The sequence below is a fragment of the Mycobacterium sp. 852002-40037_SCH5390672 genome (assembly GCF_001665875.1).
Lineage (GTDB): Bacteria > Actinomycetota > Actinomycetes > Mycobacteriales > Mycobacteriaceae > Mycobacterium.
Window position 1 is genome coordinate 110818 of sequence record NZ_LZTA01000102.1, and the last position, 56615, is coordinate 167432.

The following is a 56615-nucleotide window of genomic DNA, read 5'->3' on the forward strand; positions in this document are numbered from 1 at the left end:
AGGCCAGGTCACCATCAACCGCCTCCTGGACCGCACGGCTGACATCAGGATCAGCGAGGCAAAGCACGGCCCGCCTCCCAGCCGGGAGTATGGCTACGAGCCCACGTTCTTACTGCGGGGCCTCAAGGAGTTGCACATCGAGTTCAGCCCCGCGGACTGACCAGCGTAGCCCTGTGCGGCAAGGCCTTTCACGTGTTTGGTAGTAGATGACGTTGCCGCCGTCTGCGCAATTGCCTTCGGGAATCTCGTGGATCGACGTCCAGACATCAAACTCGGTGGGCCGGCTTCCTCAAAACCCGGGGCGGCCTCGAGGTAGGGCGCGGTTGCCGAGCGCCGGCTCAAGCGGCTAATCATCGGCTGCGCCGGCTAGTAACCGGAAGAACGTTCACATTGTTGTTGCGCGGCTCGCAAGATCGAGTCGGCGCGTATGAATGCAGGTTTGGCACGGTCAGCGCCCTCAATGGGTAGGTCTGCGGCGCAGCGCAGCACCATCAGGGCCAACGCGCTGTGGGTCGCGTACGAGACGATCAGCAGGTTAGCGCAAGCATGCGCGCCGCTAACCGTCATTACGTGCTGGAGTTTGCCTTCCCACCCCGGCCAGTTGAAATCGGGTGGTCGCTGGAGCGATGACCAGTTCACGTTGATGGAGGTGACGTCCCCGAGCAAAGGGGTCAGGACCGCAATAAGCTCGGGCAATTCGTTGGTGATGCGATCTGCGCGCGGCCACCACGCGCCGTCGATATCGCGGCCGAGCTCGCGCGCCACCGATAGCCGGATGGGAGTGGCTTGGCGTCGGGTCCTGATCGCATAGCTCATCGGAGGCACCGCAGTTGGCAATTCGCGTACCTGATGACGGTGGCGCGATCGTCCGCAAAAGTTGTGGGGGTTTTCCGGTGTCGGGTGATAGCCGGGGCTGCATAACCCATGGGCGGTTCCTTCGCGCTCGGCATCGTCGGGCCCGCGGACGCGGGACCGCCGGAGGAATCACGTTGCCGTGGGGTCATCCGCGCCGATCACGCTGTGGACCACCGCTGACAACGAACGGCTCGTGTTTGACGCTACGCCACCACCGGCGCGTCCTGGGCATTGCACCCGGCAGATAAGGGCCTATCGTTGCGATACCGCAACAAATCCCTTGCGGTGCAAGGGATGAGGCGACGATGCTCGACATCTGCCCCGGTGGAGCGGGATTACGGTAGGGTGATGGCAACGGCGAGGACGGATTATATGTCTATAGATAACTGGTGCGACGCAGTCGAGATCCATCCGTCCCAGATCCGGGTCGGCGACATCATCGGCACGCGGCGCCCTACCGAATTGCGTCTGACCGTCAAGATGATCAGCGGTCCGCAGAGCGGTCCGCGGCAGTGGACATTTTTCAGCCGAGACGATAGCGGCCAGCAGCGAACCAGTACGTTCGGAGAAGACGAATTGGTCCGCAGGTACGCGAAATCATCCTGACGCCCAGGCCGATCAGCGACGTTGCGTTGCCGAGCCGGGGGCGTCGGTATCGGGGCGATCCGAAAACGTCGGGTGCTCGACCGGTTTCCCGGCGGTTTCGTCCGAAGCGACGTGTGTAGGTACCTCTGGATGGGAAAACAGGTTCGACTTGTCCATGGGCTGTCCTTCCGAATGAAGAGTTCGGCCGATACGCACTGTTACCTGACGTCGGACGAGGATCGAATCGCACGGCGATCTCATTCGTAATTCGTTCACGATTCGTGATGACCACTAGAAGGCGGTTCATCTCCACTGTACAGGCAGCCAACGCCGCGCAGGCGGTAGGCGGTGAGCTGATGCCCTACCATGCATTCTGCACCGGAGAAGGCGGTTCCGTCGTAGTCGCGGCGCTCGGGTTGCGCCGGTCACAGGCGTTGACACCGTCCAGACCGTCCGCAACGCAGGTTGCATAGCGCCGCAAAGCTTTTCAAAGTTTTTCAAAACTTGGTCGGCGTCATGTTACCCTGATCCCGCATGGATGTGATTGGTACATCCGCATTTGAATGAGAGAAGTAAGTAAATGGCACAGGGAACTGTGAAGTGGTTCAACGGTGAAAAGGGCTTCGGCTTCATCACCCCTGACGACGGCGCGAAGGACCTCTTCGTCCACTACTCCGAGATCCAGGGAAACGGCTACCGTTCGCTCGAGGAGAACCAGCGTGTTCAGTTCGAGGTTGAGCAAGGAGCCAAAGGCCCCCAGGCAGTAGGAGTCTCTGCCGTCTAGAAATTCACATACATCACGGTGGGGCTGGTGCTTCGTACCAGCCCACTGGTGTTTTCGGGCCCCTTGACGCCGGTGACCTGCTGATTCGATTCGTTGAGGGTGCATTTCGATCTGTCCGGCGCATCGCGCAATCCGCGATCGCGGGCGACCGGTTCCCAAGTTTCTGAGTCGCTGCCCAACGATGCCTTCGTTGTGGTGACTCATGGGCGGATCAACCTTCGGGGGCCGCGTGCCCCGTCGGCTGCGACATCACCCAGCAGTTCACCCGATCCGGACCGTCCAACCGGGATAATGCCCGCATGCGTCTGGCGTGGGTGCTGCGATGGGCGACCGCGGTGGCCCTCGTCTCGGTGGGCGGCACACGCACCGCGCAAGCCAGCCCCGACGTGCCGCCGGTTAGCGACGCCGCGCGAGCGGCCGGATTCGTGGACATCCGCACCGTCGTTTCCGACGCGGTGCTCGACCTGCGCTACGCGACGACGAACAATTTCACCCACACGCAGCTGTATCCCGCCGACGCAAGGTGCCTCGTACACCAATCGATGGCCCCGGGCCTGGCCGCTGCCGCCGGCGCGCTGCGCCCGCAGGGCCACCTGCTGGTGTTCTGGGACTGCTATCGGCCGCACGACGTCCAGGTCAAAATGTTCAACCTGGTCCCCAACCCCGCCTGGGTGGCACGCCCGGGCGCGTACGCGCGCAGCCACGAGTCGGGGCGTTCGGTGGACGTGACCTTCACGACGACCCAGCAGCCGTGCCCGTCGGGGCAATACGCGGGCGGACTGTGCCTGGCTGACATGGGTACTGATTTTGACGACTTCACTTCTCGGGCAACTGCTTTCAATACACAAGGCATCAGCCCCGATGCTGTGGCGAACCGGGCGGCGCTGCGCTCGGCCATGAACTATGGCGGGTTGAAGGTGTATTCGGGTGAGTGGTGGCATTTCGACGGTCCGGGAGCCGGTGTCGACCAACCGATCCTCAACGTCCCCGTCGACTAGACGATCTCATATTATTAGACGCTAATGTCATAATGTGGCTACTCGCGTAAGCTGCCAGCCGAGACGCGGCAGGCAAGGGGCGGCAGTGAGCGACGAACAGCGAGCGACCTACACGCACGGGCACCACGAGTCGGTGTTGCGCTCTCACCAGCGACGCACCGCCGAGGACTCCGCTGCGTACCTGCTGCCACACCTGAAATCGGGGATGTCCCTGCTCGACATCGGCTGCGGGCCCGGCACCATCACCGCCGACCTTGCCGCGCGGGTCGCACCCGGAGCGGTCACCGCAGTCGACCAGGTCGCCGACGTGCTCAGTGTTGCCCGCACCGAAGTCGAGCAACGCAGCCTGTCCAACGTCTCGTTCGCGACCGCCGACGTGCACAACCTCGATTTTCCCGACGGCACTTTCGATGTCGTCCACGCGCATCAGGTGTTACAGCACGTCACCGATCCGGTGGCGGCCCTGCGGGAGATGCGGCGAGTGTGCGCGCCGGGTGGCATCGTGGCGGCCCGCGACGCCGATTACTCGGGGTTCATCTGGTACCCACAGCTTCCGGCGCTCGACCTGTGGCGAGAGCTCTACCAACGCGTCGCGCGCGCCAACCGCGGCGAACCAGATGCGGGGCGCCGACTGCTGTCATGGGCCCAACAGGCGGGATTTGGCGACATCACGCCCACGGGCAGCCTGTGGTGTTTTGCCACGCCCACGACGCGCGATTGGTGGGGCGGAATGTGGGCCGACCGGATCCTGCACTCAACGGTGTCGCGCGACCTAATGAGCCTCGAACTGGCGACCACCGCGCAGCTCGAGGAGATCTCGGCCGCGTGGCGAGAATGGGCCGCCGCCCCGGACGCGTGGATCGCCATACCTCACGGCGAAATCCTCTGCCGCGCATAGGAATTTAGTCCAGGAACAGGTCGGGGATAGGATGCTCACCGCCGCCGTAGCGGGACAGGTCCGTTACCCCGGCGGAGTGCAGAACCTCAGCGTCGATGTAGCAGTTGCCGGTGGCTTCCCGGCTGGGCCGAGAGAAGATTTCTACCGCTGCGTCGGCCATGATCTCAGGGCTGCGCGACGACTCGGCCAACTTGTCGCCGTCGGCCATGTTCGCCACCGCGGCGGTAGCGATATACGTCTGCGGCCACAGGCAATTCACGCCGATCCCGGCGTCGGTGAATTCCGCCGCCCAGCCCAGCGACAGCAGCGTCATCCCGTACTTGGACAGCGTGTAGGCCGGGTGGGCGCCCAGCCAGCGTGGATTCATGTTCACCGGTGGCGAGATCGTCAGCACGTGCGGGTTGGCGGATTTCTCCAGGTGTGGCACGCACGCCTTGGTCAGCAGGAACGTGCCACGCAGGTTGACCTCCTGCATCAGGTCGTACTTCTTGGCCGACAGAACGGCGGTCGGTTCCACCGCGATGGCGCTGGCGTTGTTGACGCAGACGTCGATGCCGCCGAATCGCTGCACCGCCGCATCGACCACACGTTGCACGTCCTCTTCGCGGCGTACGTCGCCGACGACCGCCAGGGCCTTACCCCCGGCGGCCTCGACCTCGGCGGCGGCGGTGTGCACCGTTCCACGCAGACGGGGATGCGGGGTGTCGGTCTTGGCCAGGAGCACCACATTGGCGCCCTGCCTGGCCGCTCCGATGCCGATCGCGAGCCCGATTCCGCGGCTGCCACCGGAGATGACGATAGTGCGATCGACAAGCGAGCCGTTAGGCATTGAGCCTCCTTTTACCTGGTCAAGCATGTGGTATTGGCATTCTCTTTTTTTGCAAGTACGTTATTCACCGATGGATAATACGGCCCACACTCCGTCTGGCATCCCGCTGCAGCCCGTGTACGGGCCGTCGGATGTCAGCGCGGAGCCTCCGCAGCCCGGGGAGTTCCCCTTCACCCGGGGTAACTTCGCGTCCGGTTATCGGGGCAAGCTCTGGACCTTCCGCCAGTACTCGGGATTCGGCACCGCCGAGGAATCCAACCGCCGTTACCGCTATCTGCTGGATCAGGGTGGGACCGGGTTGTCGGTGGCGCTCGATCTGCCCACCCAGTGTGGGTATGACTCCGATGATCCCGAGTTCGGTGAGGAGGTCGGCCGGGTCGGCGTCGCGGTGGATACCTTGGCCGACTTCGAGATCCTGTTCGACGGCATCCCGTTGGACAAGCTCAGCACGAGCATGACGATCAACGGCACGGCGGCGATCCTGCTGGCGTTCTATGTCGCGGCTGCTGAGAAGAAGGGGATAGCGCGGGAGAAGCTCACCGGAACCATCCAGAACGACATCCTCAAGGAATACGCCTCGCGCGGGACGTGGATCTGGCCGCCGGAGCCGTCGCTGCGACTGATCGCCGACACCATCGAGTTCTGCGCGGCCGAAGTTCCCCGGTTCAACGCGATTTCGGTGGCGGGTGCGCACTTTCGCGACGCCGGGGCCAACGCAGTGCAGGAGATGGCGTTCACCCTGGCCGACGGGGTGACCTATTGCGACACCGTGGTGCAGCGCGGCCGCATGACGATCGACCAGTTCGCACCGCAGATCTCGTTCTTCTTCTACACTCACGGAGATTTCTTCGAGGAGATCGCCAAATACCGTGCCGGACGCCGGCGTTGGGCGACCATCGTGCAGGAGCGCTACGGCGCGAAAACGGCCAAGGCGGCGATGTTCCGCTTCGGCTGTGTGTGTGGCGGCGCGTCGCTGTACGCACCGCAGGCCCACAACAACATCGTCCGGGTGGCCTACGAGGCGATGGCCGCGGTGCTCGGCGGTGTGCAGTCGATGTTCACCGCGGCCTGGGACGAGCCGTTCGCGCTGCCCACCGAGGAAACCACGACGTTGGCGCTGCGCACCCAGCAGATCCTGGCGCACGAAACCGGCGTGGCCAGCGTCGCGGACCCGCTGGGCGGCTCGTACTTCGTCGAGGCGCTCACCGATGCGACCGAGGCGCGCATCATCGAGATCATGTCCGACCTCGAGCGCCACGGCGGCATGGTCGCCGCCATCGAGGATGGTTACCTGCAGGGCCTGATCGCCGACGAAGCGTTCAGTTTGCATCGCGACGTGGAGGCCGGCACCCGCCCGGTCGTCGGGGTCAACCGGTTCGTGACCGAGGAGCCGGCACACGATGTCGTCACCTACGAGCTCGACGCCGAAGGACGTGATCTGCAACTCAAGCGGCTGTCCAAGGTCAAGGCTGAACGAGATTCGGTTGCAGTGAAATCCAGCCTTGGGGCGCTGTCGAGTTCCGCCGAGGGAGACGACAACCTGATGCACAAGTTGATCGACTGCGCCAATGCGTACTGCACGGTCGGGGAGATGGTGTCCGCGCTGAAGGCAGTGTGGGGCGAATTCCAGCAGCCGGTGGTGTTCTAAGTGGCCGTTCGCGTTCTGGTTGCCAAACCCGGCTTGGACGGGCATGACCGCGGCGCGAAAATCGTCGCCCGTACCTTGCGTGATGCCGGGTTCGAGGTCATCTACACCGGCATCCGCCAGCGCATCGAGGACATCGCCTCGATCGCGGTCCAGGAAGACGTCGCGGTGGTCGGCCTGAGCATCCTGTCGGGTGCGCACCTGGCACTCACCGCGCGCACCGTCGAAGCGTTGCGCGCCGCGGACGCCGCCGACATCGCCGTCGTCGTCGGGGGCACCATCCCGCACGCCGACGTCCCCAAGCTCTTGTCGGCGGGTGCGGCCGCGGTATTCCCCACGGGGACACCGCTGGACAACCTCGTACGTGAGATCCGCGCACTGACCGGCACGGCGGACGTTGAACCGAAGGAACCCGTCACGGAGGAACCATGCGCGTCGGAGTAATGATCGGCGCCGAGCGTGGCGATATGGCCCGCAAAGTGGACAAACTGGCCTCCGATATCGAGTGGGCCGAATCCGCGGGCCTGGACACCGCGTGGATGCCGCAGGTGCCCAACGACTTCGACTGCCTGACCATGGTGTCGCTGATGGCCGCGCACAGTTCGCGCATCGAGTTGGGTACTGCGGTGGTGCCGCTACAAGCCCAGCATCCGATCGCCCTTGCCCGCCAGGCACTCTCGACGCATGCGGTGGCCGGCGGACGCCTCGCCCTGGGCGTCGGACCGTCGCACCACTGGATCGTCCGAGACATGCTGGGTTTGCCGTACGAGAAGCCGGCCGCCTATACCCGCGACTACCTGCAGGTGCTCAACGCCGCCATCGCCGGGCCGGGATCGGTTGACGTCGAGAATGCTTCGTTCAAGGTGCACAATCCGCTGGCGATCGGGGCCGATACCCCGATGCCGGTACTGGTCGCGGCGCTGGGGCCGGTGATGCTGCAGATTGCCGGCGAACTCGCCGACGGCACCGTGCTGTGGATGGCCGACGAGCGCGCGATCGGTGATCACATCGCGCCGAAGATCGCCAAGGCGGCGGCGGACGCCGGGCGCCCCGCACCGCGGATCGTCGCGGGCATCCCGGTATGCCTGTGTGCGCCTGGGCAAGTCGACGAAGCCAAGGAGCGGGCCAACCGAATCCTGGGCGAGGCCGAGGTATCGCCCAACTACCAGCGCCTGCTCGACCGTGGCGATGCCCGCGATGTCGGTGATCTGTGTGCGGCCGGCGACGAGAAACAGATTCTGTCGCGATTCCGCTCTTTCGCCGACGCCGGTGTGACCGACCTGTCGGTGCGGCTGCTGCCCATCGGTGACAACCGTGATGAGCTGGTCGAATCCAAACGCCGCACCCGCGAAATGATCGCCTCACTCGCAGCGGAATTGCGTTGACTGCCAGCTTCACCGGGCCGCTGGCAGGCATACGCATCCTCGAAGTCGGCACCATGCTGGCGGGCCCGTACGCGACCATGCTGCTCGCCGATCTCGGTGCCGAGGTCACCAAGATCGAACCCGCCGGCGGCGAGATCTCCCGCAGCGTGGGTGCCACCTACTTCGCCAGCCTCAACCGCAACAAATCCAGCATCACTCTGGACCTGAATTCCGGAGCGGGACAGCAACGATTGGGCGAACTGGTCGCCGAATCCCACGCGCTGCTGGTGAACCTGAAACCTTCGGCCATCCGCCGGCTGGGTCTGACCTATGACGAGCTGCGACGGCACAACGAGCGGATCGTCTGCGTGGCGATCACCGGTTTCGGTCTGTACGGCGGCGACGATCCGGCCTTCGACTACGTGGTGCAGGCGGGCGTCGGCACCGCCGCACTGACCGGTGACCCGGACGGACCCCCGACGCTGCCCGGCTACTCCTCGGCCGACAACTCCACCGGAATGGCCGCGGCGCTAGGGCTTTTGGCCAAGATCATCTCCGGCACCGGCGGCCAGGTGGATGTGTCGCTGCGCGACGTCATGCTGTCCCAGCTGAACTACCACGCGTCGGCCTATCTGAACAGCGGTGTCGAGCCGCAGCGCCGTCCATACGGGGCCCACTCCTATTACGTTCCGGCTCAGCTCTTCCCAACCGCCGACGGATATCTGGCGCTGTTCATCACGCACGACGGCTTCTGGAAGTCGTTCGCCGCCGAAGCGGGCATCGGGGGTTTCGAAACCATGGCCGAACGCGTCGCCCGCCGCGACGAGGTGCTGGCGGTGGTCACGGCGATGCTGGCCACCGACAGCGCCGTGGGGTGGGAAGCACGACTGCGGCCGTTGGGAGTTCCGGCGGCCGCCGTCAGAACTTTGCCCGAGGCCCTCGAAGCGACCCCGGAAGTGGTGGTGACAGCGGGTGATTTCCGTTTGGTAGGAAGCCCGATTCACGTCTCGGGGTATCAGCCCGAGTATCGTCCGCCGCCGGAGCTGGCTAACTAAGCCGCCGAACGTCGAGCTGTGGCGCCAATATCGCCGATTTCGCCCGACAAAGTCCCACGTTTGGCGTCACGGCTTCAGGTGGGCTTCGGCGAGTTTGCGAAAGGCCGCCACTAACCGGCTGCGGTCCCCGGCCCGCGTCGCCAAGACGACGTGGCAGGGCTCGACGCCTTTCAATGGGACCGTGGTGATGTCGGGCCGCAGGGCGGTGCCGTGGAAGCCGGCCGTGATGGCCACCGCCTGCCCGGAGGCGATGACTTCAAACTTGTCCTCGAGTGCGTCGATGAATGGACCGCCGGGTGCCCGGCGCCCGTCGGGACGCGGATCGATGCGCCAGTAGGCGCTCCAGGCCGGGTCGGAGTTCCGCACTCGCGGCATCGGCTCGTCGGCGATGTCGTCGAGGGTCACGAAATCGCGACCCGCAAGGCGGTGGTCGACGGGCAGCGCTAGTACCCGAGGCTCGTCGTAGAGGATCGTCACGTGCAGCCCGTCGGTCGGAAACGGTAGCCGGGTGACCACCGCGTCCACCCGATGCCCGAGCAGGGCGTCAAGCGCCTGACCCCAATCCAGGTGCGAGACTTGCACTTCGGCGTCGGGGTGTTCGCGGCGCATCTCGCGCACCGCGGGGGTGACGATCATCCCGGTCGTGTATCCGATCGCGATGCGGCTGGGCTGGGCGGCCGCCCGGGCCTGGGCCGCGGCCTGCGTGGCCGAACGCAGCAGGGCCTTGGCTCGCGGCAGAAACACCTCCCCGGCCTCCGTGAGCCGGGTGCCTTGCGGCGTGCGATCCAGCAGGCGAACACCCAGTTGCTGCTCGAGTCGGCGGATCTGCCGGCTCAATGACGGCTGTGCGACGCGCAGTGCGCTCGCTGCCCGCCCGAAGTGCCGGTGTTCGGCCACCACGACGAAGTACCCGACCAGTCGCAGGTCGAGGTCTATGAGTGGCGGTGATGCCGAGTCGGTCATGCGCTCACTGTACTCATGGCGTCGACACTTCTGCTGGGCATTTACCTGTCGAGCCTGCGGTGATGCTGAATGTGTATCGCCCTATCCGTAATAGGTCTTGGACAGGTCCGCGGCGGGGTCATTGACTTGAGGTCACCAGCATCAATCAATCGAAGGGACCTTCCATGCACGTCTTTGTGACGGGGGCGACCGGACACATCGGTTCGGCCGTCGTCGACGAACTCTTGGAAGCCGGGCACCAAATCACCGGCCTGGCGCGCTCCGAGGACTCCGCCGCCGCTCTGTTGGCAAAGGGAGTCAACGTGCGGCGCGGCGACCTTGACGACCTGGACGGCCTGCGTGACGCCGCCGCGGCGTCCGACGGCGTCATCCACCTCGCCTTCCGGCACGACTTCGACGACTTCGTCGGCGCGGCAGAGACCGATCTGCGTGCTGTGCACGCAATGGGGGAGGCGCTTGTCGGTTCCGATCGGCCCTTTGTCAGCACGTCGGGAACGCTCTTGCTTGCCCTGCTGGGTCACGGCCTGGCCACTGAACAGGACGTGGCGCCCGGCGGCCCCCGGGTGGACTCGGAGAACGCGGCGATCGCATTGGCCGAACGTGGGGTCCGGTCGTCGGTCGTTCGGCTGTCCCCGTTGGTGCACAGCGATCTGGACCACCACGGCTTTGCCCACCAGCTGATCAACACCGCGCGCGCCACGGGCAAGTCCGCCTACATCGGCGACGGCGCCAACCGCTGGCCCGCGGTGCACACGCTCGACGCCGCGCACCTCTACCGACTGGCACTCGAGAAGGCCCCGGCGGGAACGCGTTTGCACGGGGTGGCCGATGAAGGGGTTCCGTTCCGCGACATCGCCGCCGTGATCGGACGCCGCCTCAATGTGCCGACGCTCAGCATTCCCGCCGAAGAAGCCGGCCATTTCGGCTTTCTCGCTCTATTCGCCACGTTGGACAACCCGACGTCGAAGGCCCTGACGCAGAAGGTGCTCGACTGGCAACCCGAACATGCCGGACTGCTCGAGGATCTCGAAGCCGGCCATTACTTCGGCCAGTGAGCGACGACGTGGCTGACGCTGTGGTCGACGCGGCCCGGGAAGCATTGGGCTCGGTTGGGGTATGCCTGCCCGTCTCGTTCGACAGGCAACCGTCTACCGACCTGCAACGCGAGGCGTCGCGCCGGCTGGAAGCGGCCGGGTACCGCGCCGTGTGGACCAACGAGGTGATTGGTAAGGACGCCCTGGTGCAACTCGCCGTGCTGCTGGCCGCCACCGACCGGATGACCTTCGGCACGTGCATCGCCAATGTCTGGTCGCGGCCCGCCCAGACCATGCACGCCGCGGCGGCCCAACTGGCCCAGGCATATCCCGACAGGATTGTGCTAGGGATGGGGGTTGGCTACCCGGAGCAGGCGGTCAGCGTCGGGCGGGAATACGGCAGCCCGCTGGCCACCATGCGTGATTATCTGGGCCGGATGGACGACCTGACCTGGCCGCCCGCGCCAGATGCGGCATATGCCCGCATCGTCGCCGCCAACGGTCCGAAGATGCTTGCCCTGTCGGGCGAAATCGCCGACGGAGCGTTGCCCGCGGGGCTGCCTCCGGAGTTCACCGCCCAAGCCCGGCGGGTGCTCGGACCGGACAAGCTCCTGGTCATCGGACTGACTGTGGTCCGCGACATCCAGGCCGCGCGGGAGGCGGTGTCGGCCAGACTCGGTGTGCCGTCTTATGCGTCGAGGCTGGCGGAGCTGGGCTACTCGGCCCGTGACACCGGCGAGGTGAGCGACCGGCTGGTCAACGCACTTGTCGCGCATGGCGATCCGGCGGAGATCGCGGCCAAGGTGAGCGAGCACTTGGACGCCGGTGCTGATCACGTTGCGCTGCTGCCGCCCATCGGTGGCGAATTCACTGCCGGCGTAGACCAATTCGAAGAGCTGGCCCCGGCGCTGACAGCAACTCGGACATATCGCCCGCCGACGGGCTGACGCGCCGCGCTACGTCTGCTTCGCCAGCTGCTTTTCCTGATAGCGACGCGCCCACTCGGCCCGCGACCGGATGGACACGTCCACGTCACTTCCCTTGGCGCGCAGCGTTTTGACGTTCGCCTGCTCGCGAGGGGTCCGGGCGAACGGGTCCCAACCGAAGAACCGGCAGGCGTTGCCCCAGGTGATCTTGTTGATGTCGGAATCGTCGGCGCCGGCGGCATTCAGTTCGGCCAGCACCTGCTCGGGCGCGTCCGGCCAGAAGCAGTCGGAGTGCGGGTAGTCACATTCCCAGGCGATGATGTCGACGCCGATCTCGTGGCGCAGCTTCAGTGACGTCTTGTCGGTGACGTAGCAGGCCAGCGAGTGCTCCCGGAAGACGTCGCTGGGCAGTTTGTCGCCGAAGTCGCGGCGCAGCCATTTCTGGTTGGTGTAGTGGCGGTCGCTGCGGTCCAGGTAGAACGGGATCCAGCCGATACCGCCCTCGGAGAAGGCGAATTTGAGATCCGGATAGTTGCGCATGGCGGGGCCCCACAACAGGTCTTGGGCGCACATCGCCGAGACCTGGGTGGCCAGGATGATCAGGTTGTCGATCGGCGCGTCGGGTGCCATGCTGATCGCCCCGAAGCCGGTGCCGATGTGCAGACACATCACCACGTTCTCCTCGGACAACGTGCGGAACACCGGGCCCCAGTAGTCGTCGTCGTGGTAGCTCGGGAGTCCTTCCAAATGAGGCAATTCCGGCATGGTGACCGCCCGGCAGCCCTTCGCGGCGACCCTACGGATCTCGGCACACATCGCCTCGGGGTTCCACGTCGGCAGGATGGCGATCGGGATGAACCGATCGGGATAGGAACCGGCCCACTCGTCGATGTGCCAGTCGTTGTAGGCCGACACCATCACCAGCGTGACCTCTTCACGGTGCATGTTCAGATGCCGGGCGGAGAACCCGGTGAACGTCGGGAAGCACATCGACGCGAGGATGCCGTTGCGGTTCATGTCCCGGACGCGTTCGTGAACGTCGTAGACGCCGGGACGCATCTCGGCGAACCCGGCGGGATCGCGGCCCCACTCTTCGGCCGGCCACGACACCACGGCGTTCAGTCCGCTGACGCCCTGTGGCCTGCCCTGGTACATCCACTGGTCGACGCCCTTGTCGTCCATGACGACGATCGGGGCCTCGTCCCGATACTTGGCGGGCACGTGCCGCAGGAACATGTCCGGCGGTTCGACCACGTGGTCGTCAATGCTCACCAAGATCAGGTCATCGACCTTCATCAATCAGTCCTCTCCCGCGCAGCGACTCGGGCCGAAATCGGTCAGCCGCTGCACTCCGTGGTGGTTTCCAGCAGTCGTGGAATCGGCGCCGGGTCCAGCTGCAGGGCGTCCGACATGTGCAGCCGTCCGGCGCTGGCGATCATGTTGTCCAGAATCGCCTGCAGGTCGTCACCCTCGATCTCGTAGATGGCGACGTAGGGTCCGTCGCCGTCAACGGGTCGCAGCCGGCGCGCGGAGACGAATCCGTCCAGGGCGACGAGCTCACCGAGGTGCACCTGGTCGTACCAGGTGTTGTACTCCTGTTCACGCTCGGGCGAGCTGGGTCGGCTCTCCACGAGGATGATGCCCTTGGCCATGGTCGCCACCTCTCAGGCTGTTACTCGTAGCGCACCGTGACCGAGTCCGTATCCGGAACGCCCTGGCACGTCAGAATGTAGCCCTCGGCGACCTCGTCGGGTTCGAGAGCGTCGTTGACACGCATGGTGGCATGGCCCTCTTCGAGCTTGGCCATGCACGTACCGCAATTGCCGGCCTCACAACTGAACGGCGGCTCCAGCCCGGCCCGTCGCGCGCTCTCCAACAAAGTCTCGCCCGGGACTCTGGGCACCGAGACCTTTTTGCGGTCGAGATGAATCGTCACCATTCCGGCACCGGAACCGTTTGTTGCCGGCTCTGTCACCCCTGGGGTCTCCTCGATGATCCGGGTGACCGTCACGCGGACCGCCCCCTCTCCCGTACTTGCATTCTTCACTATAGAGAATACTATTCTCACGAAGCGATAGCATCTTCTCAAGACTGTATGGATGTCGGGTCAGCCCGGTCTTCAGGAAGGACGGGACGTGACCGAGCCGGCGGCGCTCGTGTTCGAGGAACGGCGATTCAGCGTGCCCGAACTCGACGCGTTGGCCGACGGCTGGGCCGCCACCCTGGCAAAGGACGGTGTCACCGCAGGCCAGCGAGTTGCTGTCATGTCCTCCAACCGGCCGGAGTTCCTCGCCGTGTTGCTCGCGATCTGGCGACTGGCGGCCACGGCGGTACTCATCAGCCCCGCGTGGAAGCGCGACGAGGTCGACCATGCGCTTGGGCTGACCGATCCCGCGCACGCCGTCGGGGACCACCCGGTACTGGCCGGGCTGATGGCGATGCTGCATCTGGACGAGCCGGGTCCGCCCGCGGAGCCGATGACCGGCTCACCGGCGCCTGGGAGCGACGCGGCCCTGGTGTTCAGTTCCGGCACCACCGGCCTGCCGAAGGCCGTTCGGCACACCCACGCCTCGCTGCATGAGGCGGTGCGGCACTGGCGCCAGGCGCTGCACCTGACCCACCGCGACCGGATCCAGGTTGCGACGCCACCGTCACACATTCTCGGACTGTTGAACCTGCTGACCGCCCTGAAGGTCGGCACGTGGGTGCGGCTGCATCCCCGGTTCGACATCGACCGGGTGCTTGCGCACATCGAAAGTGACCGCATCACAGTGGAAATGGCGGTCGCCCCCATCGCGCTGGCCATGGCTTCGCATCCCGACCTCGAGTCCTATGACCTGTCGTCGCTGCGCTACATCATGTGGGGCGCCACGCCGGTCAACACCCACGTCGCGCAGACGGTGACCCGGCGCACCGGCGTGGGTTGGCTTCCGGCCTACGGGACCACGGAATTGCCTGTCATAGCATGCAATCCGATCCGAGACGCGCGGCTCGACACCGTCGGACGGGCGGTGCCCGGCGTGGATCTACGCGTCGTTTCGCCGAACAGCGGCGAGCCGGTCGGCCCGGGCGAGGTCGGTGAGATTCAGGCCCGCTCGGCATCGCTGATGGCCGGCTACTTACCAGACGAGGCGACCGGCGAGGCGATCCGCGAGGGGTGGTACCGCACCGGCGATGTCGGCTGGCTCGACACCGGCGGTTGGCTGCGGATCACCGACCGGCTCAAAGAGATGATCAAAGTGCGCGGTTTTCAGGTCGCCCCCGCCGAAATCGAGGCGGTATTGCACCTGCATCCGGCCGTCAAAGACTGCGCGGTCTTCGGGATTCCCGATGGCCTCAACGGCGAAGCGGTCGTGGCCGCGGTTGTCGCATCCGAACCGATTGACACCGAGGCGGTCGCCACCGAACTGACCACCCGGGTGGACGAAAGACTGGCGTCATACAAGCGTTTGAGCCGGGTGGTGTTCGTCCCCGACATTCCTCGCCTGCCTTCCGGCAAGGTGCTGCGCCGAGTGTTGAAGGAGCACTATGGATGTACGTCTGACAGCTGAACAACAACAGCTACGCGATGCCGCCGCCAAGCTGGCCGACGATCTCGGACCGGCGGCGGTGCAGGATCTCGAAGATCAGACTCGGATTACGCGGCTGGACAAGCAAATCGAGAACACCGGCTGGCGGTCGTTGCGTTCCGACGGGGCCTCGGGGGTGGAAGTAGCCATTGTGGCCGAGGAATTCGGCCGCAGGCTGGTTGACACACCGTTCCTGGGTCCGGTGCTCGCCGATGATCTGGGCCGCCATCTCGGCGCCGACGTGTCGGCGGTGACCGTGGCGGTCGACGATCGAGTGATCGACGCCCGTGGCGCCCGGCGCGCCCTGTCACTCTCGGGTGGGACAGTGCTGGCCGTCGATGTGCAGGCTGCACCGGAGAGTGTCGATCTGACACGGGCTGACGCGACGATCGCGGGATCACCGCAGAAGCTGGGGGAAGTGTCGTCCGAGATTGCCGAGCAGTGGCGGGCCCTCGCTTTGGTCACCACGACGGCAGACCTGGTCGGCATCGCCCGTGGCGCACATGCCGTCGCGTGCGACTACGCCAAAATCCGTGAACAGTACGGCAAACAGATCGGCTCGTATCAAGCCATCGCGCATTTGCTGGCCGAAAGCCTTGCGCTGATTGAAGGTTCGGTCAGCGTGTTGCGGCATGCCGCGTGGGGCGTCGATGAGTTGACACCCGCCGAAGCCATTCGGGCCGCCCAAATCGCAAAGGTCTACTGCGCGCGCGCCACCCGCACCGTTTGCGAGACGGCCATCCAGGTGCACGGCGGTATCGGCAACACCTGGGAATGCGTGGCGCATGTCTATCTGCGCCGGGCTCTGACATCGACCGAGCTGTGGCCGGTCGCGTTGAAGGAGATCGATCTTGGACTTTCGTGACTCACCCGATGAAGCCGCCTTCCGGGAGCGGCTGCGCACGTGGCTTTCGGCGCACGCCAAGGAGTTCTCCGGCTCGGGCGACGAATATTGGGCGCGCATGGCCGACTGGCACCGCGCCCTCTACGACAACGGCTTTTTCGGCCTGTCCTGGCCACGCGACTGGGGCGGGCAGGACCTGGCGCCCGTCTACGACGTCATCGTCGACGAGGAGCTGGTGCGGGCGGGTGCGCCGCCGCGCCCCAGCGTCGGTTATCTGGTGTATGGCATCGGTGAACACGCCAGCGACGAGCTGCGGAAGCGCTTCCTGCCAGGCATCATCAACGGCACCGAACGCTGGTGCCAAGGCTTCAGCGAGCCCGGTGCCGGTTCGGATCTGGCGTCGCTGACCACCACCGCTCGCCTCGAAGGTGACAACTATGTGGTGAACGGACACAAGATCTGGACCAGCTACTCCGACGTGGCCGACTGGTGTCTGTTGCTGGCACGCACCGACCCCGGGGCCAAGCGCCACCGCGGTCTGTCGGCTTTTGTTCTGGAAATGAAACAGCCTGGCGTGCAACAGCGCCCGCTGCAGATGATCAATGGGGTGACCAACGAATTCGGTCAGGTGTTCTTCGACGGCGCCAAGGTGCCGGCGGACCGGATGGTCGGTGCCCCCGGTGACGGTTGGGCGGTGGCGATGACCGTCGTGGGGCACGAACGCGAGCCCTCCACGCTCGGCTATGCGGCCCGCTACGGCAAGCTTGTCCGAGAGCTCTTGTCGCGCAACGCGGGTCCGGTTCCCGAAGAGCTGGCGTGGGCCGCCGTTCAGTCGGATATGCTGACCCACCACGTGCGGCGTCGGCTCTCCGAACAGCTCGACGGGGTATCGCACGGGTCGGAAGGCTCGCTGGACAAGCTGTTGATGACCTGGGTCGAACAATCCGTCGGGCATGCCGCGCTGGCCGTCGCGGGAACGCGCGATCCCGGTCTGCTCAGCGCCTACCTGTACAGCCGGGCGCAGAGCGTCATGGGCGGGACATCACAGATACAAAAGAACATCATCGCTTCACGAATCTTGGGATTGGGAGTCTGACGTGTACGACATGCCGACCGAAATCGACGTTCAGGCCGACGGCGCCCTGCGCATCATCACGCTCAACCGGCCGGATTCGCTCAACTCGGTCAACGACAACCTGCACGTCGGGCTCGCGCGGCTGTGGCAGCGATTGACCGACGACCCCACGGCGCGCGCCGCGGTGATCACCGGGGCGGGTCGGGCGTTTTCCGCCGGCGGCGATTTCTCGTATCTCAAGGAACTGTCGGGCGATGCCGACCTGCGCGCCAAGACAATTCGCGACGGACGCGAGATCGTGCTCGGCATGGCACGCTGCCGGATTCCGGTGATCGCGGCCGTCAACGGCCCCGCCGTCGGACTGGGCTGCAGCCTGGTGGCCCTCAGCGACATCGTCTACATCGCCGAGAACGCCTATCTGGCCGATCCGCACGTCCAGGTGGGCCTGGTGGCCGCGGACGGGGGGCCGCTGACCTGGCCGCTGCACATCAGCCTGCTGCTCGCCAAGGAATTCGCCCTCACCGGCACCCGCATCAGTGCGCAGCGCGCCGTCGACCTCGGGCTGGCCAACCACGTGGTCGACGACCCGGTTGCCGAGGCAATTGCCACCGCCAAAAAGATTCTGGAACTGCCGCAGCAGGCGGTGGAAAGCACCAAGCGGGTGCTCAACATTCATCTGGAGCGCGCCGTCCTCGCGAGTTTGGACTATGCGCTGTCGGCCGAGAGTCAGTCGTTCGTCACCGAGGACTTCCGGTCGATCGTCGCCAAACTGGCGGAGGGCAAGAACTGACGCGACGGCGGCTGCGCGGTGAGCCGGTCAGTCGTGCCGGCGCAGAAAGTCACGCATCACCGCATCAAACTTGTCCGGCTCCTCGATGAACGGCATGTGAGCGCTCGACTCGAACAACTCAAACCGTGAGCCCGAGATGTGCTGGTGCATTTCCCACATGTGTTCCGGCACGCATTCGTCGTACCGGCCCGCGAGCACCAGTGTCGGCACGGTGATTTCGTTGAGCCGATCCACCACATCCCAGTCCCGGATCGTCCCCACGATGTGAAAATCGCTGGGGCCGAACATCGTCTCGAAGATTTCGGCGCCCATGTTCCGGAACGCGTCCTCGAGCTCACGCGGCCAGGGACGTACCCGGCACAGGTAGGTTTCGTTCCAGGTACGGATAGCGGCCTGGTACTCGGGGGAGTACGTTGTGCCGTCGGCTTCATGACGATCAATGGCGGCTTGGGTGCGCGGGTCCAGCTCGGACTTCAAGCGCCCCACCATCTTCGCGAACTCCGGGATGGACGCGATGCTATTGGAAATGGTCAGGCTCGCCGCGCCGGGGGCCGTGTCAAGCACGTACTGCTGAGCCAACATCCCACCCCAGGAGTTGCCGAAGAGATGGAAGCGGTCCAGACCGAGGGCGCCAACCACGGCGTCCACCTCGGCCACCGAGCGATCCATCGTCCAAAGTTCGGGGTTGGGCGGGCATGCGGAGTTCCCGCAACCGAGTTGATCCCAGAAGATGAGTTCTCGCTCCGTGGCCAACCGCCCCAGTGACCGCAAGTAGTTGTGCGGTAAGCCCGGCCCGCCGTGAATGACAAGCAGCGGAAGGCCCGGCCCGCCACCGGTCCGCTTGAACCACACGTTGCCGCCCGGGACCGGGACCATTCCCTGAGTCATCTACCCACCATCGCAAATCAACGCGTTTCCCGCAGACCTGCCGTCCTCCTGGCAGGATTCCAATGGATCGCAGCGTCCGCTCACCGATCGGTCCCACCACCGTCGTCGTGTCAGCCGACACAGCCGGCCCCAATGGAGGAACGCAATGACCAGTATCGAGAATCCCATTCCCGCGCAGGACTTTTCGGGAATAGTCGGACACCGCTTCATCTACACCTACGCCAACGGATGGCAGTACGAAATGTATGTCAAGAATGCCACCACCATCGACTACCGAATCCACTCCGGGCATGTTGGAGGGCGCTGGGTCAAGGGCCAGGACGTCAACCTCGTCCAACTCGACGACGACAGTTTCAAACTATCGTGGTCCGAACCCACGGGCACCTGCGTGGCCGTCAACATCTTGCCCTCCAAACGCCGAGTCCACGGCGTCATCTTCTTTCCGCAGTGGATCCGTCTGCACGGTGAGCGCACGGTCTGCTTCCAGAACGAACACGTGGATGAGATGCGGGCCTACCGGGACCAGGGCCCGACCTACCCGATCTACGAAGTCCCGGAATTCGCCTACATCACCCTGTTCGAATACGTCGGTGTCGACGACGAGAGCGTCATCGACACCGGTCCCGAGAACCTGCCCCCGGGATGGTCGGACCGCACCAACTGATCGACCGAGGATCGCGCCCGATACTTGCCGCGGGAGCCGTCCGGGTGGGGATGCCGTCGCATCATCGTTCACCGCGACCGGACGCTTGTTGCGACTCATACTCTCGCAATGAGAGAATATGATTCTCTTGAATGCGCGGATGACTCTCGGCGCCGCGCACCTGCTGGCTGAACTGGAGAAGACCTGTGCCTGAAGCCCGCATCGTGTCCGCCCTGCGCACCCCGATCGGCACCGCCCGCACGGGCACACTGCGCGACACCAGTGCATTCGACCTGGCGCACCACGTTGTCACCGAAGCGGCCAGGATGCACGAAGTGCGCGGCCGTGGCGGTGGCATCGGTGTCGCGGCGATGCGTGCGGGCGGCGGAATGGGTTCGGCGACGGTGATCGAGGTCGCGGCTCCATAATGCGTACATGACCATCGCTGATCTGATTGCCCGCGCGCGCAACGGATCTCCGCGTGCGGCCGGTCGGCTTCTCAGCCTCGTCGAGGGCGAGCAGCGCGACGAGGTCTTGGCGAGTATCGGTCCCGCGTCGCAGGGCGTGGGGCCGGTCGTCGGCATCACCGGGCCGCCGGGGGCCGGAAAGTCGACGACGGTCGCCGCGCTGGTTGGCGCCTACCGCAAGCGCGGCTCCCGGGTGGCGGTGCTGGCGGTAGATCCGTCGTCTCCGTTCAGTGGCGGGGCGCTGCTGGGCGATCGCATTCGAATGGCCGCGCATATCAACGACTCCGACGTACTCATCCGTTCGGTCGCGACCCGTGGCCATCTCGGCGGCCTGGCCGCCGCGGTTCCGGCGGCCATCCGGGTGCTGGGGGCGATCGGTTACGACGTGGTCCTGCTGGAGACGGTGGGGGTGGGGCAGTCCGAGATCGAGATTGCCGCCGTCGCCGACCCGACGGTCGTCATTCTCAATCCCGGGGCGGGCGATGCGGTGCAGGCCGCCAAGGCGGGAGTGCTGGAAGTCGCCGACATCGTGGCGGTCAACAAGGCGGATCGGGACGGCGCCGAGCAGACGGTTCGGGATCTTCGGGCCGAAACCAGTGCCCCCATCGTTTCGCTGATCGCCGCCCGGGGCGAGGGCATCGAGGACCTGATGGCCACCATCGAGGACCATCGCCGCACCGACAGTCGTGCCCGCCGACTAGCCCGCGCCCGAGCGCAGATTCTGTCGCTGGCGCAAACCCGGCTGAGGACCCAGCCGGAGCTCGACCGGCTCGCCGAGGCAGTGGTCGACGGCGATCAGGACCCGTACACGGCCGCCGATCGGCTGATCTCACCTCCCGCGCCTCCAACCGACTGACGGCCGGCGTGTCCCCCAATCGGGGGAACGGGCATTCATCACCTTTGCGGGCCGATCGGCGGAGGTGCCACCCGCGCAATCGCCCTACGTTGAGGATCAAGCAGATCGCTTGAGAGTTAGGAGATCCGACATGACCCGCACCACCGAGACCTCGGCGGCACTTGCCCTTGATGACGAGCTGGAGCTGTACCGCCGAATGTGGGTCTTGCGACTGATCGACATGGCATCAGAGGACCTGCGCGTCGGCGGCCCGCTCGACGACACCGTGCGGCCGGAGTTCGGGCAAGAGGCGGTCGCGATCGGCACGGTTGCGGCCCTTCGTCCGGGTGACCTCGTGAACGCGACGACTCCCGAGTTCCAGCACGCCCAGCAGATTTGCCCGGCCCTCCCGCTGGGCCCGGCCATCGCCGACATGATCGGCCGCAAGCGCCGCGCAGGCGGGACCGCCGACTGGAAACGATCCCTGGCCAACGAAAGCGCTCTGGGCCAATCGACCCTGTTTGCGCTGGGGGACGCCAACACGCAGCGACTGGCCGGGGAAGGCAAGGTCAGTGTGTGTGTCGTCGGGGGCGGCGACGCGAACTCCGTCGAGTTCACCACGGCCGCAAAGATCGCCGTGCAATGGCGGCTACCGGTGGTGTTCGTCGTGCAAAACATCCGCGGCGGAACGAGCGCGCGCCGGCGCGCGTACGAATTCGACTCGATGCCCATGCTGTCGGTCGACGGCAGGGACGTTGTGGCGGTAGCCGACTCGGTCGCCGAAGCGGTGCACCAGGCGAGCGCCGGCGGCGGCCCCACCCTGGTCGAGGCGATCACTTACCAAACGAACCACCCTATTGCCATCGACCCGTTGGTCTTCGCCTGTCGGCGGCTGATGGCCGCCGGCAGCACCGGCGAGCACCTCTACGAGGTGGAACGCGGGGCACGCCAGCTGGTGGCCGAGGCCGTGGCCGCGGTAAAAGCAAAGGTGTGGGCGCAACAGATCAGTCCCGCGCCAGAGTCAAAGCCCTGGCCGGCTGCTAGCTGAGCAGACCCTGCCGCATTGCCTCGGCGACGGCGGCCGCGCGGTCGCTGACGCCGAGCTTCTCGTAGAGGCGTTGCACATGCGTTTTGACCGTCGACGGTGCCACAAAAAGTTCACCCGCAATCGCGGGGACGCTTTGACCGCGGGCGATCCCGTTGAGCACCTCACGTTCGCGCGCACTCAGCACCGGCGCCGTGGGCTGGGCACGCTGTCGGATCTGGGCGGCGAGACCGCCGACGAGCACCGGTGCCACCACGTCGCGACCCTGCGCGCAGTCCAGCACGGCCTTGACGATCTCGCTGCGCGTCGAGTCCTTGAGCACGAACCCCGCGGCACCCTGCTGCAATGCCTGGTACACGATCGCCGACTCGTCGTGCGCCGAGATCAGCAGCACCCGGGTGGGCAATCCCTGGCTGCGCACCGCGGCCGCCACCTGCGCGCCGTCCATGCCAGGCATTCGATAGTCGAGCAGCGCGACGTCGGGCAGATGAGACTTGATCAATTCCAATGCCGCAGAGCCGTCTTCCGCCTCACCGACGACGCTCACCGAACCGCTCGACGACAGGGCGCGCACCACGCCTTCACGAAAAAGCGGGTGATCGTCGCCGACAACCGCCCGCACCATTTCGGGGGTAGCCGCACCGACCATGGCGACGAGTGTAGCGGTTTGCCCAACAGCGGCATTCGCATTCCCGGGACGCCACGATGAGACATTTTCCAGTTTGCTTCGAGGCCGCGGACACGGATGAGTACGGTGATCGGGTGGCGGTAGCCGGTGACGCGGAACTGGAACGGGTACGCGCGGTTCACCAATTGCGCTCGTATCGCATCGGCTCGGTGCTGCGGATCGGTGTGGTCGGCCTCATGGTCGCAGCCATGATCATCGGCACCCGCAGATCGGAGTGGCCGCAGGAAAGCGTGCTGATCGTCCTGTACGCGCTCGTCGCGCTGTGTGCGCTCGGATTGGCTTTCGCTCCCTTCCGTGGATGGATCGGGTTGGGCCGGTTGGTCGCGATCGGCCGGCTGGAGCCGTTCGCGTTCACCGTCATCGACATTGTCGCGTTGACCGTCTTCCAGTTGTTGTCCACCAATGGGATCTATCCGCTCCTGATCATGGCCATGTTGCCGGTCCTGTTGGGACTGGACGTCTCCTCACGCCGGGCGGCGGTGGTGTTGATCTTCTCCATGCTCGGGTTCGCTATTGCGGTGCTACAAGACCCGGTGATGTCGGGTGCGGTCCGGTTGGCGGAGGCGGGATTCCGGTTCTTGCTCTATGCATTCCTCTGTTGCGCAGCCTTCTTGGTGGTGCGCATCGAGGAGCGTCATACCCGATCGGTGGCCGGCCTGAGCGCGTTGCGGGAGGAACTGCTTGCTCAAACGATGAACGCCTCGGACGTGTCACAACGCCGGATCTCGGAATTCATTCACGATGGACCCCTGCAAGACATTTTGGCGGTGCGTCAAGAGCTCGTCGAATTGGATGCGGCGTTCGACGGCGACGAGCGTGTCGGCCGCGCGCTGACCGGTTTGCAGCTGGCCTCAGAACGGCTGCGGCAGGCCACTTTCGAGCTGCATCCGGCGGTGCTCGAGCAGGTCGGTCTGGGCGCCGCGGTGCAGCAGCTCGCCGAGTTCACCGCGCAGCGTTCGGGTGTCGACATCACCACCGACATCGAGTATTCGACGCGCAGCGGCATCGATCCCGTCGTGTTCGGCGTGGTGCGCGAGTTGCTGTCCAACATCGTGCAACACGCCGCGGCCCGTACCGCGACGGTCAGGCTCGGGATCACCGACCAGACCTGTGTTCTGCATGTGGTCGACGACGGCGTGGGGTTCAGCCAGGAGACGGTGGCACGCCGCCTGGGGGAGGGACACATCGGGCTGGCGTCGCACCGCGCCCGGGTGGAAGCCGCCGGGGGAACCCTGCTGTTTCTCGACGTCCCGGTGGGCACCCACGTCTGCGTCGAAGTGCCACTCACGAACTAGCCGCTCCGGCGCACTGTAGCCGCATCCATCGCCCGCGTTACGTGCGTACCAGTGAGGCGGCATAAGGCGATTCCCCTGTGCGCTGTCACCGGCGCTAGCACACATGAAACTCACCTCTTGGTCGGTTGCGCGGCGCCCCGAAGACGCGACGGCCTGGCCGAAAGCCACTGGGGTGTCGAGGATTCGATCCGAAGTCGGGTGCCTCAGCCGTAGTCACTGACCAGGAGCCGGTAGCCGGCGTCGAGCTCGTGTTGTTCAAGCAGCTCCGCGTGTCGTTGTTGCCATTGTCCGGAGCGCAGGTCGGCCGCGAGCCGGGTGAGACCCTGGGCCAGGGAGCTCTCTTCCGCGTACGCCAGCATCGAGATGCCGTTGCGGACAGTGGGATCAAGATAGGCCGCGGGCCGGCGCCAAAAGGCGGCGCCGAATCCGTCGGTGCAGTCGTGCGGTACGGGCACGGTGTGCACCTGCGCCCCTCCCAACAGCTCCACCAATCGTTCAACCGGTACGTACAGTGCCTCGTTGATCCGAGCGGCGTCGGGCAGATATTCACGCAGCAACCAGAAGTTGCCTACCACCGCTTGATCCCAGGTGAAGACCACGATTCGGCGGCGGCTGACGCGGCGTAACTCGCCGATCCCGGCGGCGAGATCGCCCCAGTGGTGCACGGTCAACAAGGCCATCGCTGCGTCAACGCACTTGTCGCGCAGCGGCAAGGCCTCCGCCACGGCCTGGACACACGGCGCTGCTCCCGGGGGACGCTGGGCGATCATCACCATGCTGGGTTCGATCGCGGCGACGGTCTGGGCCGGTTCATAGGAGCCCGTGCCGGCCCCGACGTTGACGACGGTGTCCATCATTGCCAGGGCGGTATCCACTTGCGACGCGATCCGCGGGTCGGGTCGACGAGTGCTGCGATAGGTGGCGCCGATCCGGTCGTAGGCGACCATCAACCCAGGATGACGCAGGTTGGACCGATGCGCCAGGACGGCCGGTGCCAAATCACCCGACAGTGGCCCACGCTCGCCACCCTCACATCGGCCCCGGCTATTTCAGGTCGACCGACTTCCCGGTCGCGGCCGTGTGACCCGCACGATAGCCGAAAACCATTGCCGGGCCCAGGGTTCCGCCGGCGCCGCCGTAGGCCCGCCCCGTCACGCCGGCCATCGCATTGCCGGCGGCGAAAAGACCCGGTATCGGCTCGCCACCGACATGCAGGACGCGGGCGTCCTGATCGGTGCGCGGGCCGCCCTTGGTGCCCATCGCACCGATGCTCACCGGCACCGCGTAGAAGGGAGCGGTGTCGATCGGGCCCAGAGTTCTACCGGCCGGTGTGGTCGCGCTGTCGTCGCCCCAGTAGCCGTCGTAGGCGCTCGACCCGCGTCCGAAGTCGGGGTCGGCACCGGCGGCCACATGACGGTTCCAGCTCTCGACCGTGCGGGCCAGACCGTCGGCGTCGACACCGGTCTTGGCGGCCAACTCGGCAAGGTCCGCCGACTCGCAGAACCAGTGCGGGACGGGTTGCCCCGGTTCGATACCAAGGAATCCGTAGCGCTGCAAGTGAATCGAATCGAACACCATCCACCCGCGATCGTTGACGTACCCGCCGCGAGGGTCCAGGTAGTGGAAGGCGCCGGCCATCGAGTTGTAATCGCACGCCTCGTTGACGAAGCGCCGGCCGGCTGAGTTGACGATGATGCTGCGTGGCCGCGTTCTTTCCAGTCGCACGCTGCGACTGCGCGGTCTGCCCTCGATGGTGTCGCCCGGGATTTGCACGATCGGCACCCACCACGCCTCGCCCATGTTGGCCAGGTCCGCCCCGTGCTCCATCGTCATGCGCAAACCGTCGCCGGTGTTGTTGGGCGGAGAGACCGCGCCGTGCATGGGGCCGCGCAGAAAGGCTTGTGCCAGAGCCGGATCCCACTCGAAGCCGCCGGTGCCCAGGATAACGCCGCGCCGCGCGCGAACACGGATCGTGTGATCCGATAGCGCCACTCGCACCCCGGTGATTTCTCCACCTTCCGCGATGAGTCCGTCGGCCCGGGCATTGGTGTGCGGGGTCACCCCGGCGTCCAGCAGACCCTTGAGGAGTCCCGCGATCAGTGCCGTGCCCGCCACGCACAGATGACCGGTTCGCTCGTCGATCGCCGCGTGCAGGCGCGCCCTGGTCTCGGCGTCGAAACCCACGTTGGACCAGTCGGCGGGGAAAGACGTGATCCGCGATGACCATTCGCCCAGTTGAGCCAGATCGAAGGGGGCCGCACTCAGCGACCTGCCGCCGGTCGGCTGCCCTCCCGGTAATTCGGGACGATAGTCGGGGAAGCCGGTCGCAATCTCGAACTGAAGTCCGCTGTGTGCCTCGATGAAATCGAGCATCGCCGGGCCGGTGCGCACGAACGTCTCGACCAACTCGTCGTCCATCGAGCCGAGCGACTGGGCACGCAGGTACCGTAACGCGTCGGCAGGGGTCAATTCGCCGTCGGGAGAACGGTTATGGGCGGGGATCCACACGATGCCGCCGGATACGGCGGTGGTCCCGCCGACGGTCGGAGCCTTTTCATAAACCTCCACCGAGGCGCCCACTACGGCCGCGGTCAGCGCGGCGGTCAGGCCCGCGCCCCCACTGCCCAGCACGACGACATCGACTTCGTGGTCCCATGACATGGACTGCTATCCCTTCAGCTCAGTAGCTCCGATAACTGCTTGGCGGCCTTGACGACGGCATCTTTGCCGCGCAGCACGACGTCTTCTCGGTGTGAGATGAGGTTGATGCACGTGGGCGGCGACGGCACCGGGCGGCGCACCCCGACGGCCAGGCCGTAGGTGTTCGGTTCGATCTCGCCGTAGGTCGTCACCCAACCGCGTTCGCGCGCACGGGAAACCAGCTCTCGTTCGCCCGGGCGCGGAGGCATGCACGCGAGCAAGGCGATCCCGGCGGCGCCGCGGTCCAGCGGGTATCGGCTGCCTTCGTGAAAGGAGAGCTGGTAGGCGACATGGCTGGGCACGATCACCGCGATCGCCACCTGCTGGTCGCCTTCGGCGATGAGCAGGGACACGGTCGTGCCGAGCTCGTCGGCCAGCGCGCGCAGCGTCGGCATACTCACCTGCCGAACATTGCGGTCGAAGGAGGCGCCGAGCACGGCGAGGCCCGCCGCCGGCCGGTAGCGCCCGTCCTCTCCCTTGGCGACCAGTCGAAACTCGGCCAACGTCGTCAGCAATCGGTAGGCGATGGTGCGATGCACCCCTACCTGATCGGCGAGTTGTTGCACCGTTAGTCCGCTGGGGGAATCCGCCACCATCTGCAGGGCGGTCAGACCCCTGGCCAGGGTCTGCGAACCGGTACCAGACCCCGTCACAGCCTTGACAGACTTTCGCGCGAGAGCGAAGCTCTATATATAACGCACATCAGTGTGCGATATTAGCACACGTAGTGAGCCGAAAACGAGAACGAGATTTCCCGATCTGGAGGCCGGACAGCACCGTGGCGGAGTTCGAGAGCATCTGGAGCGATCTCCAGGGCGTCGCGTTCGAGCAGGGTTACCTCGACGCCGGGGGAGTGCGGACCCGCTACCTGCGCGCCGGTGATCCCGGGAAGCCTGTGCTGGTCTTGTTGCACGGATCCGGCGGCCACGCCGAGGCTTACGTGCGCAATCTGGGTGCGCACGCCGAGCATTTCTGGACCTGGTCGATCGACATGCTGGGCCACGGGTACACCGACAAGCCGGGCCACCCGCTGGAAGTAGCCCACTACGTCGCGCACCTAATGGCCGTGCTGCGCACCATCGGTGTGGACCGCGCTTACCTCAGCGGCGAATCGCTCGGTGGCTGGGTGGCCGCGCGCGCCGCTGTCGACCATCCGGATGTGGTTGAGCGACTGGTGCTGAACACTGCGGGCGGCTCGCAGGCCGATCCCGTGGTGATGCAACGGATCATCACGCTGTCCATGGCGGCCGCCGAGGACCCGACCTGGGAAACGGTGCAAGCGCGTATCACATGGCTGATGGCCGACAAGTCAAAGGCATATGACGACCTGGTCGCCAGCCGCCAGCGCGTCTATCGCCAACCCGGGTTCGTCTCCGCGATGAGTGACATCATGGCGTTGCAGGATCCCGAGATTCGGGCGCGCAACATCCTCGGCCCGGACGAATACGGGTCGATCGTCGCCCCGACGCTGGTGCTGTGGACCAGTGACGATCCCACCGCCGACGTGACCGAGGGACGTCGCATGGCGTCGATGATTCCGGGCGCGCGCTTCGAGGTGATGCCCGGTTGTGGCCACTGGCCGCAGTACGAGGACGCCAAGACCTTCAATCGCCTGCATCTCGACTTCCTGCTGGGCCGGTAATGGTCGCACCGGGGCAAGCGGTACCTGACATCGAGACCGATGTTCTCGTGGTGGGCGCGGGTCCGGTCGGCTTAACCCTGGCCAACATCCTTGGCCTGCAGGACATCCGCACGCTGGTGGTCGACGAGCGGGACACCCTCATCGACTATCCGCGCGGGGTGGGACTCGATGACGAGGCGTTGCGCACCTTCCAGTCGATCGGGCTTGCCGACCGGGTGCTGCCGCATACCGTGCCCAACCAGATTCTGCGCTTCGTCGACGCCAAACGCCGGGTGCTCGCCGAAATGGCCCCACCGGATGCGCGTTTCGGCTGGCCGAAGCGAAATGGCTTCGTGCAACCGCTCGTCGACGCCGAATTGCTTGCCGGCTTGGACCGATTCGAGCACGTCCAGGTGTGGTGGGGACGTCCGATGGCGGCATGCCAGGAAAGCGGCGACGGGGTGACCGTCGAACTCGGTGGCGACAACGACGGCGACACCTCACGTCTGCGGGCGCGCTATGTGGTGGGGTGCGACGGCGGTCGCAGCATGACCCGCCGGATGATGGGTGTGTCTTTCGACGGAACGACCTCCTCGACGCGCTGGCTAGTGGTCGACATCGCCAACGACCCGCTCGGGCACCCGAACAGCGAAGTCGGCGCCGACCCCGAACGCCCGTACGCCTCGATCTCGATCGCTCACGGAATTCGCCGCTTCGAGTTCATGATTCACGCCGACGAGACCGATGAGCAGGCCGAAGATCCCGCGTTCCTGACGCAGATGCTGGCCCGGATGGTGCCACACCCCGACCGGGTCGACGTGATCCGGCGCCGGGTGTACACGCACCACTCGCGGATCGCTGGCGCGTTCCGCCAGGGCCGGCTCCTACTGGCCGGCGACGCCGCCCACCTGATGCCGGTGTGGCAGGGGCAGGGCTACAACAGCGGGATCCGGGACGCGTCGAACCTGGGCTGGAAGCTCGCGGCGGTGGTGAGCGGTCGGGCCGACGACACGCTGCTGGACAGCTATGACGTGGAACGCCGCAAGCACGCCCGCGCGATGATCGACCTGTCCACCATGGTGGGCAGGGTGATCTCACCGACCAACCGCCGGCTGGCCACCGCGCGAGATCTCCTGATCCGGTCGGCATCAATCGTGCCGTCGCTCAAGCGATATGTGTTGGAGATGCGGTTCAAGCCGATGCCGCGCTACGAGCACGGAGCCGTCGTGCATGCCGCGCCGGGCCGCACCGATTCCCCGGTGGGAACGCTGTTCGTCCAGCCACGCGTCGACACCCGAGAGCAGCAGAACGTGTTGCTCGACGACGTGCTCGGTTCGTGGTTCGCCGTGCTGTGCTGGAACAACAACCCACGCAAAATTCTCGGCGATGTAGCGTTCGCGAACTGGAAAGCACTGGGCGCCCGATTCTTTGCGCTCCGGCCGGCGACCCAGCTGCACTGGACCGGACACGACGACCCCGACGTCGTGGTCGTCGGTGACCGGCATGGTGGCCTGAAATCCTGGTTCGACACCCACTCCGACTCGGTGCTGTTCCTGCGCCCCGACCGGTGCATCGCCGGTGCCTGCATCGCTCAGCGCGCCCCCGAGCTGAGCGCCGCACTTATCGACGCACTCACACTCACGCCGCGAGGGGGTGATTTGCAAAGTGGCACTGGCTCTGTGCTGTATGTCGCACAGCCCTCTCCTGAATCTTCCGGGGCCGTCGCGGGACCTGCTTGACGACATCGAGGGCGCGATCGCCCAGGCGCGTGGCTTCGTCGAAGAATTTGACCCCGAATTGGTCGTCAGTTTTTCCCCGGATCACTACAACGGCTTCTTCTATAAGGTGATGCCGCCCTTCTGCATCGGCACCAGTGCCCGCGGCGTAGGCGACTACGGCACCCACGCCGGCCCGCTGAACGTGCCGGAACAGCTTGCGGGCGACTGCGCGAAGGCGGTCCTCGACGCGGGTGTCGACGTCGCGGTATCGGCCAGCATGGACGTCGATCACGGCACCGTCCAGCCTCTCGAAAAGCTCTTCGGCGACGCCACCTCGCGTCCGGTGATACCGATCTTCGTCAACGCCATCGGCGTGCCGCTGGGGCCGATGCACCGTTGCCGTGCACTCGGTACCGCCGTCGGCGGCTATCTGGGCACCCTGGACAAGCGCGTTCTGATACTGGGATCCGGTGGGCTTTCCCACAGCCCACCGGTGCCAACCCTGGCCACCGCGCCCGCGCCGGTACTCGAGCGGATCGTGCACGGCCGGCCGATGACATCCGAGCAGCGCCAGGCCCGGCAGGCCGCAGTCATCGATGCCGCCAAGAATTTCGCCGCAGGTGAGAGTGGGCTGCAAGCACTCAACCCGACGTGGGATCACCGATTCCTGGAAATCATCGACGGAGGATGGCTGAGCGAATTGGACGGGTGGTCGAATGCGTTCGTCGCCCACGAGGGCGGCAGCTCCGCGCAGGAAATCCGCACGTGGGTGGCGGCATTCGCGGCGCTGGAAGCAGCGGGACCCTACGAAACCACCGGACGCTACTACAAACTGGCACCCGAACTGATCGCCGGTTTTGCCATCCGAACGGCACTTCCGAAATGACGGCGGCGTTGGACGGTTTCGATCATGTTGTCGACGTACTGATCGTCGGGTCCGGCGGTGGCGGCATGACCGCAGCGCTGACGGCCCAGGCCGCCGGGCTCGACACATTGGTGATCGAAAAGTCCTCCCACTTCGGAGGTTCCACCGCCTTGTCCGGGGGCGGCATTTGGGTTCCAGGGGCTCCCGCGCAACGGCGGGAGGGCTATGTGCCCTCGCCCGAAGGCGTCGTGGAGTACCTCAAACAGATCACCGAGGGCCTGGTCAGCGAGGCACGGCTACGGCAATACGTCGAGACCGCACCACAAATGCTGCAGTTCTTGGAGCGACTGTCCGGGTGGTTCGAATTCGTCTGGAAGCCCGGCTATGCCGACTACTACCCGGAGTTGCCCGGTGGCTCCGAATTGGGCAGCACCATCAACGTGCCGCCCATCGACCTGCGGAAGTTGGCTTCCGACGAGCAGAAGCTGCTGCAGCCCCTGACCCTGGCCCCGAAGGGAATCTGGTTGGGGCCCAAGGAGCTGCGCACGTTCTACCGGATCAGGCAGTCGTGGGCCGGCAAAGCCGTTCTGCTCAAGTTGATTTCGCGGATGGTCCGGGCCAGGGTGTTCGGCGAACGGATGGCCGCGATCGGCCAGTCGCTGGCGGCCCGGCTCCGGTTGGCGCTGAGGGAAAGCGGCATCCCGCTATGGCTGGACTCGCCGATGGTCCAGTTGCTCACCGACTCCGACGGGGCGGTCACCGGTGCGGTGGTGGAACGCGAGGGCACGTCGCAGCGGATCGGCGCGCGCCTGGGTGTCATCATGGCGTCCGGGGGATTCGACCACGACCTGGCGTGGCGCAAAGAACTTTTGCCCGAGGTGGACCAAGACTGGAGCTTTGGCAACCCCGCAGCAACGGGCGACGGTATCCGCGCCGGCCAAAAGGTCGGCGCCGCAACGGACCTGCTCGATGAGGCCTGGTGGTTCCCCGCGATCCAGTGGCCGGACGGCCGCATGCAGTTCATGCTTAACGAACGAATGATGCCCGCGCAGTTCATCGTCAACGGTGCGGGCAAGCGCTTCATCAACGAGGCGGCTCCCTACATGGACTTCGGTCACGCCATGATCGATGGTCAGAGGTCCGGCATCACCCACATCCCGTGTTGGTTGATCACCGACCACCGTTCGTTCAATCGCTACGTCGTTGGGGGACACCTGCCGATACCCAGGATTCCGGGGGCTCCGGTGCCCACCGGCCGCAAGGTTCCGCCGGCTTGGCTGGAATCGGGCGTGGTCAAGGCGGCCATGACGTGGGACGACATGGCGACAAAGATCGGGGTGCCCTCCGACCAGCTTGCCGAAACCGCCAGGCGCTTCAACGAACTCGCCCGCAAGGGCCACGATGACGATTTCAACCGCGGCGACAGCGTGTACGACAACTACTACGGTGACCACACCTTGCCCAACCCGAATCTGTATCCGCTCGGTGATCCGCCGTACTACGCCTTCCGGATCGTTCTCGGGGACCTGGGTACCTCGGGCGGCCTACTGACCGACGAACACGCCCGCGTGCTGCGGACCGACGGCACCGTGGTGCCGGGACTCTACGCCGTGGGCAACGCCTCCGCGCCGGTGATGGGCCGTAGTTACGCCGGTGCCGGGGCGACCATCGGCCCAGCCATGACCTTCGGCTATGTCGCAGCGAAACACGTTGCGGCCCAGGCAGTCGACCGAGCCGCTAATACTCATAGGAGGTAACGATGAAAATCTCACTGTTCTACGAATTCGCCCTGCCGCGGCCCTGGGCTCCCGACGACGAACACGTCCTGCTGCAGGACTGTCTCAATGAGGTCGAGGCTGCCGACAAAGCGGGCTTCTCCACCGTGTGGCTGACCGAGCACCACTTCCTCGAGGAGTACTGCCACTCGACGGCACCGGAGATCTTCCTGGCCGCAGCCAGCCAGCGGACCAAGAACATTCGGCTGGGATTCGGCATCATGCACCTGCCACCGGTGGTCAATCACCCCGCCCGGGTGGCCGAGCGCATCGCCACACTCGATCTGCTCTCCAACGGCCGCGTCGAATTCGGCACCGGGGAATCGTCGTCGGTCGGCGAACTCGGCGGATTCAACATCGATCCCGCCGACAAGCGGGCGCAATGGGAAGAGGCCCTCGAGGTCTCGATCCGCTGCATGATCGAGGAGCCGTTCACCGGTTTCAACGGTGACCACGTCCAGATGCCGGCGCGCAACGTCGTTCCCAAGCCGCTGCAAAAGCCGCACCCGCCGGTCTGGGTCGCCTGCACACGGCCGGCCAGCGTGCAGATGGCAGCGCAAAAAGCCATCGGCGCTTTGAGTTTCGCCTACACGGGTCCCGGTCCGCTGACCGAGCGGGTCAACGGCTACTACAAGGAGTTCGAGGAGAACGGCGTCCCGGTCACTCCCCGGATCAACCCGAACATCCTGGCCATCGGCGGTGACCTGTCCATGATGGTGGCCAAGACCGACGAGCAGGCCTTGCAGCGGCTTGGACAGGGCGGTGGGTTCTTCTCGTTCGGAATCATGCACTACTACATGACGGGTGTGCACACGCCGGGCCGGACCGGAGTGTGGAAGCGGTATCTCGAAGAGGTCGAGAAGGATCCGACGCTGGCCTACGGTCCCGGGCGGGGTGCGATCGGGTCTCCGGCCACGGTACGCGAGTTCCTGCGCGGCTATGAAGAAAGCGGCGTCGACGAGATCATCTTGCTGCTCAACCCGCGTAGCCACGAGGGCACCATGGAATCCATCGAGCTGATGGGCAAAGAGGTTCTTCCCGAATTCATCGAGCGGGACGCAAAGGCGGTGGCGGAAAAGGCGAAGCGGTTGGAGCCCGTCCTCGAGAAGGTTGAGGGGCGTCGGCCAAAATCGACCGCACCGCAATTCGACGAGGATTACTCGTTTGGTGGACTCCCGACTGGTCGCGGCGGTAAGTTCACCGCCAGCGAGATCCCCGAAGCCATGGCGGAGATCAACGAAGGCCGCGTTCAGGCGGCGCAGCGTGCGAAGGAACAGCAGAAGTAGTGCCGGAAGGCATCTGAGTCGGGAGAATTTCGAGGCCGGCCTTGGGAGAAATCGACGATTGGTGGCGCTACGACGGTCGCCGCGCGGTGGTCACTGGATGTGCCTCGGGCATCGGCGAACACGTGGTACGGCAGCTCACCGAGCTGGGGGCCGAAGTCATCGGGCTGGACAAACGGCGACCGGACTTCGCGATCGATGATTTCCATGAGATAGATCTGGCCGATCAGGAATCGATCGAGTCGGCGGTGGCCGCGGTGACGGGTCCAGTCGATGCGCTGTTCAATGTTGCGGGCGTGTCGTCCGGGATCGGCGACCCGCCACTCGTCGTGACCATCAACTTTTTGGGGATGCGTCACTTCACCGAGGCGTTGATTCCGAAGATGGTCGTCGGGTCGTCCATTGCGAGCGTGTCATCGCTCGCGGCGGCCGGGTACCGCGAGCATCTGCGGCAGGTGGCACCGCTGCTTCATACCGCGACGATGCAGGAGGGCATCGACTGGTGCGCCCGGTATCCCGATGCGCTGGGTACCGGCTATCAGTTGTCGAAGGAGGCGATCATCCTGTACACCATGCGCGGCGCCACGCCGTTGGGCGCGCGGGGAATCCGCATCAACTGCACCGGCCCCGGGGTGACCGAAACGCCGATCTTGGACCAATTGCGCACGGCGTACGGACAGGGTTTTCTCGACGACATCCCCAAGCCGCTCGGTCGCATTTGCGGCCCCGCCGAGCAGGCCTCGGTTCTGCTCTTTCTGAATAGCAATGCCGCCAGCTACATTTCGGGCCAGGTGTTGTGGGTCGACGGTGGAAACGTGGGCGCCGCGATCGCGCGTGAACTCGAGGAAGGGCGTGCTCCGTGGCCAGTGTGACCGACTTTCGCCGGGCCGCTCGCGATGTCAGCAACTGGGGCCGCTGGGGCGACGACGACGAGCTCGGCACGCTGAACTTCATCACCGAGGAAAAGATCGCCCATGCCGCGAGCTTGGTCCGGCACGGGAGGGTGTTTCCGCTCGGTGTGGACTTCGGCTCCTCGGGGCCCCAGGGCGCCTTCGGGTTTCGGCACAATCCGATCCATGTGATGACGGTGGACGGCGGTGACGCGAACACGCTGGCTCAGTATGGGCCCGATTGGGCGCGCAATCCGACGGCGGCGCAGATGGGTCCGTACTTCGTCGACAATTTGTTCCGGTTCAACGACGACATGATCATCATGCCGTTGCAGGCGGCCACCCAGTGGGATGCGTTGTCACACGTCTATTACGACGACCAGCTCTACAACGGGATCCCGGCGGGTTCGGTGACCAGCCTCGGGGCCCGCCACCTCGGCATCGAAAAGGTTGACGGTAAGGGGATCACCTCGCGCGGTGTGCTGCTGGACCTGGTGCGCCACCGCGGCGCGGAGGTCTTCCTGGAGCATGGAAACCCCATCACTGCCGAGGAATTGGATGATGTCGCCCGCTCACAGGGCGTGACGATCGGTCGCGGCGACATCGTGCTCATTCGAACCGGCTGGTGGACGAGGTATCTACAGACCGGGAACAAGACCGAATCGTATTCCGGCCTGGACTGGCGATGCGCGCAGTGGTTGCACGATCACGAGATCGCCGCGGTCGCGTCCGACAACCTCCAAGTCGAAGATCCGGTGTCCGGGGTCGACGGTGTGTTCTTGCCCTTCCACCTGTTGACGCTGCGCGACATGGGGCTGATGCTCGGCGAGTATTGGGATCTGACCGCACTGGCCGCCGATTGCGCCGCCGACGGCGTCTACGAGTTTCAGCTCATTGCACCACCGCTGAGATTCGTTGGAGCAGTGGGCTCGCCGGTGAACCCGATCGCGATCAAGTGATGCAGCGCAAGGCTCTATCGGTCGATGGGCTGACCACCAGCTATCTGGAAGCCGGCGAGGGCGACCCGGTGGTCTTGCTGCACGGTGGTGAGTTCGGTGCCGGCGCCGAACTCGGCTGGGAACGCAACATCGCCGCGCTCGCCACCCGGCACCGCGTCTTGGCGCCGGACCAATTGGGATTCGGGCAGTCCGCGAAGGTCGTCGACTTCGTCGACGGTCGCGGCATGCGGATTCGGCATGTGGCGCGGTTTTGTGAACTGCTCGGCGTCGACTCTGCACACTTTGTCGGCAATTCGATGGGGGCCATCAACCTGCTCACCGACGCCACAACGGACACGCCGCAGCTACCCGTGCGCAGCTTGGTGATCATCTGCGGTGGCGGAGAAATCCAGCAGAACGAGCATTTCGAGGCGTTGCAGAACTATGACGCAACGCTGCCGGCGATGCGGCGCATCGTCAGGGCGTTGTTTTTCGACTCCGGCTATCCCGCCGACGACGACTACGTGCGCCGCCGCCACGAGTCGAGCACCGCGCCGGGGGCGTGGGAGGCCATTGCCGCAGCCAGGTTTCGCCGCCCCGGCGCGTCGCCGTCCGCGACTTTGTCGAGCGCACGTGCCTACGAGCGCATCGACGTGCCGACGCTTGTCGTCGAAGGGGGAGATGACAAGCTGCTGCCGGCCGGCTGGGCCGCCGAGATCGCCAAGCAGATCGACGGTGCCCGCTCGGTTGTGGTCGACAACGCCGGGCACTGCCCCCAGATCGAGCAACCCTCGGTGGTCAACCGGCTGCTGATGGATTTCCTGGGCGCAGTCTGAGGGTCAGAAGACGTAGTCCAGGCGGGTCATCATTCCGGCGACCTGGTGATAGGTGTTGTGGCAGTGCATCACCCAGGTACCGGGATTGTCCGCAACGAGGACGGCGACGAGTTTCTGCTTGGGCAACACCATGACGGTGTCCTTGCGGGCGCCCGGGCTTCCGTCGGACTTGATCACCTGGAACGTATGCCCGTGCAGGTGCATTGGGTGATACATCGTGGTGGTGTTGTCGAATGTGATGGTGGGCCGTTGGCCCTGTTGCACGTGTAGCGGATTCGTCTTGCCGTAAGGCTCCCCATTGATCGTCCAGTCGTACTGCATCATGTTGCCGCCCAGGACGAAGGGGAGGTTGAGGCCGGGATCGGGGCGACCCAAGTTGACCGGCGTTGTGGCGGTGAACATCTCGACGGTGCCCACCCGCTTGGTGAGTTCGCCCGGCTGGAATTGCGGGTCGGGTGCGCTGCCCGCGGCCGTAAAGAGCAGTGCGCGTGCCAGGCCATTTTTGCCCTCGGCGACCGCGACCAGTGGAAAGACGCCATCCGCGGCGGTCACGGTGACGTCGTAGCGTTCGGCCATGCCGATGAGCAGAGCGTCAACTTGGGCCGGGACCACGGGGTAACCGTCGGTGTGAGTCACCGTCATCGCATGACCGGCCAGAGCCACCCGGAACGTGGTGTCGGAGGCGGAGTTGATGAAGCGAATGCGGATGCGCTGGCCGGGTTTGGCATTAAAGGTCATGGGAGAAGCGGGGATTCGCCCATTGACCAGATAAAACGGGTAGGTGATCTCTCCGGCGTCGCCACCGAGGAGATCGCTGGTGCCGACACCTCCCGCCGAAGGTGCCGGTGCGCTCGCGGTCGCACTCGTCGAGGGTGTCGGACTGGTCGACGTCATCTCGGTCGTTGGTGTTGACGTTGTCTCCGCCGTCGGCGGCGTCGACGTCGTGGAGGTCGTCTCCGGCGCGTTCGGCGGGGACTTGTTCGGGTTGCTCAGTTCGCTGTAGAGCTGCTGAGGACTCTTTCCGACGCCATCGGTCCAATCATCAAGCACGACTATCCATTCGGCGTCATAGTTGCCCTCGGTCGGGTCGTCGACGATGACCGGCAGATAGAGGCCGGTGTCCGTGTCCAGGCCGGTGTGCGGATGTGCCCAGTAAGTGCCCGAGTTCGGCACGCAGAAGCGGTAGGTGAAGTCGTGGCCGGCCGCGATGTCGGGTGTGGCCGGCTCGGCGCCGTCCATGTCGTTGCGCAGGGAGATGCCGTGCCAGTGCACCGAAGTCGGATGATCGAGCCGGTTCGACACCGTCACCACGACCTCGTCGCCGATGCCGGCGCGGATTACCGGGCCCGGGATGCTGTTGCCGAAGGCCAGCGTGCGGACGACCGGTCCGCCCAGGTCTACCTCGACCTGCTGGGGTGTCAGCTTCGCGGTTACCGTGCGGCCGCTATGCGGCCGCACGGCCTCGGTTTCGGCGATGGCAGCGGCCATCCGGGCACTGCCCGACGGTTCGGGCGTGGATTGACTGCACGCGGTCAGCGTCAATCCGCCGGCGATGCCGGCGACCATGAAACTGCGCCGGGTGAGCCGAGTTCTGTCGAAGGGGACGCCGCTGGTGGGCTGCACGGGCAATCGGTGCTCCTCGTCTTTGGTTCGCCCCAACGTTCTCGTGCTTGGATGCTAGGCGGAGCGCAACCGCCGGCGCTAGACCTTTCGATTACCGCCCGCCGTGCGGACATACCCAGAGGGCGCACGCGTAACTTCAATGTTGCTGTGCGCAAGGGGATCTGGCCAAATCGGAGGTTACCCAGCCACGTCGCCATGACATGACCTCGCCGCACTGCTGTACAAGCGAATTCACTGACGCGGCTCAGCCATTCCGGTCTGAACGAACCTTGCGTCCGCCGATACCCGTCGTCTCGCCGGTGATCACCGCGGTGTGGTCCTACAGCTCCATCTGGCCACTCCTCGGCCCTCTACTTGGCGTTGCTTGGCACCTGGGATGTCAGCCAGTCGCCGAACCTGGTGGGGTAGAGGGTGACTTCTTCGCCCTCGATGGGAACGATCATGCGGTCGTCGAGCACCGCACCGTAATACTCGGCGTCCGGGTCGGTCACCACCTCGCGCCCGTCGCCGGTTGCCACGAACCGGGTTCGGATGAAGTCGTCCATGCCCTGCTTCTCCGGGCCGGCGATGTTGATCAGCCCGGCCGGCTCACCGATCGACGCGCGGGTGACGGCGGTGGCCACATCCGCGGCCGCGATCGGCTGGAATGCCCCGTGTGGCGCGCGAACCGTGTCCCCGTCGGCCAGCGAATCAGCAATTCCCCCAACAAATTCGAAGAACTGAGTGGCGCGCACGATCGTATGCGGGGCTCCGGATTCCTTGATCAGATTCTCCTGGGCGATCTTGGCCCGCATGTAGCCGCTTGCCGCCGCGCGGTCGGCTCCCACGATCGAAAGCGCGACGTGGTGCTGCACTCCGGCGGCACGCTCGGCCTCGAGCAGATTGCGGGTCGAGGTCGTGAAAAAGTTCAATACGTCGTCGTCGTCCCAGGACGGCGAGTTGGACACGTCCACCACGGTGTGAACCCCGGCAACGGCGTCGGCGAGACCTTCACCGGTGATGGTGTTGACCCCCGATCTCGGCGAGGCCGAAACGGCCTCGTGTCCCAGTTCGGTGAGCTGAGCGACTACCTGCGATCCGATGAGCCCGCTGCCGCCGATTACCAGAACCTTCATGATCACGCCTTTCGAGTTTCCCGATGAACTGGCCTCCTCAGCATGGCCCCCTTGGGAACCGGCGGGAACCCGGGAGCCGATAGTCATATCCGACTCAAGGGGCCACCAGGTCACAACCCCGGAGGGTCTGCGTGAACTGATGCCGCCGGACGCGGCACATTGAGCGCGCTGCCGGCCGTAAGGACGATACCCGTCGCACTTAAATCAATTGCTTGACTTAATACCGCGTGCGCCGATTAACTCATCGTGTGGTTAACGAATTGGACGGCAAGGTCGCCGTCGTCACCGGCGGCGCGTCGGGCCTCGGTCGCGGCCTCGTGGAGCGTTTTGTCATCGAGGGCGCGCGAGTCGTCATCGCCGATGTCGAGACCGATCGCGGCGAGGCGCTGGCTGCATCGCTGGGCAGCGCCGCCGTCTTCCGGCAGACCGACGTCTCCGACCCTCGACAGGTGGTTGCGCTGGTAATCGGTGCCGTCGAGAAATTCGGCGGCCTGCACGTCATGGTGAACAATGCCGGCATTTCCAGCCCACTGCGCAGGTTGCTCGACGACGACCTCACCGATTTTCACCGCGTGATGGGGGTCAATGTGCTGGGCGTGATGGCGGGTACCCGAGATGCCGCGCGGCACATGGCCGAACATGGCGGCGGATCGATCATCAACATCACCTCGATCGGCGGCATTCAGGCCGGCGGCGGAGTGCTGATCTACCGCGCGTCCAAAGCGGCCGTCATCCAGTTCACCAAGGCCGCGGCAATCGAGTTGGCTTACCACGAGATTCGGGTCAATGCCATCGCGCCCGGGAACATCCCCACGCCAATTCTGGGCAAGTCGGGTGCCGGCATGGACCCCGAACAACTGAGACAGTTCGAGGCACGGATTCGCGAGACGATGCGCGAGGATCGGCCGCTGAAGCGCGAGGGCACTCCCGATGATGTCGCCGAGGCGGCGCTGTATTTCGCGACCGACCGTTCGCGCTATGTCACCGGAACCGTGCTGCCGGTGGACGGTGGGACCGTGGCCGGCAAGGCGATCCGGTCCAAACGCAAAGAATGACTGCCTTGGCGCAAAGACCACCCACCACCGCCATCACCCTTCTGCCACAACATGAATCCCGCTGGACGCGCGCGGATGATGGCCCTGCGGTGCTGTGCGAACGGGGCGACCGTCGGTGTGGCGACGGATGAGGCCATTTTCCGCGAAGGAGGACAGCCAGCCCTCCATCGGCCACCATCCCCAACGTCGATGAAAGATCACCGCGTTGCGCAGTATGTCGTCCAGGTGGTCCACCGGAGGGTCGGTGACAGCATGGTACTGGTGGAACGCGTGGGCACCGCCGACCCAGCGCATCGGAACGTGTCGAGCCGCTGCGCATTGCCCGAAATCGGTGTCCTCTCCGCCGTAACCGCGGTACAGCTCGCAGAATCCACCGATTCGCAGCCAGGTGCGCACCGTTACTGCGAAAGACAGCGACCAGAACAGTGCATAGTCCGTCGTGGCGACGACGCTCCCATCAGGCGGCGCGGGCCGCGCGCGATGCGGTTCAGGCTTCGACCGTATCTCTGAGATCACGTAGCCGCCCGGACCGGGCGGCGGCAAATAGGTGACAGGCCCGTTCAGGATTGCGTCCTCGTGCTCCGCTCTGCCCGCGACGGTGTGGTACCGGTCGAGCAACTCCGCGCCGGGAATGCAGTCGACGTCGAGAAAAACCAAGAGTTCGGCGCCCTTTCGTATCGCCGCGGCGGCCCCCACGTTGCGTCCCATTGCCACGGGCAGTGGGTGCGCGACTTTGCGGTCAAGCACTATTGCCTGCGCCCCCAGCTCGTCCACCATCTCGGCGACCCGGGGGTCGTCGAGCGCGACCACAATGTGCATGTCGGGCCGCCGTGTGGCGGTGGCGAGGCCTTGCAGCTGCCTGCGCAGGTGGGCGGCTCTGCCGTGAACAACGGTGACGACGGCGGTGCGCACTACGTGCCTTGCCTACAGCGACGGGCTGTCGACTCGATCGCGTCGGCGGCGCGGTTCGCGGCCCCGTCCACTTCCCACCGCCGCCAGCGATGCGGATCGGTTGCCGTTGCATTGGCCAGAAGCGCGGGCCAAGCCCGTGGGTCAGGCAAGCCGTGCGCGACCACCGCAAGCCGGTGACGCTGCAGCGCCCGGGCCGTTGCTTGCTGCTCATCAAAGGGGCGGGATCGCGGGATGACTATCGCGCGGCGTCGTGCCGCAGCGACATCAGCAATGCAGCCTTGGCCCGCGTGGGTGACGACGACATCCGCTGCCCGGATTTCGGCCCACGGATCGTGTTTCCACGAACTGCCGCCGAGCGTGGTCCACGAGAGCGCCGAATGTGGCGCGGCACAGTCCTGTAACGATGCGCCGAGCGCGTCGCCTGCTCCGCTCAAAACGACTACCCGCGTCTCGTCCAATGGTGTGGCGCGCGCCGATGATTCGGACTCGTTGTCGGGGCGATCGCGGCCTTCGAAGCGGCTGATGCCACCGACGTAGCTGGTCTTTTGTTCCCACTGCCGCAGCCAGGACGGTTGGCACAATGCCCGGGGCCAGGCCGCAACGATGTGATCGGCCAGCCGGTGCACCAGCACATGCGGCGCGTCCACCCGGTTGCCGGGTAATGCCATGACGATCACCGGCACACCGAGCAGCCGGACGAACACCGCAACTTCGACCGAAACATCCACGACGAGGGCTTCGGGCCGCGCCTCGGATACCCATCGCGCGATTCCATCCATTCGCGCGCTGAACCCGGCGTCGTGATGGGGCGCCCAATGCAGCGCGCCATGCGCGGTGGCTTCGTGCGGCCGCGGTCCCTCGTCATCACGGGGTAACCTCAGGACGCACGAAAACGGGTGCGGCTCAGGGATGTCCATCGATGTCATGGCTGTCACCGGGCGGCGCATCCGGGCGCAGATGCTCATCGCGCGGGCCAGATGCCCGAAACCGTGATGGTGAATGTAGTACCCGATCATGCGGATTTGCCCGCGGAGTCGTCGATCATCTGGCGGTACAGATCGGTGTAGGCGGTCACCATCGCGTCCGCAGAGCAGTGGCGAATGGCATGTTCACGCACCTGCTCGCGCGGCAGCCGTACTGCGGTAGAAATGGCTTCCGCCATCGCGGTGATGTCACCGGTGACAACGAGCCGACCCGACGAGGTGCTGATGAGTTCGGGGATCCCGCCGCGGGCGAATGCTACGACAGGGGTACCGCATGACATAGCTTCGGCGACGACAAGGCCGTACGGCTCGTCCCAGGTAGGGGTGACAAGCGCGGCCGCGGCATGGCCGACCAAGTGGGCCAGACACTCATGGTCAAGATGACCCGCATATCTGACGTCGCCCTGTAGCTGAGGCTTGACGTGGGTGAGAAAGTACTTTTGGTCCGAGATCGGACCGGCGAGCACCAGTGGCCTGCCAGTGCGTCGCGCCGCGGCGATGGCCAAGTGGGGGGCCTTTTCCGGTGTGATGCGGCCAAACCACACCAGGGACGGGCCGCCCGGACCAAGGGGCCACTGGCCCGTGTGGACACCGTTGGGAACCACCGCGATATCGCCGATGAGGTTTCGCCACGCGGCCGCGGTGTGTCGGGAAACTGCGGCAAAGCGGCTGCGTCGTCCGGTGCATGCGCCGATCGCCGACTCGAGCCACGGCGTGGGTGGTGTGTGCACCGTGGTGAGCATCGGGGTGGACAACGCCGATGCCATCGCCACCGGAAGGTAATGCAGGCTGTGGTTGTGGATGACGTCGAACTCTTGGCTGCCGGGCCCCGCGAGCCAGAGCATAAATGACAGGTACGCGTGGTGATCGGCCATGAAGGTCGCCGGGGGCATCGATACGTCGTGCCGTGCCGCATCCGACAGATTCAACGGCCGCACGTCGAGCATTTGGCATCCCAGGCCGGGGTCCGAACCCGAAGCTGCGAACAGCGACACCCGATAACCGCTGGATGCGAGCGCGCGCGCCAGGTGGCAGACGTGTGCTTCAAGCCCGCCGGCAAACGGTTGCCGAATCGGATAGCGGGTTGAGGCGATCAGCGCCACGCGCAGTTGTTCCGTCATTTCAGGACGCCGGAATAGATGGCGCGATGCGCGCAAGCAAGCTTCCGCCTTTCGGCGAGCCGCTCCGCCCAGCTGGCCCGTGGAGCGGGGTGACCGGCGGCCCAACGCGCGTGTGCCCGGTGAATCGCGCGGCAAAGAGATGCTTGATCGAACTCTTCGGTGCTGTAGCCGAAAACTCCGCATGGGCGCTGCTGGTGATAGAACCCGCAGGTGGGGGCCAATACGGCGGTTCCGAGATCGTAACTGGCTTCCAGCCACCCCGAATGGGTGCCGAACCGGTAGGGAAGTACCGACACCGTCAACGACGCGAGGTACTCCCACAATTCGTCGTCTGAGAAGTACGGGTGCACACGGACCTGCACATGTTTGTGGCGGTCATAGCCCAGCAGTGCCCCGCCGGTCTTCGGTGCGAACCAGTGATTGTCGGGATCGAAGATCTCGTCGTGGACGTTTACCTGCAGGATCGCGTCCGGCAGCGAGGACAAGATCACCGTGAGTGCCTGCACGATGGGCAATGGGTCCATGTTCGCGCGCAGGCTCTTGGCGTGGAGACCGACGATGAATCGTTCACTGCGGGCGCGGGGCTTCTCGATCCAGTCCCTCTCGAGCACGTGAGGATGCGGCAGTACCCGGGCGCGCCGTCCCCAGTTGTCCCAAATCAGCTGCGCAGCACCGGGCGTCAGGGTTATCAGCTCGTCCGCAGCGGCAATCAGGACATCTTGCTGCGCGGTGTGCGCTTCGGGCTCCGGGTGATGTGGATTGCGCAAGTCATGCACCGTATAGACCAGGGGTTTGTCGTGCATTTTGAGCTCTTGGACAACTTCGGCCAACGCCTCGGGACCGATGGCGTCGAATCCGAAGTGGATGTGGAACACGTCGAACCGTGAGTGATTGTCGCTGACCCAGCCCGGCTCCAGCATAAGAGGCGGCCACCAGCCTCCGGGCACGGTTCGTCCATCCGCCGGGACTGGATCATCCAGGCGCACAACAGAATCCGCGTTCGGATTCCCAAGGTGGCGTACATAAACGTGTGACGCCGGCACGGAAGCGACGCGTAACAATCCCGTCCCTTCCCGGAACGCGTTAGGGGCAGCCGCGAGTCCTGGCGGAACTGTCCCGACTATCGAGAAACAGAACCGTCCCTGTTGTCTGAAGGACAGTGCGACCGTGCAATACCCGCCATCCCCACGCCCAAACTGCGGACTCGCGGCGGTCACCTGGGGCATCGATTCCGGCATTAAATCAATCGCTTGACTTAAACTGCTGGACGGGGTTCACTGATCCAATGACCGCCGCCGGCCGGACCGTCCGCACTGATCGGGCCAGTTCCACCCAAGAGGCGATCCTGGTGGCGGCCGAGCGCCTGTACGCCGAGCACGGCATGTTCGCCGTGTCCAACCGGCAAGTCAGCGAGGCCGCCGGTCAGGGCAACAACGCTGCCGTCGGCTACCACTTCGGCACCAAGGCCGACCTGGTGCGGGCGATCGAGCACAAGCACCGCGGACCCGTCGAACAGCTGCGCGAACAGATGGTGACCGAACTGCTCGACACGGATGGCTCGACCGAATTGCGCAACTGGGTGGCCTGTTTGGTGCGCCCGCTCACCGATCATCTGGAGGAGCTCGGAAACCCGACCTGGTACGCGCGCTTCGCGGCCCAGGCAATGACCGACCCCGCCTACTACAACATCATCGTCAAGGGCGCGCTCAGCTCCCGGTCGCTGGTCCAGGTCGTCGAGGGCATCAACCGTTGCCTGCCCGAGCTGCCGGCCGAAGTGCACTTCGAGCGCAACATCATGGCTCGAAACCTGTTGATGCACACCTGCGCCGACCGTGAACGCGCTCTTGCCGCAGGTGCTTTGACATCCCATCGTTCATGGCGGGCTGCAGCATCGGGACTGATCGACGCGATCGTGGGCCTGTGGTTGGCGCCCGTGACGGTGTACGAGTGAAGGGCGCGCAGATGAAAGTGACTGTCGATCAAGATGTTTGCGCTTCATCGGGAAACTGTGTGATGAATGCGTCCGACGTGTTCGACCAGCGCGATGACGACGGCGTCGTCGTCTTGCTCAATCCCCATCCCACGTCCGAGCAGGCCGAAGGCGCGCGTCGGGCGGCGGCGGCCTGCCCCGCACTTGCCATCCACATCGAGGAATGAAATGTCAGACACACTGACGAGCACCGCAACGGAGCAGACCTCCGGAATCCCGGACTATCCGATGGCCAGGGAGCCGCGCTGCCCCTTCGCGCCGCCGCCGGAGGTCATGGCGCTGGCCGAAGCCAGGCCGCTGTCCAGGGTCCGGATCTGGGACGGCAGCACACCGTGGCTCATCACGGGATACGAGCAAGTGCGCGAGCTGTTTTCGGATTCGCGGGTCAGCGTCGACGACCGGCAGCCCGGGTTCCCGCACTGGAACGAAGGCATGCTGTCCACCGTGCACAAGCGCCCGCGGTCGGTCTTCACCGCCGACGGTGAGGAACACACCAGATTCCGGCGCATGTTGTCGAAGCCCTTCACGTTCAAGCGTGTCGAGGGTCTGCGCCCGAGTATCCAGCGGATCACCGACGAGCACATCGATGCGATACTTGCCGGACCTCAGCCTGCCGACATCGTCACCGCATTGGCGCTCCCGGTGCCCTCACTGGTGATCAGCCAGCTGCTGGGGGTCCCCTACGAAGACGCCGACATGTTCCAGCACCACGCCAACGTCGGGCTCGCGCGTTACGCCACCGGTGAAGACACCGTCAAAGGCGCCATGAGCCTGAACAAATACCTGGCTCAGCTGGTGGAAGCCAAGATGGAGAATCCAGCCGAGGACGCGGTTTCCGACCTCGCCGAGCGGGTCAAGGCCGGCGAGCTCAGCGTGAAAGAGGCCGCCCAGTTGGGCACCGGCTTGCTGATCGCCGGGCATGAGACCACCTCCAACATGATTGGGCTCGGTGTGCTCGCCCTCCTGGAAAACCCCGACCAGCTGGCCGTCATCCGCGATGCCGAAGATCCGAAGATCGTCGCGAGTGCGGTCGAGGAACTGCTGCGCTACCTGAGCATCATTCAGAACGGTCAGCGCCGCGTCGCGCTCGAGGACATCCACATCGCCGGTGAGACGATACGTGCCGGCGAGGGCATCATCATCGACCTGGCCCCGGCCAACTGGGATTCGGGCGCGTTCGCCGAACCCGACCGGCTGTACCTGCACCGCTCGGGCGCCGACCGCAACGTCGCATTCGGCTATGGCCGGCATCAATGCGTGGGGCAGCAGCTTGCCCGCGCCGAGCTGCAGATCGTGTTCCACACGCTGGCCCGGCGCATTCCCACGCTGCAACTTGCGATTCCGATCGAGGAAGTTCCGTTCAAGGATGACCGACTCGCCTACGGCGTGTACGAACTGCCGGTGAGCTGGTAGCCCAGCTCGCTACTTTTGGAAAGATTTTCGGATCCGAATGGAGGGTCAATGATGACGACGAAGCCTGGCCTGCTCTACCCGCCCGGAGGTTATGGCGCTCCGAAGGATCGGCGCGGCCACGCCGCGGGCAGCGATGTCGGCCTGCCGCAGGGGACCGTGGTCTTCTCGGCGGACAACCACATCTCGCTGGCGGATGACATTTTCTACCAACGCTTCCCGGATGACCTGAAGGACAAGGCGCCCCGGATCTGGTACGAGGACGGCGCCTACCAGGTCGGCCGCAAGGGACAGTCGTTCTTGCCGGGCGACTTCAGCGCCGTGCTGATGCAGTACGACGACCTGCCGGGCGCCGCGAGCACCAACATCGAGGCCCGCATCCAGGAGCTGCACGACGACGGTGTCGAGAAGGAACTGGCGTTCCCCAACGCCGTGCTGGCGCTGTTTCACTACCCGGACAAGAAACTTCGCGAACTGGCGTTCCGCATCTACAACGAGTACATCGCCGAGCTGCAGGAGCGTTCCAATGGCCACTTCTACGGTGCGGGTCTGATCAACTGGTGGGAGCCGGAAGGCGCCAGACGAACGCTGGCTGAGTTGAAGTCGTTGGGACTCAAAACCTTTCTGCTGCCGCTGAACCCCGGCAAGGATGACGACGGCAACGTCATCGACTACGGCAGTACCGCGATGAAGCCGGTCTGGGATGAGATCGAAGCGGCCGGCCTGCCAGTGACCCACCATATCGGGGAGACCCCGCCGAAAACCCCGTGTCAGTTCAACAGCGTGGTGGTCGGCATGATGATCAACATCGACGGCTTCCGCGAACAGTTCGCCAAATACCTGTTCACCGGAATTCTCGACGATCATCCCTCGCTGCGCATCGGCTGGTTCGAAGGCGGGATTGCCTGGGTGCCTTGGGCTTTGCAAGATGCCGAGCATCTGGTCGCGTCCTACCAACACATGTTCAACCGGCCGCTGCAGCACGATGTGCGCTACTACTGGGACACGCACATGAGCGCTTCATTCATGGTCGACCCGCTGGGCCTGCAGCTGATCGACCAGATCGGGGTGGACAAGGTCATGTGGTCCAGCGACTATCCGCACAACGAAAGCACTTACGGCTATTCCGAAAAGTCGCTGAAAGCCGTCGTCGAGGCGGTGGGCTCGGCGAACGCGGGCAAGATCGTCAGTGGCAACATCACGAAGTTCCTGGGTTTGTAGTGACGACGTTCGCCCAACGGAACACCTGCACCGATAGCGGACTGGTGATTCCGGAAACACCCGACTTGGCGCGCCTGCGCCGCGAAACCGGAGCGCGGCTGCGGGCTGCCATGACCGAGCGTGGCGTCGACGCCATGATCCTGCTCGGCAACAACGCCGTCGTCTATGCCACCGGAGCCAGCTGGCCGCTTGGCGATGCCGGGCTATCCTACGTCGAGCGACCGGTGGCCGTCGTCGTCGCCAACGACGAGTGGCCGCACCTGTTCCTGCCGTTCCGTGAAGGAGCCTCGCAGGAATCGGACCTGCCCGCCGACCATTTGCACGGGCCGGTCTTCCTCGAATTCGAGGAAGGCGTAGCCAAATTCGCTCGGATGATTGCCGGCCTGATTCCGCCCGCGTCGGTGATCGCGGTCGACGAATGCACCGGCGCGATGTCGCGTGCGGCGAATCTGTTGTTCCCGGGCGGCGCTCCCGTCGACGCCGCGGCCATCGTCAGCGCGGCCAAGTCGGTCAAGACACCGGATGAACTCTCGTGCATGCGCACCGCCATTCGGATCACCGACGAGGCGATGGTGGAAGTCCAGAAGCGGCTCGCCCCCGGCATCCGCCAAATCGATTTGTCGGCAAGCTTTTTGCGCCGCGCCTTCGAGTTGGGGGCTACGGCCAGCATGCTCGAACCGATCTGGCAGGTGATGCCGCGCAGCAGGGCCGAGGGCGTGTGGACCACACACGGTGACCTGGCGCTGCCGCTGCTGAGCACCGAGCGTGAGCTGGCCGAAGGTGACGTGTTGTGGACCGACGTCAGCATCACTTACCAGGGCTACTGCTCCGACTTCGGGCGCACCTGGATCGTCGGACGGGACCCGTCGCCTCGTCAGCAGGCGCAGTTCGACAGATGGTTCGAGACCATGCGCGCGGTGCTGGGTGTCACCAAAGCCGGCGCCACCGCGGCAGATCTGGGCCGGGCGGCGATCAAGGCCAACGGCGGTACCAAGCCGTGGCTTCCGCACTTCTACCTGGGCCATGGTATCGGCGTCAACGCCGCCGAAATGCCGATGATCGGAACGGATCTCGGCCAGGAGTTCGACGATAATTTCGTTCTGCAGGCCGGCATGGTACTGGTGCTTGAGCCCGTGGTGTGGGAAGACGGCACCGGAGGCTATCGCAGCGAAGAGGTCCTGGTGATTACCGAGGAAGGCTGGATCCGCTTGACCGACTACCCCTATGACCCCTATGGCTCCCATGTCAGTTGAAGTGTGCCCTGACGAGCGCACGCTGCGCTTGGGGCGTCGTCAGCGGGCGCTGCAACAGATGGCGGCACACGATCTCGATGTGCTGGTCCTCGGCCGGCAAGCCAATGTTCGTTACGTCACCGGGGCGCCGCAGCTATGGGTGGCCGGCACCCGGCCGTTCGGTCCGACGTGTGTGGTCGTGCGTGAGACCGGAGCCGTGCACCTCCTCAGCACATGGGACGAGGGTATTCCGGAGGACATTCCTCACGAAAATCTCTACGGCATCTCGTGGAACCCCATGAACACCATGTCGGCGCTGAGTCGCATCGAGGGCGCGGCGACCGCCCGGCGCGTCGGAACCGACGCGATCTCACCGGTTTTCGCGCAGCTGCTGCCGTTCGCGTTTCCCAACGCGCAGTTGGTGGACGGAGAACTCGCCATGCGGACCGCCCGTCGCGTCAAGACGGCCGAGGAGATCGCCGCGCTACGGGAATCCATCACGGTGGCCGAGTCGGCCCTGGCCGCCGCCGTCGCGGAGTTGCGGCCAGGGGTGACCGAACGAGCTCTGGCCGGCGTCCTGTTGGAGGCCTCCGCGGCGGGCGGGGTGAGCACCCCGTCGAATCAAGATGTGGCATGGGTGACTTCGCGCAGACACCCGTGGCGCCGCGCTGATGGTGAAGGCCGCATCCAGGAGGGCGATCTGGTGGCATTCTCCGCCGGAGTCCTGGCGGGTGGCTATGTCGGTGAGGTCGGCCGTACCTGGCCGGCCGACCGCAGGCACCCGCCCGGCGGCGCATCGGCGCTGTACGGACGCTGGGAAGGCCTGTGGGGCAAGTTGATTGCAGCCTGCCGACCCGGTGCTGGAGCGGGCGAACTGCTGGCGGCCTACCAGGCGGCCGGAGAGCCCGAGCCACCGATGCCGGTGGCCCGCGGCCTGGGCATGGGGTTCGATCCGCCGGTCGTCTCCAAGCATCTGCCCGCGACCGCGGCCGACGAACGTCTGGAACCGGGGATGGTGCTCGCCGTCACGGGCTACGTGTGGGAAGAAGGAGTCGGCGCGGTATTCGGGCGAGAAGCGGTCCTGATCACCGCGAACGGCTCCGAAGTGCTCACCGCAAGCCCATTCGCGCAACCCTAGCCATGCCTGATCCGTCAGAGCCCTCGGCCGAAGAGATCATTCGGTACGACAAAGACGCCAAGACGCGGATCGCCACGATCACGTTCGACCGACCGGACTACCTCAACGCGCCGACGATCGCCGCCCGCGTGCGGTGTGCGGATTTGTTGCACTGCGCCGGCGTTGACGACGACATCAAGGTGTTGGTGGTTCGTGGAGCCGGCGACGACCTCGGTTCGGGTGCGGATCTGGTCGAGGTGATGCGGATACGCGACGCGGAATGGCGTCTGAGCAAGAAGGCCCGCAAGAAGGCGCGTGCCGACAAGGACACCAAAGCGAAGAGAAAGAAATAGTGACGCAACGTCGCGTCGAACCACCGCTTGACGGCTATACGGTGATCGATCTGTCCACCGGTATCGCCGGCGCCTACTGCACCAAGTTGCTCGCCGACGGCGGCGCCGACGTCGTGAAAGTCGAATCCCCCGAGGGTGATCCGCTGCGCGCGTGGTCGGCCTCGGGTGCCGCCATCCCACCCGGGGATGACGGTGCCTTGTTCAGCTTCCTGGCCGGGGCGAAACACAGCGTCGTCGCCGATCCGGCCAGCGACGACGACACCGATTTGGTGAACCGGTTACTGGCATCCGCGGACGCGGTGATCTGGTCTGCCGGTTCGAAAGTCGTCGAGCATCCGGCCTTCACGCCGCGCGCCATCCTCGGCCGCCACCCGCATCTCACCGTCACCTCGATTACGCCATTCGGGCTGGAAGGCCCATGGCGAGACCGCGCCGCGACCGAGTTCACCTTGCAGGCGTGGTCGGGAGGGATTGTCGGGCTCGGCCGCGGCGAGCAGGAGCGTCCGCCCGTCTTCGTCGGCGGTCAGGTCGGCGAGTACCTGGCCGGCGTCTACGCAAGCGCGGCCACCCTGGCGTCCCGCTGGCGCCGAATCGATGGCGGAGCAGGTGAACTGCTGGACCTGTCGATGCTCGAAACACAGATTCTCTGCCTTACCTATTACCCGGTCTCCTACTTCGACGTGCTCGGACGACCGTGGCGTGACACCCGGCGGCCGACCATACCGGGGGTGGCTCAGGCCAAAGATGGCTTGGTGGATCTCGGGTGCGGGACGGCGCAGCAGTGGTTCGACCTGTGCGCGATGGTGGGTCACCCGGAGTGGATCGATGAACAGTCACCGCTGTCGATCACCGAGCAGGCCAACATCCACGCCGAAGAGATCCTCGCCTGGCTGGCCAGCACCCAGGTCGATGAAATCCGGGACCTGGCCTCGGCATTCCGTATCCCCAACGCGCCGGTCGCCACCGGCGCCAACGTCACCTCGTTCGATCAATTCGTAGAGCGCGATTCGTTTGTGCGCAATCCACGCGACGGCTTCCAGCAGCCCAGCCACCCGTATCGCATGCGGCCCGCGCAACTGCGCCGGGCGCAGCCCGCACCGCGGTTGGGCGAGCACACCGCGCAATACCGCGCCGCGCATCTCGCGGCGCGCCCGGCGCCGGGCGGTGTCGGGAAAACGCTGCCGCTCAGCGGCATTCGGGTGCTGGACATGACGACGTTCTGGGCGGGTCCCTGCTGCACCCATTCGCTGGCCATGCTCGGTGCCGAGGTCATCCATGTCGAGTCCACCCGTCGTCCCGACGGCACGCGGATGATCGCCGGCGTGCCGATCACCGAAGACCAGTGGTGGGAAAGGTCGCCGATCTTCGAGGCCCTCAACACCAATAAGAAGGGCCTGACCCTGAACCTGCAGAGTCCGCGAGGCCGGGAATTACTGCGCGAGCTCATCGCAACGTGCGACGTGGTCGTGGAGAACTTCACGCCGCGGGTGCTGGACCAGATCGGGCTGGATTTCGCTGCCGTTCAATCGATTCGGGCGGACACCGTGATGGTGCGGATGCCAGGATTCGGCCTCGAGGGACCGTGGCGTGACAACCCGGCATTCGCCTACGTCATCGAAGCCGCGTCCGGCGTGACTTGGCTTACGGGCTACCCGGATCGCACGCCGTATGACCCGTATTCGATCGGCGACGCATGCGCTGGTGTGCACGCGCTCAACGCGATACTGCTGGCGCTCGAGCACCGGCGTCGCACCGGCGAGGGTGTGTTCGTCGAAGCGGCGATGGTGGATGCCGCACTCAGTATCTCCGCCGAGCAGGTCATCGAGTACTCGGCATACGGCGCCCTGCTGGAGCGCGCCGGCAACAGGGGACCGACCGCCGCGCCGCAGAACCTCTACCTCAGCGCCGACATCGATGAGTTCGGCCGGCTCGACAGCTGGGTCGCCATCGCGGTGGCCACCGACGATCAGTGGGAAAAGCTGTGCGGGGCACTCGGATCACCCCCCTGGGCAACCGATCCCAAGCTCTCGACCGAAACCGGCCGGCGCATGCGCCAGGATCAGATCGACGAGCAACTCACCGCCTGGTGCGAGCACCGCAGCCGCGACGAAATCGTCGCAACCCTCTGGGACGCGGGCGTGCCGGTGGCCAAAGTCATGCAGCCGCACCGTCAACCCGAGCTGGAACAGTTGGCGTTCCGGGATTTCTTCGAAGAGGTCGATCACCCGGTCAACGGCCCGGCTAGGCTCAGCACCGTGCCGATGAGGTTCTCAGCGGGGCCCCGCAAGTTCCACACCGAGCAGGCGCCGCTGCTGGGGCAGCACAACCATGAATTGCTCTCCGGGCTGGGCTTGTCCGATGTGGACATCGCCGGCCTGGAAGGCGACGGGGTGATCGGCAGCGCGCCGACCATGCACGCAAGGAGCTGATCGACGATGGCGATCGATCCCGCCGACATTCTGCTCACCGGTCGCGTCGCGGTGGTGACCGGCGGGGGAGCGGGCATCGGTCGCGGTATCGCGGCCGGGATGGCCGCATTCGGCGCCCGGGTGGCGATCTGGGAACGCGACCCGCAAACCTGTACTCAGGCAGCGGAATCGATTGGCGCCCTGGGAATCGTCACGGATGTCCGGGACAGCGGCCAGGTGGATGCCGCGCTGGAACACACCAGTGCGGAACTGGGCACGCCGACGATCCTGGTGAACAACGTCGGGGGTGTGTTCTCCTCGCCCTTGCTGGACACCAGCGAAAACGGCTGGGACGCACTGTATAAGGCGAACCTGCGCCACGTGCTGCTGTGCACCCAGCGAGTTGCCCGGCAGATGGTGACCGCCGGTGTTGGTGGCAGCATCATCTCGGTGACCTCGATCGAAGGCGTGCGTGCCGCGCCGGGATACGCGGCTTATGCCGCGGCCAAGGCCGGCGTCATCAACTACACCAAAACCGCGGCCCTCGAGTTGGCGCCGCACGGGATCCGGGTCAACGCGATAGCGCCCGACATCACCCTGACCGAAGGCCTGGCCGCACTCAACAGCGACGGAGCGGCGGCCGCGATGGCCGACATCGTGCCGCTGGGGCGTCCCGGCCATGTGGACGAAATCGCTGGCTCCGCAGTCTTTCTGGCTTCCGACATGTCGCTCTATCTCACCGGCCAGACGCTACACGTCGACGGCGGCACCCATGCTGCCAGCGGCTGGTATCACGACCCCCAGACCGGCGACTACCGGTTGGGCCCGACGCGCTAGCGCGTCCAGCCCTCGGCGGCCTGTTCGTCGAAGGTTCGGTCAATGCGCTCGAACCTGCGGCGGATCGAATCCCGTGCCGCCCCGTGCGGCAGGATGTACAAACGGTTGGCCAGAATCGCGTCGGCCGTCAACCGGGCGACGTCGTGGGCGCTGACCGCCTCGTCCTGCGTCGGCAGTGGCCCGAAGGCCCCCTCAGGAGTCGCTGACAGCCCGTAGTCCGCGCCACGAATCCGTTCCGAATTGGAGACCAGCTTGGTCTCCACCACCATCGGGCACAGCACCGACACCCCGATGCCGTTGGGCTTGACCTCGCGGGCCAGCGTTTCGGCGAGACCGACGACGCCGTATTTGGCAACACCGTAGGTCCCGAGGCCGTTGTTGGGCACCAGGCCGGCGAAGGACGCGGTGAACGCGATATGTCCGCCCTTCCCTTGGTCGATCAGCCTCGGCACGAACGCCTCGACGGCATGGATCGAACCCCACAGATCGATGTCGATCACCCAACGCCAGTCGTCGTGGTTCATCTGGGCCATCGGGCCCGCGACGACGATGCCGGCGTTGCTGAAGACGACGTCGACCTGGCCGAGCAGGCGGAACGCCTCATCCGCGAGGTGAACCATCTGATCGAGGTGCCGCACGTCGCACGTCACCCCGTGCGCGTCAAACCCCTCGGCCTCAAGGTGCGCCACGGCCCGTTCCAGCGCGGACTTGTCGACATCGGCCAGCACCAGGCGGGCGCCGCGGCGGGCGAATTCGGTGGCGGTGGCCAACCCGATGCCGCTTGCACCACCGGTGATGACTGCACCGCGTCCCTGGAAATCGTCCATAGATTCCGAGCGTATTACTCGCGTTAGTCGACCTGTGAGAGACATCATGTAGATAGCACCCTAACTATTAGGGCACCATACGAATATGGCCGCTTCGGCAACGCGCGAAATCGATCCGCTGGCGCTCGAGCACCAGGTGTGCTTCGCGCTGGCGACGACCAACCGCGCGGTGTTGGCGGTGTATCGGCCGCTCTTGGAGCCGCTCGGCCTGACCCATCCGCAATACCTGGTGATGCTGGCGCTGTGGGATCACCGCAAGACCCCCGGGGCCGACCGGTTCCCGCTGTCGGTCAAGCAAATCGCCGCAGCGTTGCAGATGGATTCCGCCACATTGTCGCCCATGCTCAAGCGTTTGGAGGGACAGGGCCTGATCACTCGGGCCAAGAATGCGGCCGACGAGCGCACCACCGACGTGACGCTCACACAGCGCGGAATCGCCTTGCGGGAGAGGGCACTTGAGATTCCGTCTGCCGTCGTGGCGCGTCTGGGAGTCGAGCTGGCCGAACTCGGGAACCTGCATCAGGTCCTCACCCGCATCAACGCCGCCGCCGTGGCGGCCGGCGCATTGCAATCCTGACATCACCCCTGAGGAGCCACCATGACCGCCGCCAAGCCCAATCTCTGGCAGCGCATCGGCTATGCCTACGGCCGACGACTACCCAACTCGATGCGCAGCTGGGTCGCGCGCGATCTGGCCGGGGACGGAGCCGTCCGCCGGCACATGATCCGGTGGGCCATACCGCCCCTGCTGGTCCTCGCTCCGTTTTGGCTGCTGCCCGCCTCGCTCTACGTCCACACCGAGATGACCGCACCGCTCTACATCTGGGCGTTGCTGATAACCCTTGCCCTGAACAAGGTCTGGCGCCGGCACCGGCTGGCAGTTCATGGACTGGACCCGAACCTGGTCGACGTGATCACCCGCCGCAAACAGGCGCGGATGCACGAGGACTACATCCGCCGCTACGGGCCGCGACCCGAATCGGCGGAATGGCAGTCCAACAGCAGTCCCTTCTAGCGGCTACTTCAGGCAGCTACCCGCATCGATCGGCAGGGTCACGCCGGTGATGTAGCGGGCCTCGTCCGAGGCGAAGAACAGCACCGCGTTACTGATGTCGATCGGCTCAACCCAGGGGATCGGCAGCGTGTGGAACAGCTGGCAGATCGGCGCCATGTCGTCGGGGCCCGGGTTTTCCAGGTCCGGGCGGAACATCTTGAAGGTGCCGTCGTTGTGCAGCATCGGTGTCTTGACGTGGGTCGGGTGCACGGAGTTGACGCGAATCATGTGCTGTCCCAGCTCAACTCCGAAGGCACGCATCAGCCCGACGACACCGTGCTTGGCCGCGACATAGTGGCCGGTGTGCGGGTAGGCCTTGAGGCCGCCCACCGAGCTCGTCAGGATGATGGATCCACCGCGGCCGCCGGCCAGAAGATGCGGCACACCGGCTTTCACGGTTTTCCACACCCCGGCCAGGTTGATGTCGATCATCTCGGTCCAGTCTTCTTCGCTGGTCTTGTCCAAGGTTTCGCCGCCGTTGCCGATTCCGGCGTTGGCCACGATGATGTCGAGCCGGCCGAGCTGTTCGACGCCGTTGTCCACCGCCGCTTTGAGTGCGTCGTAGTCGCGCACATCGACTTCGGCTGTGAAGATCCTGCGGTTGTGTCCCTTGACCAGGTCGGCGGTCTCGGCGAGGTCTTCGGGTGTCGATGCCG

At 65.4% G+C, this 56615-nt stretch carries 56 protein-coding genes and 3 pseudogenes (2 of these 59 only partly in view); 40 read left to right on the plus strand and 19 right to left on the minus strand.

Features of this window, described 5'->3' with window-relative positions:
* Positions 1 to 160, plus strand: partial view of a cytochrome P450 gene (locus A5782_RS19675; RefSeq protein WP_067103723.1) — the 3' portion only. Its footprint begins 1121 nt before the window's first position; only the last 160 of its 1281 coding nucleotides appear in the window; its start codon lies beyond the left edge, outside the window; it ends in the stop codon at positions 158 to 160.
* 206 nt (positions 161 to 366) lie between these two features.
* Here A5782_RS19675 and A5782_RS19680 read toward each other — a convergent pair whose 3' ends face one another.
* Positions 367 to 816: a DUF5994 family protein gene (locus tag A5782_RS19680; RefSeq protein ID WP_067103726.1), complete on the minus strand. Its 450-nt coding sequence runs from the start codon at positions 814 to 816 to the stop codon at positions 367 to 369.
* Between the two features lie 411 nt (positions 817 to 1227).
* Between A5782_RS19680 and A5782_RS19685 the strand changes: the two genes are divergently transcribed.
* The 4 genes from A5782_RS19685 (at position 1228) to A5782_RS19705 (ending at position 4120) form a co-directional block, all read left to right on the plus strand.
* A complete protein-coding gene (locus A5782_RS19685; RefSeq protein ID WP_067103846.1) occupies positions 1228 to 1461 on the plus strand; it encodes a hypothetical protein in 234 nt (77 codons plus the stop codon).
* Positions 1462 to 2020: 559 nt separating this feature from the next.
* The gene (locus A5782_RS19690) at positions 2021 to 2224 is read left to right on the plus strand and encodes a cold-shock protein (protein ID WP_067103728.1); all 204 of its coding nucleotides are present in this window, start codon (positions 2021 to 2023) and stop codon (positions 2222 to 2224) included.
* Between the two features lie 299 nt (positions 2225 to 2523).
* Positions 2524 to 3222, plus strand: a complete 699-nt coding sequence (locus A5782_RS19700; RefSeq protein WP_067103732.1) for a M15 family metallopeptidase — start codon at positions 2524 to 2526, stop codon at positions 3220 to 3222.
* 85 nt (positions 3223 to 3307) lie between these two features.
* Positions 3308 to 4120 carry a methyltransferase domain-containing protein gene (locus tag A5782_RS19705; RefSeq protein WP_067103735.1) on the plus strand — a complete coding sequence of 271 codons (813 nt, stop codon included), beginning with the start codon at positions 3308 to 3310 and terminating at the stop codon, positions 4118 to 4120.
* Positions 4121 to 4124: 4 nt separating this feature from the next.
* Here A5782_RS19705 and A5782_RS19710 read toward each other — a convergent pair whose 3' ends face one another.
* Positions 4125 to 4949, minus strand: a complete 825-nt coding sequence (locus A5782_RS19710) for an NAD(P)-dependent oxidoreductase (protein ID WP_067103737.1) — start codon at positions 4947 to 4949, stop codon at positions 4125 to 4127.
* A gap of 70 nt (positions 4950 to 5019) precedes the next feature.
* On the opposite strand from A5782_RS19710, the gene A5782_RS19715 reads away from it, so the two are divergent.
* The 4 genes from A5782_RS19715 to A5782_RS19730 are packed head-to-tail and all read left to right on the plus strand — an operon-like array spanning position 5020 to position 9013.
* Entirely contained in the window at positions 5020 to 6597 is a 1578-nt protein-coding gene (locus A5782_RS19715; protein ID WP_067103739.1) for a methylmalonyl-CoA mutase family protein, read from the plus strand.
* A complete protein-coding gene (locus A5782_RS19720) occupies positions 6598 to 7038 on the plus strand; it encodes a cobalamin-dependent protein (protein WP_067103741.1) in 441 nt (146 codons plus the stop codon).
* Positions 7023 to 7979 carry an LLM class F420-dependent oxidoreductase gene (locus A5782_RS19725; protein ID WP_067103744.1) on the plus strand — a complete coding sequence of 319 codons (957 nt, stop codon included), beginning with the start codon at positions 7023 to 7025 and terminating at the stop codon, positions 7977 to 7979. Before A5782_RS19720 ends, A5782_RS19725 begins: the two co-directional genes overlap by 16 nt.
* Positions 7976 to 9013 carry a CaiB/BaiF CoA-transferase family protein gene (locus tag A5782_RS19730; protein WP_067103746.1) on the plus strand — a complete coding sequence of 346 codons (1038 nt, stop codon included), beginning with the start codon at positions 7976 to 7978 and terminating at the stop codon, positions 9011 to 9013. The genes A5782_RS19725 and A5782_RS19730 overlap by 4 nt, the downstream gene beginning before the upstream one ends.
* A gap of 66 nt (positions 9014 to 9079) precedes the next feature.
* On the opposite strand, the gene A5782_RS19735 is transcribed toward A5782_RS19730, so the two are convergent.
* On the minus strand, positions 9080 to 9976 hold the full coding sequence (locus tag A5782_RS19735) for a LysR family transcriptional regulator (protein ID WP_067103749.1): 897 nt from the start codon (positions 9974 to 9976) through the stop codon (positions 9080 to 9082).
* Between the two features lie 164 nt (positions 9977 to 10140).
* On the opposite strand from A5782_RS19735, the gene A5782_RS19740 reads away from it, so the two are divergent.
* Together A5782_RS19740 and A5782_RS19745 are read left to right on the plus strand one after the other, a co-directional pair.
* The gene (locus tag A5782_RS19740) at positions 10141 to 11031 is read left to right on the plus strand and encodes an SDR family oxidoreductase (protein WP_067103751.1); all 891 of its coding nucleotides are present in this window, start codon (positions 10141 to 10143) and stop codon (positions 11029 to 11031) included.
* Positions 11032 to 11051: 20 nt separating this feature from the next.
* A complete protein-coding gene (locus tag A5782_RS19745; RefSeq protein WP_082943027.1) occupies positions 11052 to 11957 on the plus strand; it encodes a TIGR03620 family F420-dependent LLM class oxidoreductase in 906 nt (301 codons plus the stop codon).
* Positions 11958 to 11966: 9 nt separating this feature from the next.
* Here A5782_RS19745 and A5782_RS19750 read toward each other — a convergent pair whose 3' ends face one another.
* The 3 genes from A5782_RS19750 to A5782_RS19760 are packed head-to-tail and all read right to left on the minus strand — an operon-like array spanning position 11967 to position 13947.
* Positions 11967 to 13232, minus strand: coding sequence for an amidohydrolase family protein (locus A5782_RS19750; RefSeq protein ID WP_067103754.1), 1266 nt, complete (start codon positions 13230 to 13232; stop codon positions 11967 to 11969).
* A gap of 41 nt (positions 13233 to 13273) precedes the next feature.
* Positions 13274 to 13588 (minus strand): DUF4286 family protein, encoded by a 315-nt coding sequence (locus tag A5782_RS19755; protein ID WP_067103848.1) that lies wholly within the window; start codon positions 13586 to 13588, stop codon positions 13274 to 13276.
* A 20-nt stretch (positions 13589 to 13608) separates the two neighbouring features.
* Positions 13609 to 13947, minus strand: a complete 339-nt coding sequence (locus A5782_RS19760; RefSeq protein WP_067103755.1) for a 2Fe-2S iron-sulfur cluster-binding protein — start codon at positions 13945 to 13947, stop codon at positions 13609 to 13611.
* A gap of 124 nt (positions 13948 to 14071) precedes the next feature.
* On the opposite strand from A5782_RS19760, the gene A5782_RS19765 reads away from it, so the two are divergent.
* Genes A5782_RS19765 through A5782_RS19780 form a run of 4 tightly spaced genes read left to right on the plus strand, consistent with a single transcriptional unit; the run spans position 14072 to position 18214 of the window.
* Positions 14072 to 15487 (plus strand): class I adenylate-forming enzyme family protein, encoded by a 1416-nt coding sequence (locus A5782_RS19765; protein ID WP_067103849.1) that lies wholly within the window; start codon positions 14072 to 14074, stop codon positions 15485 to 15487.
* Positions 15465 to 16370, plus strand: a complete 906-nt coding sequence (locus tag A5782_RS19770) for an acyl-CoA dehydrogenase family protein (protein WP_067103757.1) — start codon at positions 15465 to 15467, stop codon at positions 16368 to 16370. Before A5782_RS19765 ends, A5782_RS19770 begins: the two co-directional genes overlap by 23 nt.
* Positions 16357 to 17445, plus strand: coding sequence for an acyl-CoA dehydrogenase family protein (locus A5782_RS19775; RefSeq protein WP_067103759.1), 1089 nt, complete (start codon positions 16357 to 16359; stop codon positions 17443 to 17445). Before A5782_RS19770 ends, A5782_RS19775 begins: the two co-directional genes overlap by 14 nt.
* A gap of 1 nt (position 17446) precedes the next feature.
* Positions 17447 to 18214 (plus strand): enoyl-CoA hydratase/isomerase family protein, encoded by a 768-nt coding sequence (locus A5782_RS19780; RefSeq protein ID WP_067103761.1) that lies wholly within the window; start codon positions 17447 to 17449, stop codon positions 18212 to 18214.
* Between the two features lie 27 nt (positions 18215 to 18241).
* Here A5782_RS19780 and A5782_RS19785 read toward each other — a convergent pair whose 3' ends face one another.
* Complete coding sequence (locus A5782_RS19785) at positions 18242 to 19090, minus strand: proline iminopeptidase-family hydrolase (RefSeq protein ID WP_067103763.1); 849 nt, start codon at positions 19088 to 19090, stop codon at positions 18242 to 18244.
* Positions 19091 to 19247: 157 nt separating this feature from the next.
* Here A5782_RS19785 and A5782_RS19790 point away from each other — a divergent pair, with 157 nt between their 5' ends.
* From A5782_RS19790 to A5782_RS19805, 4 genes and pseudogenes are all read left to right on the plus strand, one after another.
* On the plus strand, positions 19248 to 19766 hold the full coding sequence (locus tag A5782_RS19790) for a phenolic acid decarboxylase (RefSeq protein WP_067103765.1): 519 nt from the start codon (positions 19248 to 19250) through the stop codon (positions 19764 to 19766).
* Positions 19767 to 19951: 185 nt separating this feature from the next.
* Positions 19952 to 20071: pseudogene (locus A5782_RS26545) on the plus strand (acetyl-CoA C-acyltransferase); the annotation flags it as partial.
* Between the two features lie 109 nt (positions 20072 to 20180).
* The gene (meaB, locus tag A5782_RS19800) at positions 20181 to 21068 is read left to right on the plus strand and encodes a methylmalonyl Co-A mutase-associated GTPase MeaB (protein WP_067103769.1); all 888 of its coding nucleotides are present in this window, start codon (positions 20181 to 20183) and stop codon (positions 21066 to 21068) included.
* A 130-nt stretch (positions 21069 to 21198) separates the two neighbouring features.
* The gene (locus A5782_RS19805; protein ID WP_067103771.1) at positions 21199 to 22095 is read left to right on the plus strand and encodes a thiamine pyrophosphate-dependent enzyme; all 897 of its coding nucleotides are present in this window, start codon (positions 21199 to 21201) and stop codon (positions 22093 to 22095) included.
* Here the strand turns inward: A5782_RS19805 and A5782_RS19810 are convergent.
* Complete coding sequence (locus A5782_RS19810) at positions 22088 to 22741, minus strand: response regulator transcription factor (RefSeq protein ID WP_067103773.1); 654 nt, start codon at positions 22739 to 22741, stop codon at positions 22088 to 22090. The two genes, A5782_RS19805 and A5782_RS19810, sit on opposite strands and share 8 nt — an antisense overlap.
* Positions 22742 to 22854: 113 nt before the next feature.
* Between A5782_RS19810 and A5782_RS19815 the strand changes: the two genes are divergently transcribed.
* Positions 22855 to 24075, plus strand: coding sequence for a sensor histidine kinase (locus A5782_RS19815; protein WP_067103775.1), 1221 nt, complete (start codon positions 22855 to 22857; stop codon positions 24073 to 24075).
* A gap of 203 nt (positions 24076 to 24278) precedes the next feature.
* On the opposite strand, the gene A5782_RS19820 is transcribed toward A5782_RS19815, so the two are convergent.
* From A5782_RS19820 to A5782_RS19830, 3 genes are all read right to left on the minus strand, one after another.
* On the minus strand, positions 24279 to 25022 hold the full coding sequence (locus A5782_RS19820; RefSeq protein WP_067103777.1) for a class I SAM-dependent methyltransferase: 744 nt from the start codon (positions 25020 to 25022) through the stop codon (positions 24279 to 24281).
* 97 nt (positions 25023 to 25119) lie between these two features.
* Complete coding sequence (locus A5782_RS19825; protein ID WP_067103779.1) at positions 25120 to 26736, minus strand: FAD-dependent oxidoreductase; 1617 nt, start codon at positions 26734 to 26736, stop codon at positions 25120 to 25122.
* Positions 26737 to 26750: 14 nt separating this feature from the next.
* Positions 26751 to 27428: an IclR family transcriptional regulator gene (locus tag A5782_RS19830; RefSeq protein WP_067103781.1), complete on the minus strand. Its 678-nt coding sequence runs from the start codon at positions 27426 to 27428 to the stop codon at positions 26751 to 26753.
* A gap of 125 nt (positions 27429 to 27553) precedes the next feature.
* On the opposite strand from A5782_RS19830, the gene A5782_RS19835 reads away from it, so the two are divergent.
* Genes A5782_RS19835 through A5782_RS19870 form a run of 8 tightly spaced genes read left to right on the plus strand, consistent with a single transcriptional unit; the run spans position 27554 to position 36701 of the window.
* Positions 27554 to 28417 carry an alpha/beta fold hydrolase gene (locus A5782_RS19835; RefSeq protein WP_067103850.1) on the plus strand — a complete coding sequence of 288 codons (864 nt, stop codon included), beginning with the start codon at positions 27554 to 27556 and terminating at the stop codon, positions 28415 to 28417.
* The gene (locus A5782_RS19840; protein ID WP_067103784.1) at positions 28417 to 30135 is read left to right on the plus strand and encodes a bifunctional 3-(3-hydroxy-phenyl)propionate/3-hydroxycinnamic acid hydroxylase; all 1719 of its coding nucleotides are present in this window, start codon (positions 28417 to 28419) and stop codon (positions 30133 to 30135) included. Before A5782_RS19835 ends, A5782_RS19840 begins: the two co-directional genes overlap by 1 nt.
* Complete coding sequence (locus tag A5782_RS19845) at positions 30083 to 31000, plus strand: 3-carboxyethylcatechol 2,3-dioxygenase (protein ID WP_067103786.1); 918 nt, start codon at positions 30083 to 30085, stop codon at positions 30998 to 31000. The genes A5782_RS19840 and A5782_RS19845 overlap by 53 nt, the downstream gene beginning before the upstream one ends.
* 8 nt (positions 31001 to 31008) lie before the next feature.
* Entirely contained in the window at positions 31009 to 32736 is a 1728-nt protein-coding gene (locus A5782_RS19850) for an FAD-binding protein (protein ID WP_197694286.1), read from the plus strand.
* 2 nt (positions 32737 to 32738) lie between these two features.
* Positions 32739 to 34040 carry an LLM class flavin-dependent oxidoreductase gene (locus A5782_RS19855; protein ID WP_067103789.1) on the plus strand — a complete coding sequence of 434 codons (1302 nt, stop codon included), beginning with the start codon at positions 32739 to 32741 and terminating at the stop codon, positions 34038 to 34040.
* A gap of 41 nt (positions 34041 to 34081) precedes the next feature.
* Positions 34082 to 34909 carry a coniferyl-alcohol dehydrogenase gene (locus A5782_RS19860; RefSeq protein ID WP_067103790.1) on the plus strand — a complete coding sequence of 276 codons (828 nt, stop codon included), beginning with the start codon at positions 34082 to 34084 and terminating at the stop codon, positions 34907 to 34909.
* On the plus strand, positions 34897 to 35886 hold the full coding sequence (locus tag A5782_RS19865) for a cyclase family protein (protein ID WP_067103791.1): 990 nt from the start codon (positions 34897 to 34899) through the stop codon (positions 35884 to 35886). Before A5782_RS19860 ends, A5782_RS19865 begins: the two co-directional genes overlap by 13 nt.
* Complete coding sequence (locus tag A5782_RS19870) at positions 35886 to 36701, plus strand: alpha/beta fold hydrolase (RefSeq protein ID WP_067103792.1); 816 nt, start codon at positions 35886 to 35888, stop codon at positions 36699 to 36701. The genes A5782_RS19865 and A5782_RS19870 overlap by 1 nt, the downstream gene beginning before the upstream one ends.
* Positions 36702 to 36704: 3 nt before the next feature.
* On the opposite strand, the gene A5782_RS19875 is transcribed toward A5782_RS19870, so the two are convergent.
* Entirely contained in the window at positions 36705 to 38330 is a 1626-nt protein-coding gene (locus tag A5782_RS19875; RefSeq protein ID WP_067103851.1) for a multicopper oxidase family protein, read from the minus strand.
* Between the two features lie 344 nt (positions 38331 to 38674).
* A complete protein-coding gene (locus A5782_RS19880; RefSeq protein ID WP_067103852.1) occupies positions 38675 to 39439 on the minus strand; it encodes an SDR family oxidoreductase in 765 nt (254 codons plus the stop codon).
* A gap of 248 nt (positions 39440 to 39687) precedes the next feature.
* On the opposite strand from A5782_RS19880, the gene A5782_RS19885 reads away from it, so the two are divergent.
* Positions 39688 to 40494 carry an SDR family NAD(P)-dependent oxidoreductase gene (locus A5782_RS19885; RefSeq protein WP_067103793.1) on the plus strand — a complete coding sequence of 269 codons (807 nt, stop codon included), beginning with the start codon at positions 39688 to 39690 and terminating at the stop codon, positions 40492 to 40494.
* Positions 40495 to 40527: 33 nt separating this feature from the next.
* Here the strand turns inward: A5782_RS19885 and A5782_RS19890 are convergent, their stop codons facing one another.
* The 4 genes and pseudogenes from A5782_RS19890 to A5782_RS19905 all read right to left on the minus strand — a co-directional run bounded on the left by A5782_RS19890 (position 40528) and on the right by A5782_RS19905 (position 44553).
* Positions 40528 to 41406 (minus strand): glycosyltransferase family 2 protein, encoded by an 879-nt coding sequence (locus tag A5782_RS19890; protein WP_067103794.1) that lies wholly within the window; start codon positions 41404 to 41406, stop codon positions 40528 to 40530.
* Positions 41406 to 42287, minus strand: coding sequence for a glycosyltransferase (locus A5782_RS19895; RefSeq protein ID WP_067103853.1), 882 nt, complete (start codon positions 42285 to 42287; stop codon positions 41406 to 41408). The genes A5782_RS19890 and A5782_RS19895 overlap by 1 nt, the downstream gene beginning before the upstream one ends.
* Positions 42288 to 42309: 22 nt before the next feature.
* Positions 42310 to 43510 (minus strand): annotated as a pseudogene (locus A5782_RS19900) (glycosyltransferase family 4 protein).
* The gene (locus A5782_RS19905; protein ID WP_082943018.1) at positions 43507 to 44553 is read right to left on the minus strand and encodes a glycosyltransferase; all 1047 of its coding nucleotides are present in this window, start codon (positions 44551 to 44553) and stop codon (positions 43507 to 43509) included. Before A5782_RS19905 ends, A5782_RS19900 begins: the two are co-directional and overlap by 4 nt.
* Positions 44554 to 44795: 242 nt before the next feature.
* On the opposite strand from A5782_RS19905, the gene A5782_RS19910 reads away from it, so the two are divergent.
* The 9 genes and pseudogenes from A5782_RS19910 (at position 44796) to A5782_RS19950 (ending at position 54078) form a co-directional block, all read left to right on the plus strand.
* On the plus strand, positions 44796 to 45461 hold the full coding sequence (locus A5782_RS19910; protein ID WP_067103797.1) for a TetR family transcriptional regulator: 666 nt from the start codon (positions 44796 to 44798) through the stop codon (positions 45459 to 45461).
* Positions 45462 to 45472: 11 nt separating this feature from the next.
* Entirely contained in the window at positions 45473 to 45667 is a 195-nt protein-coding gene (locus A5782_RS19915) for a ferredoxin (RefSeq protein ID WP_067103854.1), read from the plus strand.
* A gap of 1 nt (position 45668) precedes the next feature.
* Entirely contained in the window at positions 45669 to 46913 is a 1245-nt protein-coding gene (locus A5782_RS19920) for a cytochrome P450 (protein ID WP_067103798.1), read from the plus strand.
* A 156-nt stretch (positions 46914 to 47069) separates the two neighbouring features.
* The gene (locus A5782_RS19925; protein ID WP_197694287.1) at positions 47070 to 48131 is read left to right on the plus strand and encodes an amidohydrolase family protein; all 1062 of its coding nucleotides are present in this window, start codon (positions 47070 to 47072) and stop codon (positions 48129 to 48131) included.
* Positions 48131 to 49384 carry a Xaa-Pro peptidase family protein gene (locus A5782_RS19930; protein ID WP_067103799.1) on the plus strand — a complete coding sequence of 418 codons (1254 nt, stop codon included), beginning with the start codon at positions 48131 to 48133 and terminating at the stop codon, positions 49382 to 49384. Before A5782_RS19925 ends, A5782_RS19930 begins: the two co-directional genes overlap by 1 nt.
* A complete protein-coding gene (locus A5782_RS19935; protein ID WP_067103800.1) occupies positions 49374 to 50501 on the plus strand; it encodes a Xaa-Pro peptidase family protein in 1128 nt (375 codons plus the stop codon). Before A5782_RS19930 ends, A5782_RS19935 begins: the two co-directional genes overlap by 11 nt.
* A 2-nt stretch (positions 50502 to 50503) precedes the next feature.
* Positions 50504 to 50758, plus strand: a pseudogene (locus tag A5782_RS19940) (enoyl-CoA hydratase/isomerase family protein); the annotation flags it as partial.
* A gap of 74 nt (positions 50759 to 50832) precedes the next feature.
* On the plus strand, positions 50833 to 53262 hold the full coding sequence (locus A5782_RS19945) for a CaiB/BaiF CoA-transferase family protein (RefSeq protein WP_067103802.1): 2430 nt from the start codon (positions 50833 to 50835) through the stop codon (positions 53260 to 53262).
* A 6-nt stretch (positions 53263 to 53268) separates the two neighbouring features.
* Positions 53269 to 54078 carry an SDR family NAD(P)-dependent oxidoreductase gene (locus tag A5782_RS19950; protein WP_067103803.1) on the plus strand — a complete coding sequence of 270 codons (810 nt, stop codon included), beginning with the start codon at positions 53269 to 53271 and terminating at the stop codon, positions 54076 to 54078.
* Here A5782_RS19950 and A5782_RS19955 read toward each other — a convergent pair.
* Entirely contained in the window at positions 54075 to 54905 is an 831-nt protein-coding gene (locus A5782_RS19955; RefSeq protein WP_067103804.1) for an SDR family NAD(P)-dependent oxidoreductase, read from the minus strand. The genes A5782_RS19950 and A5782_RS19955 overlap by 4 nt on opposite strands.
* Positions 54906 to 54990: 85 nt before the next feature.
* Between A5782_RS19955 and A5782_RS19960 the strand changes: the two genes are divergently transcribed.
* Positions 54991 to 55482, plus strand: coding sequence for a MarR family winged helix-turn-helix transcriptional regulator (locus tag A5782_RS19960; protein ID WP_067103805.1), 492 nt, complete (start codon positions 54991 to 54993; stop codon positions 55480 to 55482).
* 21 nt (positions 55483 to 55503) lie between these two features.
* On the plus strand, positions 55504 to 55920 hold the full coding sequence (locus A5782_RS19965) for a DUF5313 domain-containing protein (protein ID WP_067103806.1): 417 nt from the start codon (positions 55504 to 55506) through the stop codon (positions 55918 to 55920).
* Positions 55921 to 55923: 3 nt separating this feature from the next.
* On the opposite strand, the gene A5782_RS19970 is transcribed toward A5782_RS19965, so the two are convergent.
* A protein-coding gene (locus A5782_RS19970) for a mycofactocin-coupled SDR family oxidoreductase (RefSeq protein ID WP_067103807.1) crosses the window boundary here: on the minus strand, positions 55924 to 56615 show its 3' portion. It continues 157 nt past the right edge of the window; 692 of the gene's 849 nt are visible here — the last part of the coding sequence; its start codon lies off the right edge, out of view — the gene reads right to left on this strand; the stop codon is at positions 55924 to 55926.

What these genes read in the sequence shown, in the direction of transcription:
- A5782_RS19755 (WP_067103848.1), bottom strand. Translation starts at nt 13,588, where the DNA reads ATGGCCAAGGGCATCATCCTCGTGGAGAGCCGACCCAGCTCGCCCGAG.
- A5782_RS19770 (WP_067103757.1), top strand. Translation starts at nt 15,465, where the DNA reads ATGGATGTACGTCTGACAGCTGAACAACAACAGCTACGCGATGCCGCC.
- A5782_RS19680 (WP_067103726.1), bottom strand. Translation starts at nt 816, where the DNA reads ATGAGCTATGCGATCAGGACCCGACGCCAAGCCACTCCCATCCGGCTA.
- A5782_RS19805 (WP_067103771.1), top strand. Translation starts at nt 21,199, where the DNA reads ATGACCCGCACCACCGAGACCTCGGCGGCACTTGCCCTTGATGACGAG.
- A5782_RS19725 (WP_067103744.1), top strand. Translation starts at nt 7,023, where the DNA reads ATGCGCGTCGGAGTAATGATCGGCGCCGAGCGTGGCGATATGGCCCGC.
- A5782_RS19790 (WP_067103765.1), top strand. Translation starts at nt 19,248, where the DNA reads ATGACCAGTATCGAGAATCCCATTCCCGCGCAGGACTTTTCGGGAATA.
- A5782_RS19955 (WP_067103804.1), bottom strand. Translation starts at nt 54,905, where the DNA reads ATGGACGATTTCCAGGGACGCGGTGCAGTCATCACCGGTGGTGCAAGC.
- A5782_RS19820 (WP_067103777.1), bottom strand. Translation starts at nt 25,022, where the DNA reads ATGGTCGCCTACGACCGGATCGGCGCCACCTATCGCAGCACTCGTCGA.
- A5782_RS19950 (WP_067103803.1), top strand. Translation starts at nt 53,269, where the DNA reads ATGGCGATCGATCCCGCCGACATTCTGCTCACCGGTCGCGTCGCGGTG.
- A5782_RS19685 (WP_067103846.1), top strand. Translation starts at nt 1,228, where the DNA reads ATGTCTATAGATAACTGGTGCGACGCAGTCGAGATCCATCCGTCCCAG.
- A5782_RS19785 (WP_067103763.1), bottom strand. Translation starts at nt 19,090, where the DNA reads ATGGTCCCGGTCCCGGGCGGCAACGTGTGGTTCAAGCGGACCGGTGGC.
- A5782_RS19960 (WP_067103805.1), top strand. Translation starts at nt 54,991, where the DNA reads ATGGCCGCTTCGGCAACGCGCGAAATCGATCCGCTGGCGCTCGAGCAC.
- A5782_RS19700 (WP_067103732.1), top strand. Translation starts at nt 2,524, where the DNA reads ATGCGTCTGGCGTGGGTGCTGCGATGGGCGACCGCGGTGGCCCTCGTC.
- A5782_RS19740 (WP_067103751.1), top strand. Translation starts at nt 10,141, where the DNA reads ATGCACGTCTTTGTGACGGGGGCGACCGGACACATCGGTTCGGCCGTC.
- A5782_RS19920 (WP_067103798.1), top strand. Translation starts at nt 45,669, where the DNA reads ATGTCAGACACACTGACGAGCACCGCAACGGAGCAGACCTCCGGAATC.
- A5782_RS19735 (WP_067103749.1), bottom strand. Translation starts at nt 9,976, where the DNA reads ATGACCGACTCGGCATCACCGCCACTCATAGACCTCGACCTGCGACTG.
- A5782_RS19750 (WP_067103754.1), bottom strand. Translation starts at nt 13,232, where the DNA reads ATGAAGGTCGATGACCTGATCTTGGTGAGCATTGACGACCACGTGGTC.
- meaB (WP_067103769.1), top strand. Translation starts at nt 20,181, where the DNA reads ATGACCATCGCTGATCTGATTGCCCGCGCGCGCAACGGATCTCCGCGT.
- A5782_RS19710 (WP_067103737.1), bottom strand. Translation starts at nt 4,949, where the DNA reads ATGCCTAACGGCTCGCTTGTCGATCGCACTATCGTCATCTCCGGTGGC.
- A5782_RS19915 (WP_067103854.1), top strand. Translation starts at nt 45,473, where the DNA reads ATGAAAGTGACTGTCGATCAAGATGTTTGCGCTTCATCGGGAAACTGT.
- A5782_RS19910 (WP_067103797.1), top strand. Translation starts at nt 44,796, where the DNA reads ATGACCGCCGCCGGCCGGACCGTCCGCACTGATCGGGCCAGTTCCACC.
- A5782_RS19690 (WP_067103728.1), top strand. Translation starts at nt 2,021, where the DNA reads ATGGCACAGGGAACTGTGAAGTGGTTCAACGGTGAAAAGGGCTTCGGC.
- A5782_RS19855 (WP_067103789.1), top strand. Translation starts at nt 32,739, where the DNA reads ATGAAAATCTCACTGTTCTACGAATTCGCCCTGCCGCGGCCCTGGGCT.
- A5782_RS19825 (WP_067103779.1), bottom strand. Translation starts at nt 26,736, where the DNA reads ATGTCATGGGACCACGAAGTCGATGTCGTCGTGCTGGGCAGTGGGGGC.
- A5782_RS19965 (WP_067103806.1), top strand. Translation starts at nt 55,504, where the DNA reads ATGACCGCCGCCAAGCCCAATCTCTGGCAGCGCATCGGCTATGCCTAC.
- A5782_RS19715 (WP_067103739.1), top strand. Translation starts at nt 5,020, where the DNA reads ATGGATAATACGGCCCACACTCCGTCTGGCATCCCGCTGCAGCCCGTG.
- A5782_RS19935 (WP_067103800.1), top strand. Translation starts at nt 49,374, where the DNA reads ATGTCAGTTGAAGTGTGCCCTGACGAGCGCACGCTGCGCTTGGGGCGT.
- A5782_RS19840 (WP_067103784.1), top strand. Translation starts at nt 28,417, where the DNA reads ATGGTCGCACCGGGGCAAGCGGTACCTGACATCGAGACCGATGTTCTC.
- A5782_RS19880 (WP_067103852.1), bottom strand. Translation starts at nt 39,439, where the DNA reads ATGAAGGTTCTGGTAATCGGCGGCAGCGGGCTCATCGGATCGCAGGTA.
- A5782_RS19870 (WP_067103792.1), top strand. Translation starts at nt 35,886, where the DNA reads ATGCAGCGCAAGGCTCTATCGGTCGATGGGCTGACCACCAGCTATCTG.
- A5782_RS19845 (WP_067103786.1), top strand. Translation starts at nt 30,083, where the DNA reads ATGTCGCACAGCCCTCTCCTGAATCTTCCGGGGCCGTCGCGGGACCTG.
- A5782_RS19810 (WP_067103773.1), bottom strand. Translation starts at nt 22,741, where the DNA reads ATGGTCGGTGCGGCTACCCCCGAAATGGTGCGGGCGGTTGTCGGCGAC.